Genomic DNA, 57,671 nt, shown 5'->3' on the forward strand with positions numbered 1-57,671 from the left:
GGCGAATCCGGGCGGAAATCGCCCTCTCAAACGCGGAATTTGCGTCACTAAAGTCCATTTTCGACGCCTGATTCTCCGCGGGATGCGTCCTTGCGCGTCAACTCGGAATTGTTCAGAGGTTCCTTAGTAATTGCGTTGATCGTGGCGGGCGTGGGATCCGTACCATCGATCGTAAGCAATCTCCAAAAGGGCTCGGTATGCAGGTGCCCAAAAGGGAAAGCGATGCTCGACGTTTGAAGGTCTGGCACTGCCACACGCCAATAGGCCGTGAACAATTCATTCAGTTCGTATAGATCACCCCGTATGTCGATCACTCTGGACGTGACGACCCCGCGCGCGACGAGGTCCATCACGGCGAGGATGAACAACGGCTTGTGAGGCGCTTTACGACGTGTATCTTCCGTCCACTTGGCTCCGGGAGAACGCCGCAGTCTTGCAAACATGTTCCGGAGGTCTGGAAGTGAAGTCACTTCTCGGCCCAATAGTCGGCTTTCTCCGGAATGACCCAGCGGACACCACCGCGCGGGTCGTGCTGGTCGCCACGATATCTTGGAATCAGGTGAATGTGCAGGTGCGGGATAGTCTGCCCCGCAGGCGTTCCGTCGTTGATCCCCACGTTGTAACCATCAGGGCGGTAGTGTTCGTCCAGATGGGCCTGCGCGCGCCAAAGCAATGAGAGCAGACTCATTCGCTCTTCCTCGCTTGATTCAAAGAACGACCCAAGGTGCCGGCGAGTCAGTATAAGCATGTGGCCGGGCGACACGGGAAAACCGTCCGCAATGGCCAGGGCAAGCTCGTTTTCGAAGACCACCCGATCAGCTTTTAACGCACAGAATGGACAGTGTCGACCGTCCTCCAACATCATTGTCCTGAAATCCTCGCCGTACGATAGGAAATTGGAACCTATATCCCGCGCCTGAAATCTATCACAGAGATCGGCGGTATTCCCTCCTTCCCCGCATGTCGGGTTATAACGGGTCGCCCACTCCTTGGAGTAGAGGATCTGCTGGGGCATTCCTCGATCAAACAGACCGAGGGATACGTCCACCTCGCAACGGAGAATTTGCGGGCCGTGATCGAGGCAATATGAGCGCTTAAGAGAGATCCTGAAATGCAGATGTCATGGGTGACGCCCAGATCCGCACTCGGTGAACGAATTTGGAATTTGGCGCCCCGGATACGATTCGAACGTACGACCTTCCCCTTAGGAGGGGGACGCTCTATCCAACTGAGCTACCGGGGCACGGGAGATTGCGGGCAGTTGCCGAAGCTCGGTTCGTGCGGGTTTGCACTGCTGTCGGCGAGGCAAGTCTACCATCGCCCTGCTGCCTGCGCACCCGCCGCACTCTCGCGCTGGGCTCACACCTCCGAATCACGGAGCGAGTTCAGTTCCAGCGCCCTGCGGTAGAAGGCATCGCGCGGGACACCGGTGATCTTCGCAGCCAGGGCGCTCGCCGTTTTCACCGAGCATTCGTCCAGTAACACCCGCAGAATCCGCTCCTGTTCGGCATCGAGCCCGTCCCGCTGCTCGGTCGTCGTCGCTCCTTCGAGCAGCAGCACGAATTCGCCCTTGAGCATATTCGGGTCAGCGAAAACCGTATCGGCCTCCCCCAAGGGGATCGACACGATGGTCTCATGCAGCTTGGTCAGTTCCCGGGCGATCACGAGCGCGCGCTCGGGCTCGAACACGGCTTGCATGTCCGCGACGGTCTCGCGTACCCGATGGCTGGATTCATAAAAGGCGAGTGTGCGAGGATCATCGCGCAATGCCTCGAAGCGTTTGCGGCGTGCGCTGGAGGTGCGCGGCGGAAAACCCTCGTAGGCGAAACGGTCGGTCGGCAGGCCGGAGACCGAAAGCGCCGCAATGAAGGCGCAGGGACCGGGCACGGGCACGATGGGAATTCCGCGGTGTCGCGCCGCGCGCACCAGCGGTAAACCGGGGTCGTTGATCAGTGGAGTGCCCGCATCGGACACGACGGCAATGGAGGTACCGGCTTCAAGCCGCAGAACCAGTTGGTCCGTGGCGCGGGTTTCGTTGTGTTCGTGCAGCGACACCGTCGGCGTCGCGATCCCGTGGTGCGTTAGCAACACGCGCGTCCGGCGCGTGTCCTCGGCAGCAATCAGTTGGACCCGGCGCAAGGTCTCGACTGCCCGAAAGCTGAAATCCTCCAGATTGCCGATCGGCGTCGCCACTAGGTATAGTACGCCAATCTTTTGATTCTTCGTCGTTACCGGACTCTCGTCGTCGTTCATGTTGCTCCATTCACCACTTCCGTCGCGCCTTCTGCTGCTGGTTTTCGTGCTGAGCAGCACCCTCGCCGGATGCGCGCGCTTCCAGGAACGAAAGGCGACCGAGGACCCCTGGGTTCAATACGCCGAATCGCGCTTTTCCGCCGGAGACTACGCCGGCGCCGCCGAGATCTTCGAGAGCATGGCGGGGAAATCCAGCGCACCGGACCACTATCGGCTACGCGCCGCCGATGCGCATCTGCGCGCCGGGGAGAATGCCGCGGCGCAGGCGCTCATCACCAGCATCAATGCCAACCAGTTGGATGACGTCGATCAGGTTGACTTCCATCTGCTGGCCGCGCGACTGAATCTGAATGCCGGCCGGGCAACGCAGGCGATGGGCGAGTTGAACCGGATCGCCAAAACACCGCGCACCAAGGCTCAGGAGGTGCATTATCACTTACTGCGTGCGTCGGCGAACAACCAACTGGGTGACATGCTCGGCAGCGCGCGGGAACGCGTGGCCGTGGGACCGATGCTGACGACCGCCGACGCGACCCAAAACAACAATGAAGCCATCTACGATGCGCTGAGCCGCCTGCCCGACAGCGTGCTGCAGAACCAGAGTCCGCCCGCACCCGACCGGCTCGGCGGCTGGATGCAATTGACCCACATCCTTCGCACCAGTCCCGCGGCCGAGTTGGGCGCCGATCTGGGCGCCTGGCGAAACCGCTACCCGCGCCATCCGGCCGATGGCCCGTTCCTCGACCGGGTACTGGAAGAAAGCGGCCGGCACGTCCAGATTCAGGCGGCCCCTTCGGTACGCGCCGAGGCGCCGTCGACGGCGACGGAAACCGCGAGCGCGCCCCGCAAAGCGGCGAGCCCGTTCATTGGCGTCATGATTCCACTGAGCGGACCCTTTGCACCTGCCGGGGAAGCCATTCGCAGCGGGATGCTGGCCAGCTTCTACGCGGACGGCTCGCCCACGAAACTGCCTTTGAAATTTGCCGACAGCGAGTCCTCCGGCGTCGAGCAACTCTATCGCAGCCTGACGTCGCAGGGCGCCGCCGTCGGCGTCGGTCCGCTGATCAAGGAAGAGGTCGGCAAGCTGATCCGGGTTCCCGACCGCACTGTGCCGGTGCTGGCGCTGAATCAGGTCCAGGACGCGACGGCCGAGTCCGTGGTGCAATTCGGTTTGAGCCCGGAGCAGGAGGTCGAGCAGGCCGCCGGCGCAGCCTGGTTCGACGGGCGCCAGCGCGCCGTGCTCCTGGCTCCTGCGTCAGCCTTCGGCGAGCGCCTGTCCTCGCATTTTGCCCGCTATTGGCGAAGCCTGGGCGGCAAGCTGGTCGCGACCAAGACCTACAGTCCCAACGCTGGCGACTACTCCACGACCGCAGCCCAAGTCGCTCTGGCGGTGGGGGTGAGCCCCAATCCCGTAGACTCGGTCAGCGGCGAGGCGCTGAAGGCCGACTTCATCTTCCTTATCGCCAACCCGCACGACGCCCGACTGATCAAGCCCCAGATCGACGCGCAGCGCCTGTCCGGCTTCCCGGTCTACGCCACCTCCCATGTCTTCAGCGGACGGCCGGACGGACAGCAGGACCGCGACCTCGATGGCATCTACTTCTGCGACATCCCGTGGCTGCTTCACTCCTACGATAACGGACCGTTATCGTCCTCGGCACTGGCACCCGAAATCGCCAAGACCTCGCCGGAATTCGTGAAGCTGATCGCACTCGGCATCGACGCGTACCGCATGGCGAAGATGATCCCGACGATGACCCCGACCGACTCGCATCTGTTCGACGGCGCCACCGGCCTGCTGACCCTGCAGAGCGGGAACTGGGTCCAGCGGCAAATGGAATGCGCGCAATTCGAGGGCGGGATGCCACAGGCCCGCGGCCTCGCGCCAATACTGAGACCCACCGCATCGAGCACGCCTTGACACCTCGAGCGCCAACCGGCGAACTCGCGCCCCATCTGCGAACGGGACAGCGGGCGGAGGAGCAGGCCAGGGACTTCCTGGAACGGCAGGGCTTGCGCTTCCTGGAACGCAACTTTCGGGCACGCGTCGGGGAAATCGACTTGATCATGGATGACGGCGGCACACGTGTCTTCGTGGAGGTTCGCTTCCGACGCAACCGGCGCTACGGCGGCGCGCTGGAAAGCGTGGACCGGAAAAAGCGGGCACGACTGCTCGCCACGGCACAGTGGTACCTCGGCTCGCACCGCACCACCGGACCCGCCCGTTTCGATGTCGTCGCGGTGGAGCCGGGCCCGAATGGGGACACCTGTTTCGTTTGGATCAAGAACGCGCTGGAGGATGGCTGACGGGTGAGTATTCACGAACGAATCGCAAGCCACATCGCTGAAAGCGTCGCGACGCTGGAGTCGGTCGCCGAGCAACTGAGCGAATGCATCGAGGCGGCGGCGGTAACGATCACCGACTGTTTATTGAGCGACGGAAAGGTCCTCTGCTGCGGCAATGCCGGTTCCGCGGCACACTCTCAGCACTTTGCGAGCCTGATGCTCAACGGTTTCGAACAGGAGCGACCGGGACTCCCGGCGATTGCGTTGAGCTCCGACACCTCGACGTTGACCGCCATCGCTCAGGACCATCGCTTCGAGGAAGTATTCGCCAAGCAGATCAGGGCACTCGGGCATGCCGGCGATGTGCTGATGCTGTTCACGATCTGCGGTTCGTCGCCGAACATCCTCGCCGCCGCCAACGCGGCACACGACCGCGACATGCGGGTCATTGCCCTGACCGGTCGTGACGGGGGCGCCCTATCGCCGCTGCTGGCCAGTACGGACGTCGAGGTCCGCATCCCATCCGATGCGGCAGCGCGCGTACAGGAAGCCCACCTGCTCATCACCCACTGCCTCTGCGACCTGATCGACCACCGACTCTTCGGGCACTAGCTCGCGGCGGCGACTGTGCCAACGGGGGGGAACACTCCGTCGTCGGGACGGGGGATGGCGCAGGTGCGACGGATCGTCCAAAATCGGGCGTACCGGCTCCGGAAAGGTCATCCTTCCGACACCGGCCATCCCACTGAACCCGCGCCCAGACGCCACTCCCGGGCGCGCGCCACCACGCCATTAGCCAGCCCAACGACATGATCGACTTGCGCAGCGATACCGTGACCCGCCCTACACCCGCCATGCGCAAAGCGATGTACGAGGCGGAAGTCGGGGACTCGGTCTATGGCGAGGATCCGACGGTACGAGCGCTCGAAGAGCGGACGGCGGAGATCCTCGGCAAGGAGGCAGCGTTGTTCATGCCCTCGGGGACGATGTCGAATCAGGTCGCGGTGCGTTGCCAGACCGAGCCCGGCGACGAAATCATCATGGATTACAAGACCCATGTGCACTACTACGAAGTCGGCGCCGCAGCCGCGCTGTCCGGGGTTTCGTGCCGGATGATCCACGGCAAACGCGGCATATTCAGTGCCGCGGCGCTCGAATCGGCCATTCGTCCGCTCAACATCCACTACCCGGTCGCCAAGCTCGTCTGCATCGAGAACACCCATAACAAGGGTGGCGGCGCCATCTGGCCTCTCACGACGATCACGGCCGTGGAACGACTTGCCCGAAAACATCGACTGCGCATGCACATGGATGGCGCCCGGTTATGGCATGCGGCCGTCGCGAGCGGCCACCCCGAGCGAGACTACGCGAACCATTTCGACACCGTGAGCGTGTGCTTTTCCAAGGGTTTGGGCGCACCGATAGGCTCGGCGCTGGCCGGCGACCAGGACACGATGCTCCGCGCGGAGCGATTCCGAAAACAGTTCGGAGGCGGCATGCGCCAAGCCGGCATCGTCGCAGCCGGAGCGCTCTACGCGCTGGAGCATCAGCGCGAGCGTCTGGCTGAGGATCACGCCAATGCCCGAGCACTGGCCGAAGGACTGGCGTCACTGCCCGGAATCGAACTCGACCCGCATCTGGTGGAAACAAATGTCGTGAACTTCCGGGTGTTGCACCGACCCGCGCCACAACTCTACGAAGACCTGAAGCGCCAAGGCATCCTAGTGTTTGCGACGTCGCAGGATACGATACGCGCCGTGACGCACTGCGATGTCAGTCGGCACGATATCGAGACGGTGTTGAGCGTGCTGGCGAGGTCGGTTACCTAATCCCGCAAGGTGCGGCGCCTTGCTCCCCTGAAGGGGCCGGTTTCCGGCGCACGGCGCTGGGCCGCTCCGCGCCTGCCGTCGAGCGGTTTGACACTCACCGCCAATGACTTTGTTTGCCGCATAAAAAAGTCCCGTCGAGGAGGAGGTGAAACTCGACGGGACTTCAGGGGCGCACCGCACCAAGGGGGCGGTGGCAACCAAACTGTGACTGGAGACTAGAATACCACCACAGCCTTTAAGGTCAATTAAACGGCGTGTCTACCCACGATAAATGATCGAACACGTTGACGCCATACCCCATTCGCGCGTCCGCGTAATTCGACATCGGGCCTGATCTAGGCGCGATACTTGGGCAAATCCTTGAACTGCATCAACGCGGCCTTGACTTTGGCGGTATTGGGCTCAACCAAGTCGGTGTTGCCGTAGACCTTGTCCAGCAGGCCCTCTTCCACCATCGCCTGTTTGATCCATCGCTTGGCGAAGCGGTAGTTGTTGGGCACCGGGGCCGTCTCTCCCGTCAACGGATTTCGTAGCAATGGGGACTGCGCGGGGCGTTCCGGAGAGGCCTCGGTCGGGACCACGTCCGTCAGGGCTTCCGGCTTCTCAGGCGCCGCCGGGTCGGGGACGACCGCAGGTTTCCGCATGGCCTGCCGCTGCAACTTTTCGTCGCGCGCGCGGGCCGCATCCACGGACAAGCACCCGCTGCTTGGCGGGTCGGTGTAAATCGCGTAACCGACCAGACCGATCAGCGCCATCGTCACCACGGCAATCAATATTTCCATCACTACCCCCTGCGCGAGAGATGAACTCCGAGTGGCTACCCCGGGGCGGGCGAGCAGCGCCCGCCCCCTTCCCGTTCCGGCGCCACTATACCTGCATGTCACCGGACAGATACAGATGCAATTCCATGGGGACCGGAACTGCACAAGCGGCGCCCGGCCGATTCAACCCTGCGGTTGCCTTGGCGGCGAGTCTGCAAAATCGTTGCGGGAAGGCGCTTGCGCTGCAAGCGCAGCGGTACTAGACTCACAACAAAGTGTTGCGGATGCCCGCATTCCGCAACTACGAGTCGTCGGGCGTACAACAAAGAGGATACGTCATGGACTCCCAGATCCGCCGTCTGATCGCCTCTCACGGAGGCTACGCCTACGAAATCGCGGGGCGCGTCGTCGCATTCTTCGACGACTCGCGGGGAAGCAGTGCATTCTGTGCGCTGTTGGCTCACCGCTCAAACATCACCGTCGAACGCTGTGGATGTCAGTTGTCGTTCCCGCTCTCCGCACGGCTCGCCGGCAACAGCAGTCAGATCTTGGAGTACCCGCCGGCTTCGCAGGTGGAACCCGACCCAAGTCCTCGCCGACGGACAGTGTGGTCCCTCTTCCGCAGAGGGCCGGCGCGTCGTCCGCCCAGCCAGGAACTGCCGACCGAAGGCATGGCGTACGGACAATTGAACGAACCGCACTTCACAGGCGCGCAGCTCTCAGGCTCCCCCAAACGCCCCTAGAAAAAAGGCTCGCGGCGAACACCCAACGGGCTGGCGACATCCCGGGGCAAGGGCGCCCTCAGCCGGTCCGGAACGTGCTGGCCGCCCGGCCAGCCCTGCCGGACGACGCTCTCGGCGACAGTCGCGCCCCACGCCCAGACCTAGTCTTGAGACAAGCCGGCGGCCATTCCCCATTCCTCGATGCGTTGCCGGGCGGCGTCCACCTCGGCAGCGCTCATGCGCGCCAACAGGGACTGTCGGGCGCGTATGGCCGGCTCATAACCCTGGGTGGCGGCCAAGCCGGCCCACATCAGGGCTGAAACGTAGTCGCGGGGCACTCCCCGCCCTTCCTCGTACAGGACACTCAGCCGGTACTGCGCTTCGACATTGCCCTGTGCTGCCGACTTTTCCAGCCACCAGGCAGCATCGCCATCGCTGCGGACCACACCTTGCCCCAGCGAATACATGAGCCCGAGGCTGAACTGTGCCTCCGCGTCACCCTGTTCGGCCGCGCGCCGATACCACAGGGCCGCCTCCGCGAAGTCCCTGGAGACGCCGAGCCCTTCACCGTATAGCCCGGCCAGATTGGTCTGACCCCAGGCGTCCCCCTGCTCGGCGGCCTGCCGGAACCAACGGGCGGCTTCCGTAAAGCTCTGTTCGACGCCGATGCCCTTGCGATACATGACGCCAAGATTGTTTTGGGCCAGCGCCTCACCCTGTTCGGCCGCCCGCCGGTACCACAAGGCGGCTTGCGTGAAATCCTGAGGGACGCCGTTGCCTTCGTAGTACATGCCGCCCAGGTTGAACTGCGCGGAAGGAATACCCTGTTCGGCAGCCCGGCGATACCACGCGGCCGCTTCCGCGTAGTCCGGGGCCACGCCCACCCCGTCATCGTAGAGCAGGCCGAGCTGGTATTGCGCCCGCGCCAAACCCTGTTCGGCCGCCTTGCGGTACCAGACCGCGGCCTGCTCCGTATCCTGCGGCACCCCTTTCCCGTTCTCGAAGAGCGAACCCAGGCTGTACTGAGCCTGGGCATACCCTCTCTCCGCGGCGTAGCGGTACCAGTTCGCGGCCGCCGCATCATCCTGCCGGGTTGCCTCCCCCGTTTCGTATAGGTGGGCAAGGCGAAACGCCGCTTCTGAATCGCCGCGTTTGGCAGCCTCGAGCAGACGCTTGAAGCGAAGCCTGGCCTCACTGTCTTGTGTCCCGTGCACTCCGGCTCCGCGGGCGGGAACGGCGCCGCATGGCGGACACCAGGCTGCAGCAGAAAGTCCGGTCGCCAGCATCAGCACCACGATCGGGCTGGTAATCCGCGATGTGGCGGCAGACCGACGCTGCGGTAAACAAAGGGGAGATTTATGGAGCCTTGGCTCGACAGCCATAGTGGACGAGGGACGATCGGTTCGGGAAAGATGCAATTATGCAGCAAAAGACAGGCCAGCGCCTCGATGTTGCAACAGGCACCGCGCAGAGGCTGACCGCAAGACCCCGGGCGAGGCATTGCATGGCCTCAGTGGAACAGATTTTCGGCATTGAATCCCTGATTCTCGATCAGTGTGCGCAGCTCTTTCAGGGTCTTGATCTGAACCTGCCGAACACCCTCCACAGTCAGTCCCACCGCCTGTGCGACCTCCTCCAGCGTTTCCGGCTCACCGCCGTGGAGGCCATAGCGGCGGCGAAGGATCTCCCGCTCTCGCGGCGGCAGGCAGTCCAGCCATTCGTCCAGTTTTCCTGCCACGCTCTCCTGCTGCAAGCGGTCAAGCAGCGGCGGTTGCCCCGTATCGCCGATCTCATCGATCAAGACCAGGTCCGAACTGCCCAGTACGGGACCGTCGAGCGACGCGATCCTTTCATTGAGGTTCAACACACGTTCCACCTCCGCGATCGGCTTGCCCAGGAACCGCGCCACGTCCCTCGGTCGGGGCGGACCATCCATGCGGGCCGCCAGATGCCGGAAGGCCCGCAAGCAAACATTCAGTTCCTTGATGACATCGACCGGGAGACGGATCGTGCGGGTCTGCCGCATGATCGCGCGCTCGATATCCTGCCGGATCCACCAGGTGGCATAGGTGGAGAACCGGAAACCCCGGTCGGCGTCGAATTTGCTGACCGCGTGCATCAGCCCCAGGTTGCCCTCTTCGATTAGATCCAGCAGGGGCAGACCGCGGTTGAGATAACGGTGGGATATCTTGACGACAAGGCGCAAATTGCCTTCGACCATGATACGGAATGCCGCGGCGTCACCTTGCCGGGCCAGCCGGCCAAAATGCCGCTCCTGAGCCGCAGTCAACAGCCTTGATTTCGCCAGTTCCTGGAGATACATGCGGGTGGTGTCGTACCGCTCCCCCTTGCGTCCAGTCGGCGCGTCGTAAGTCCCATCCGTTGCCGCATCGTCGGCTGGCGCCAGTGGATCCACAAAGCCCGAGCCCAGATCGTCATCGGGACTGGATTCCAGATCGCCCCCCTGGAAGTAACGGGTTGGATTGCCCGGATCGTGCCTGGCCATCGGACCACCTCAACGTGAAATGCCATCGCGGGAACCACGCCTGTGGGGCGTGGCCTGCGGATCGCATGGATCGGAAGCACGGCCGCCGGCGATCCGCGGCGGCGTTACTCGCCTGAGTGAAGAAAACCACCGCCCAAGACGGGTTTCCGGTGGTAACTGAAGCATAGGCGCGGCGATTCAGTGTCGCTCCGCACAACAGCTGGGTGAACGGGACATCCCAGGCTCCGGGAAGTCCGCGCACCGTGCTGCCGGAAACGCAAAGTCCCCTCACGAATGGCAAGCGTCGCAACATTCCACTGGACGAGCCGACCTCTCTGCGTTATCAATCTTCTATCGTCAGGCCTATGCCGGCGAATCAAGCTGATGCCACGACCCAACAAGGACCAAGTCATGACAAGACGAATCACCCCTCTTCTCGCTGCTGCTGCCGTCGCGCTTTCCGGCTGCGTGACGCAAGCCACCTACAACAAAGAGGTCGGCATGTACGACACGGAGCGGCAACTGAACGCCCAGCTGGAAACGGAAATCCAGGCCGACCAGGTGAAGATTCAGCGCCTGCAGGACCGCCTCAAGGTCACGGTCGAGGACGAGATCCTATTCCCCGAGGGCGGCTGGCAGCTGAATTCGAGAGGCAAGGCAACGCTCGACAAGATGGTGCCGGCGTTGAAGGATATGAAAGATCATCGGATCGAAGTCGAAGGCTACACGGACAACGTCCCGATCGGAGGCCATCTGCGACACCGCTTTCCGACCAACTGGGAACTGTCCGCAGCCCGTGCCGCCGAGGTGGCGAAATACCTCCAGAAGCAGGGCATAGACCCGGGTCTGTTGACCGCTGCGGGGCACGGCGAGTATCAGCCGGTGGAATCGAACGACACCGCAGCGGGTAGGCAGGCGAATCGCCGCATCGAGGTCGATCTGGTACCCGTCTACCAGCAGCAATAGAGCGGTCCTACCTCACTCGACCCAGCGGGTTCTCGGCGACGCGCCATGTGCGCTCGCCGGGGACGCGACACCACCGACCGGAATACGCGGAAGCTTCGCGCCCCGATAACCGCTGCGATCGCGGTCACCGTTGCAGGTGCCGTCCGGACCAGGGCGGGACGTCTATCGTCCTGTTGCGCGGGCGGCCGCTGCCATCCCGATCACACCGCGTACGGCAAGCTTTCGCAACAGACCCGACCCGTAATCGAGTACCTCACGCGCGTCGGAATAGCCCAGTTCGACGGCCAGTTGCTCCAGATAGACAGTCGCAGGGAGACCCGGCTCGGTGTCGATGGCTTGCAACAAACGATAGGTCGCGGAATTGATTTCCAGGAAGCGCACCAGATCCTCGCGACTGCGATAAACCGTCAGGAAGGTCGGCTCGGGCGGCGCACAGACCGGCTGATGGTCCCTGCCAATCCGGTGCACCGGGAACTCGTATACGAGCGGCCAAGCGACCGGAGACAGGACGATCCGGCATCCCAAGGCATCGGCCATCAGCTCGGCGTGCTCCTCGGGCGGTTCTTCACCGGCTACCGACAAGGCCAGTTCAACCCATTCGTAATGCGCCAGTTCCAGCAGGAATGGGGGATCCCCGGGCTGCATGCCGCGCACGCCCTGCAGGAACGCCAGAAACTCGGCCGGAATACCCGAGAAATAGGGCGTGGTGCTCCGATGGCGCCGGACGAAATCCCGGACCAACGATTCCCAGTCTTGCGACGGCAAAAGCTCATGCAACACCGGAAAACCCGCCGCGATGAAACTCTCGAGATTGTGGAAAATCAGTTCCCGGTACAGCGACAGCCGTTCGGCGGGAACCCCGTCCGGCAGCCCCGTTTCCGCGGCACCTCGGACGGCGGCGGCGAACGCGTATTGCAGCCGCTGAAAAGCCGGAAGTTCCTCAGGCATCGCAAGCCACGCGCGCATGCCGGACCTGGATCGAGCGGATGGTGTCCACCTCGCCGAGCAGTTCGCTCAGAAGCGGCAGATTGAAGTCGCGTTCGAGCAACGTAGGAAACACGCCGAACCGACCATACGCTTCATCGAGCAGTGCCCACACCGGATCGATGACCGGCGCGCCATGGGTGTCGACGAGCAGATCCGGCGCCTGCTGAAAGTGGCCGGCGACATGTGCGTACTCGATGCGGTCCGCCGGTATCGCTGCCAGAAAAGCAGCCGCATCATAGCCGTGATTGACGCTGTTGACGTAAATGTTGTTGACGTCCAGCAACAGGCCGCAGTCAGCCTCTTTCAGGACCGCATTCAGAAAATCGGACTCGTCCATTTCCTTACCGGGCGCGGTATAGTACGAGACGTTCTCGATCGCGATGCGCTGACCGAGTATGTCCTGCACACGGCGGATACGCTCGGCGACATGGACGACGGCTTCCTCGGTGAAAGGAATCGGCAGCAGGTCGTAGAGCAGCCCGTCGTCGCCACAATAGCTCAGGTGTTCGCTGTATCGCCGAATACCGTGCTGGCGAAGAAACCCTTTCAGCGCTTGCAGCAACTCCAGATCGAGCGGGGCCGGGCCGCCCAGGGACAATGAAAGCCCGTGTGCGACGAAGGGGTAGCGCTCGGTCAGGGCGCGGAATCCTTTGCCCAGAGAGCCACCCACTCCGATCCAGTTTTCCGGAGCGATTTCAAGGAAATCGACCGCGGGCGACAGCGCCGCCAGATCTGCCGCGAAGCTGCGACGCAACCCGAGGCCGGCGCCGCGAATGCCGGGCGGCACCATGCTGCTCGGACGAGCGTCAGCGCGCGCCCCCTCATCACCCGCGGCAGGTAGCTGCGCGACGGCGGGATTACGGGCCGCCAACACTGCCCGATGCCTCGTCAGCCGCATACAGATCCCGGAGCCGCTCCCGCGGCCCGCGCATGATTTCATCGGTCTGTTCAGCCGCCGACCGCGCCTTCTCGAGGATCGCATCGCGGTATCGGTAGATCAGGTAGCCGACAGCGATGCCGGTACCGAGAACGATCCAGGGATGTCTGCTGATTGGGAACATCGTAGCCGCCTGTTGACTGGGAACTCCGAAAATCCAGGGGGAGGTTGATCGCGTATCCGGGAAACCCGAAAGGACATTATGGTCTCCGGTACGAGCCGCCGCGGCGCCTTCCCGAGTGCCAAAGATACGATCCCGTGGCGAGCACGCGCAAGCGCGGTGAGCGATCCGGCTACAGCGCTGCCCGAGCCGAGTGGTGCGCACGCACGACAACCCAACCCGCCAGCGGACGCGCAGACCTGAATCGGCTGTGCGAAAATCGCGGCTTGACGCCTACAAGAGGCCCTGAAACACGTTTTTGACTATGTCCCCTACCCCATCCGACACCTCAGCCGGCGCTGTAAGGTCTCCTGCAGAACGTAGTTCGCGACCCGCTGCTTCGCAGCGTCAGAGCGCGCTCGGACCCCGCCTGGCATGGACCCTGATCGGCGCCCTGGGCGTCGGATTGATCGTCTATCTCGACGGTTACCTCGAACATGTCAAGGGTCTGCCGACACTGAGCCGAGACATGAGTTTTGGCCTCTTGTTCATCGTCGGCCTGTTCACCGGGTTTCATTGCGTCGGCATGTGTGGCGCACTGGTGCTGAGCTACACGGCGAAGCTGGCCAGCGGCGGACGCCCCTCTTACATGATTCATCTGCTGTACGGCGCCGGCAAGACGTTGTCGTATACCGCTATCGGTGCCGCCTTCGGCTTGCTGGGCTCCGTCGTCGCCTTCACGCCGCTGCTCCGCGGAGTGATTGGCATTGCCGCCGGGATTTTCCTGCTGCTGTTCGGGCTTGGCATGCTGAATGTACTGCCGGGACTCAAGGAATTCCGCTTCCGCACTCCTCCCTTCCTGCTGCGTTTCATCGGCACGCAATCCCGCAAATACGGACACCCCTTCATCATCGGCCTGCTGAATGGTCTGATGATCCTGTGCGGCCCGCTGCAAGCGATGTATATCATGGCCGCCGGCAGCGGCAGTGCCTCGCGCGGCGCGGGCATGCTGTTTTTCTTCGGGCTCGGGACCCTGCCGATGATGATGGGTTTCGGGATTTTCGCCGGCCTGATCTCACGGCAGATGACGCCGAAGCTGATCCGCGCCTCGGCCGTGATCGTCGTCGCCCTCGGTGCCGTCATGCTGAATCGCGGCCTGAAGATGACGGGCAGCGAACTGGACCTGGCGTCGCTGCACAACCGCACCCTGAGAACGATCGCGCTGGAATGGAATCACTGGCAGCAAAAGGCTCAGCTGGCCAACATCGAATTGCCGGCGCTGCCAGTGCCCGAGGAACTCGTCCGCGACTCGGGCATGTCAGCCATGGAGATCCATACCGTCCTGGATGCGGGCGCGGCAGCGCCGGACGAGTACCGGCTGCATCTCGGGATGCCGGTGCGCTGGATCATCGACGTGCAGGAACAAACCGCGGACAGCGCCCGTTTATTGATTCCCGAGTGGTCGTTGGACGTGGCCCTGCACCCGGGTCAGCAGACGCTCAACTTCACGCCGCAGCAACTCGGCATCGTGAACTGGACCAGTTCCGGAGGCGCTCCGGTGGCAAGGTTCCTGGTCGAAGATCCGAACACCAGCCTGATGCATGTGCACTGAGCTCCAATCCTCGGAGGCTAGCCTCCCCTCGTCACGCGGCAGATCCGGGAGCGCTGTTTCGAAACTCATCCATGGCAACCCTGACGTCGGTCTTCATCATTGACCCGCCCGAACGCTTGGCACCGGCAACGGATACCTCGCTGGCGTTCATGCGCGAAAGCGAGCGGCGCGGACATCGCGTGTTCTTCACGACGCTGGGCGGACTGCAGCTCGACAATGATCGCGTCACGCTGAAAGTCCGGCCGGCGGCGTTCACGCCGGCTCACGCCCTGTTCGAGGCCGGAGAGGAACACGAGCTGGCCGGGTCCGACTGCGACATCGTCTACATGCGCAAGGATCCGCCAGTCGACACGGCCTACATCCATGCAACCTGGATCCTCGAACGACTACCGCCGCGGGTACTGCAGATCAATCCGGCCCCAGCCTTGCGGAACCAGTGCGAGAAGCTGATTCCGCTGCACCTTCCCGGACTCCTGCCGCCGACGCTGATGACCCGTGACGCAGCCGCGCTGGATGCCTTTCTGGTACGGATGAACCACATCGTCGTAAAGCCCCTCGACGACTGCAGCGGACGCGGCGTGATCACGCTGCAGCGCGACGATCCCCAGCGGCAGGCACGGCTGGAGCACGCAACGCTAGGCGGCGAGCGCTTCGTGCAGGCGCAGCGCTTCCTGCCCGAGATCGCGCAGGGCGACAAACGCGTACTGCTGCTCGGCGGAGAGGTGCTCGGCTGGGTCAGGCGCGTGCCGGCCGACGGAGACTTCCGCTCCAATGTCAACGCCGGAGGCCATTGCGAGGCGTGTGATCTGGACGAATCCGACCATGCCATCTGCGCTCGAATCGGCAACTGGCTGCGGCAACACGGCATCCATTTCGCGGGCGTCGACATCGTCGGACGGCATGTGCTTGAGGTCAACATCACCAGCCCCTCCTGCCTGCGCGAAATGAACGCGCTCTCCGGGCAGCGGCTCGAGCAGGCCGTCGTGGCTTACGCCGAGGCACAGTGGCAGTCTCTCGGCTCACGTCGGGCCTGAAGGCTCGGCGGGCGACCCAGGTCAGGCGCAAATCAGGCATCGCGCTCACGATCCCTGTCGCATCAGTACCCGCACGCCCGCCTCGAAGTTCTCGACCTCAAGGCTGTCGATCCGGCCCGATGCATCCGCCCGGAACGTCACCGCGGCCATGCCGACCGCGTTCTCTCCCACGGGCTCGTAGGAAAACTGATCCCCACGCCAATGCGTCAACCGGAAGCGCATCGGTTTGGGGCCGATCAACAGGGTCAATTGACCGGCATCGACCACCACGCGAGCCTCACCGTAATAGGCGTTGGCATAGCGGCCCGTGTAAGCCTGCAACTTCCGGGCAGGCCCCGGAGTCACCGGTTGCGGCTGACCGGCGAGGGCGCTCGGGTTACGGTAGAAACCCGCGAAGGCATGCGTCCAGAACGCGTCCAGCCACTCGCGCTGCACGGCCCCCGTCTCGACCAGGTCCATGAAGCTGGCATTGAGCGCTTCGGGCAATCCGATCGGCATGCCGTTGGTGAGCGTAACGATCCCGAGATTTTCCGAAGGCAACAAGGTCACCTGGGTCGCGGCGCCGAGCGCAAACCCGCCCGAGTGACTCAGCCGGACGCGTCCTGCCCCGTCGATGGCAACGCCGATGCCGTAGCCGTAGAACGAAGAACGGTTCACCGGCGGGCCCGGCGGATCGGACCGGATCTGCGGCGCCAGGGCTTCCAGCAGCGCGGCACGCGCGACGATTTCCTTACCGCCAAAAGTGCCCAGCCCAAGTACCATTTGCATCCAGCGAGCCATGTCGCGGACGTTCGAACTGGCGCCGCCCGCCGGACTCTGCGCGTCGGGTTGGCGCACAGCGCGGATGACCCAGGCGCCCCCCTCCCGGACATGCCCGACGGCCTTGTTGCGGCGAGCCGCATAAACGGCAAATTCCGAACTGGTCGATGTCATCGCCAACGGCCGATAGATCAGTTCTTCCGACAAGCGCGCCCATGGCATCCGGTGGACAACGGCAACGGCCTCCGCAGCCGCCGTCAGACCGAAATTGGTGTAGGCATGGACCGCCCGGAATGGCGCCAATGGCAGATGGCGGAGTCGGTTCAGGATGACCAGGCGACCGTACCCCAAGTCTTCCAGCGTATCCCCGGCGTGGTCCGGCAAACCGCTGCGATGCGCATAGAGATCGCCGACCGTTACCCACCGGGTGACGAAAGGATCGCTCAATCGGAACCCGGGCGATGCCTGAGCCACCGGCGTATCCCATCCGATCCCGCCACGACCCACGGCGGCGGCAACCACGGTCGCGCCGAGCGGCTTCGAGACCGAAGCCAACTGGAATACCGTGTCCGCGTCGACCGCTTCGGGAGATCCAACCCGCCGGCGCCCGAAACCTCGAGCGTAAAGCAGACGGTCGCCGTGCACCACCGCCACCGCCATGCCTGGCACGCCGGTGGCGTCGTGTAGCGACCCGGCAAGACCATCGAGCTTGGCGACGGCCTGATCGACCCGCCCTGCCGGAATCTCGACGGCGGACCACTGCGGCGGCGGAACGGCAACCCCCGGCGTCGCAGCGGGCTGCCTCATCCCACCACCGAACGCGCCGGCAACCAGAACCGTCGCAACGACCCAACGGGCATCGTCGGAAATCGCGGTACCGCGGGGTCGGAAGAACCTGTCGGACATCGGAACCTGCACCTCGAGCGGCCGGGGATGGAAACAGTCGCAAAGCTGCGCGCCGTGCTCCGGGTTGTCAATCAATCAACCCACCCGAACCGCATCGACGCAGCACGGGAGAACGGCCGGGCGTATCATTACATAGGCATTTGGACTTACGCCCACAGGCGGATTTTCTCCCCGCGAGAGGTACGAAGCGATCGGTCAAGGTCCCCCTCGCTCGCGGCATAGACTTCGCCCCGATATTGAACTGCGACCTGCACCCTGTTCGCCAGTATGAAGCAGACCCCGTCGTTTCCCCTCTGGTCCCTGCTCGGCGCACTGCTCGCCGTACTCGTCATTCTGACCAGTGGGCCAGCCTGGTTTCGCTATCAGGAACTGTCGCTACGCGAGCGCGCCAACCATGAATTGGAGGTGATCGCCCGCCTCAAGGCGGAGCAGATCGCGAACTGGCGCAAGGAGCGGCTGAGCGATGCGGCCGTGATCACCGAGAGCCGGCTTTTCGAACAGTTCTCGGGCGAATGGCTGAGGGGATCACATCCGGAGCGACGTAGCGAAACCCTGGAGCGCTTGCGGCCCTTTACCCGGCATTATGGTTATACCGACGTGCTGGTGCTGGATGCTCAGGGCAAGGTCAGGCTCAGTCTGTCGGGTCGCGAGCACACGCTTGCACGCGAAACGCGGGAGGCACTGGACGACGCGTGGCACCGCCGCGGGGCTGCCTTGAGCGAGTTGCATGGCGGTCCCGACAACCGGGTGGAGATCGACGCTGTCGCCCCGCTGCTGGATCGCACCGGACGAACGCCGCTGGGCGCCATCGTGCTCCGCAGCGATGCCCGCGATTTTCTGTTTCCAGCACTACAAACCTTACCGCTCGCAAGCCCCAGCGCTGAGACCGAACTCGTGCGCAGGGACGGGCAGGACGCGGTCTTCCTGAACCCGCTCCGGCACCGCGCGGATACCGCGCTGACGCTTCGCATTCCCTTGTCCATGACCGATGTCCCGGCAGTCCGTGCCATTCTGGGGCACGAGGGGGTATTCGTAGGCAAGGACTATCGAGGAACCCAGGTTGTCGCCGTCCTGACGAAGGTTCCCGACTCAGACTGGTTCCTGGTGTCCAAGGTCGACTGGGCCGAAGTCTTCGCCCACTGGCAGCACATGGCCCGATTGCTCGTCGGCTACATCGCATTGGCCATCGTCGCCGTCATCGTCCTTTTCGGTCTGTTCTGGCAACGGAATGCCAAGGCCCATTACCAAGCCTTGTTCAGGACGCAGGAGAACCTGAACCGCCACTCCCTCGTCGACACGGCGCTCGCGGAGCTATCTGCCGAGTTACTAGCCCCCGATGTCACCATCGAACAGATCGCACCTCTGGTCCTCAGCCATGCGCAACGCCTCACCGGCAGCGAGCACGGCTTCGTCGCCTCAATCGACCCCGGGACCGGGGATCACGTCGCTCACACGCTGACCGCGATGATGGGCAAGGAGTGCCGTATCGATGTGCCGGATCAGCGGGTCGTCTTCCCGGTCAATCCTGATGGCTCGTACACGGGCCTGTGGGGACAGGCACTGAATACGCGACGACCGTTCTTCACGAACACGCCGCCCCGGCATCCCGCCTCTCGCGGCGTGCCGCAGGGTCACGTGCCACTGCAGCGTTATCTGGCGGTGCCGGCGGTCGTAGGGGACACCGTGCTCGGACAGATCGCTTTGGCGAATGCACCGAACGACTACTCGGAGGAGTCGGTCGAGGTGCTGCGTCGCCTGACGGCCTTATACGGCCTTTTCCTGCAGCAATGGCGAACGCGGAGCGCGTTGGCCGAAAGCGAACGACGCTTCCGGGGACTGATCGAGAATGCGAGCGACGTCATGGCCGAAATGGACCCGGAGGGGCGTCTCACCTATCTGTCGCCGAACTGGGCCGAACTGATGGGCGAAACAACTGCCGAGGCGCTCGGTAAACCATTCGAGAGCTACCTGCAGCCCGAGGACGTCTCGGCGTGGCAGGAATTTCTCGTTCGGATAAGGCATTCGGTGGCTGATGCACTCGACGTGGATTGTCGCGCCAGACTTCCGGACAGCTCCCTCCGGTGGCTCTCCGTCAAGGGCTCGGCCGTATTTGGCCCGGGCGATGACGCACTAGGCTTCCTCATCATCATCCGGGACATCACCCATCGCAAAGCGCAGGAACAGGCCCTGTCAGCCAGCGAGGAGCGTCTTCGACTGGCCCTCGACGCGGCTCAGGTGGGCGTGTTCGACTGGAATATGGCGCACGGCGGAATCGCCTGGTCGCGCCGCCACGAGCAACTTTGGGGCTTCGGCCCGAAGGAGTTCGGCGGCACCTACGAGATGTTTGCGCAACGCGTACACCCCGACGACCTCCCTGCGTTGAATGCCGAAATCGCCCGTTGCGTCGCCAGCCACGACTTGTTCGCACAAGAGTTTCGTGTCCTCTGGCCCGACGGCAGCCTGCACTGGATCGCCGGCTCCGGACAGTTCGAGTTCGATGCCAACGGAAAAGCCTCACGGATGCGCGGGGTGGTGCTGGACGTCACCGCACGCAAGGAAGCCGAACAGGCCCTCCGGGAAAGCGAGGCGAGCTTTCGCAATCTGTTCGAACAGGCCGTCGACGGGATTTTGCTGCTGACGCCCGATCACCGCTTCCTGGATGCGAACCCGGCTGCGCTGGCCATGCTGGGTTACGCTCACGAGGAACTGTCAAGCCTTCGCCTGCCCGATATCCTCGCTGGCGATGAGCGCGCGCGACTCGATCGAGAGGTGCCGCTCATGATTCAGGGGAGACCCCATCGGGGCACCTGGCTACACCGGCGCAAGGATGGCTCGCTGTTTCCCGCCGAGGTGACTGCGCGCGTGTTGTCGGGCCAGCGGTACTACGCCGTGTTGAGAGACCTGACCGAGCGGTTGGCCACCGAAGCGGAGTTGGCCCGGCACCGGGAAAATCTGGAAGAACGCGTGGCGGAACGGACTGCCGAACTCGCTCAGGCCCGCCGGCAAGCCGAAGCGGCCAATCGAGCCAAGTCGGTCTTTCTCGCCAACATGAGTCATGAAATTCGAACGCCGCTCAACGCGATACTCGGGCTGACACATCTGCTGCGGCGTTCGGACGCGACCCCATTGCAGATCGAGCGCCTGGACAAGGTCGATAGCGCCGGCAGACATCTGCTGTCCATCCTGAACGACATCCTCGATCTGTCCAAGATCGAGGCCGGGAAGCTGCAGCTTGAGCACAAAAACGTCGCCCTGGGCAGCGTGCTGGATCAGGTGAGCTCGCTGATCAGCGATGCCGCCCAGGCCAAAGGGCTCGTCGTCACGGTCAATGCCGACCCGGCGCCACCGTGGCTGAGGGGCGATCCCACACGCTTGCGCCAGGCCTTGCTGAACTATGCGGGCAACGCCGTGAAGTTCACCGAACGGGGTGCGATCACCCTGCGGGCACGCGTACTGGAGCAGACCGCCGATGAGTGGCTGGTGCGCTTCGAGGTCGCGGACACCGGGGTCGGCATCGCACCGGATGCGCTGGCACGCGTGTTTCAGGCCTTCGAACAAGCGGACACCTCCACTACCCGCGAACATGGCGGCACCGGGCTGGGACTGGCGATCACTCAGCGGCTGGCACAGCTCATGGGTGGCACGGTTGGAGCCGAGAGTACGCCTGGAATAGGCAGCACATTCTGGTTCACCGCGCGCCTGCAGCGCGGTCACGGTGCGGTGGACACCGCACCCGGCGTCGCCATGACGGAGCCCGAGGCCCTGCTGCGGCGCCCCTACCCGCACGCCCATATCCTCTTGGTCGAAGACAACGCCATCAACCGTGAGGTCGCGCTGGAACTACTGCACGGCGTCGGCTTACAGGTCGACAGTGCGACCGACGGTTGCGAAGCCCTGGCGAAGGTTCAGGCCCAAGCCTTCGATCTGATCCTGATGGATATCCAGATGCCGAACATGGATGGGCTGGAGGCCACCCGGGCGATACGCGCCCTGCCCGAAGGGAAAGACGTCCCGATCCTGGCGATTACGGCCAACGCGTTCGAGGAGGATCATCGCGCCTGCGAAGCCGCGGGCATGAATGATTTCATTGCCAAACCGGTCGAGCCCGGCGCGCTCTACGCAGCGCTGGTGAAATGGCTGCCGCCGAAGCCGCGCCAACCCTTGCTCTCGGGCACGGAACCGCACGCAACGGGCACACCGCTTCTCCAGACGCCACTGCAGCCGACCCTGGCCTCCCTGGCGAACACGCCAGGCCTGGATCTGGCGCGCGGACTGGGAGTGCTGCGGGGCAACGCCGAGAAGTACCTGGATTTACTGGTCCGTTTCGTAGCAGCACACACGGACGACATGGCTCGGCTCACCGCCAGCCTGGACGCCGGCGACCCGGTCGCCGCGCGGCGCATCGCTCACACCTTGAAGGGCACGGCGGCTACGCTGGGAGCAGAAAGCCTGTCCGCGATGGCGCGGCGGGTGGAAGAAACCCTCGCCGTCGAGGGCGCAACGAACTCCCGCAGCGACGACCTGCACCGCGCCATACTCGCGGTGACGGGCGAGTTTGAGATCCTGTCAGACGCTCTGCCCGTACAGCGGGCCGTCGGTGCGGAACCGGCGGACGATTCGGCGCCGACCGACTCGCCGGAGCTTCGGGACACACTCGATGAACTGGAGAAGCGGCTGGAACAGAGCGACGTTAGCGCCATCAATCTGTTTCGCCAGCGCGCCGGGATACTCCATACAAGCTTCGGACCGCACTGTACCCAGCTGGAACGGCAAATTCTGGCCTTCGACTTTGAAACAGCGCGGCACACCCTGCGCACGTTGCGCCAGGCGCAACGACCAACCTAGCGCCGGGCCGGCACTGCGCCTCCGTTCATATCAGGACGAAGCCGTCGTCGTTTGCCGTCGAGTCAACTCCACATAGCGATCCATGCTGTGGTCGGTCAGCGAATCGAGGCCCAGGATGCGGATGTCCTTGGCCGATCCCTTCAGCTTGGACCGCATTCGTAGCCACCACGACAGTTCCAGAATGAGATCGCCCTCGGCGGCGAAGCGCGCTTCCCGATCGCCGTGCCAGTATTTCAGCAGGATGCCGGGAGCCGGTACCTGAGGCACGATGTCCTTGTTGTTGATGAAGCGGACGATACGCCCCGGCATTGCCAGCCGAAGAAACTTGATGAACTCGCGGTCGCCGACGCGCGGCTGGCCAAACGTGTAGAGTCCTTGTACCGGCATCCGGGCATTGAAGCGCAGCTGGTTAGCCGCAAGCGTCGCGAGCGCGCCCCCGAGGCTGTGGCCGGTGATCCAGATCGGCACCTGTCCATCGTAGTGCTCTTCCAGGGCTTGCTCGATCTGCGGCCAGACGGCAGCGAGCCCCGCCGCAAAGCCCTTGTGGATCTTGCCAACACCGCTCGGAGCCGGCACCGCGATCGCAATCAGATCGGTGAACCAGTCCTTGATCTGGGTGACCTCGGTACCACGGAACGCAATCAGCAGCGCCTTGTCGCTGCGACACACAAACCCCTGGGTATCCACCGGCATCGGCAACCCGTTCTCATCGTTGTGCTCGGTCGCATGCAGGAAACGAAACCGGTCGAAACCCCATTGGCGCACCACGGTCTGGATGGTCTTCTCGTCCTCGTAGGCGAGATTCGAAGCGGCCGCAAGCCATGCTGCGTTGTTTGGGTGGTAGCCCTGCGCGCTCGCATCGAACGGCGCCGCCGCCGGGTCATACCGATAGTCGGAACTCATGTCACTCTCTCTGTGGTAGGAAGCACGAAAACAGATCGGACGCGGCCCGTCGGCCCGCACTTGATCGTCCGGGCACCAGGGCACGCGCTGCAGCGCGGATTATAAGTCGACGCGGCTGCTGGAGTTCGGGCGGCTCAGGATTCGCCTTCGTCGGCCAGCGCCAGAGCCGCAGCAGAAACTTCCCGTTCGGCCTCCAGCCAGTCCTCGGTTGCCCATCCTGGCTCGAAGCTGCGCTGCTCCGCCCTGAAATACGCGCGTAAGGCAATGGCTTCCCTGAGCCCGTCAGCACTGATCGCCGGCCTTGCATGGCCCATTTCATCACGGGCTGCCGAGTGAAACGTGGGCGTCTTGAGATCGAGCCGGCCGCCCAGCGCAGCGGCTCGCGCCGCGGCATCAGCGGCGATGGCTTCAGCCCGGCCGGCCGCCAGTTCCAGCGTCCTCTGAGCCCTTTCCTCGGCCACACGGCGGGCCCGTTCGTCAGGATGCGTCGGCATGTTCATCGTCCCGTGGCGAAAGGAGGTTTCCCGCTATTCTGCCGCGAAAGCGGGGACATCAACGCGGCCGCGATGAAACGCAGCATTCGATCTTCGCAGCGCTGACCGCGGTCGGCCCGGCAACCCGCGCCTGCAGTCCATCGGCTCATTCGACCCCCGGTGGTGTTGCCGAACCGCATTGCGGCAATGCCGCCCCCCGGGTTCATCAGAGCGCGATTACCTGCAAATCGAGCACATCATGGCTACCCGCCGCGATGCGGCCGCAGAGATCGGGCGGGGGCACACCGTCGAGATTGATTCGGGCCACAGCGGCCTCGGCGCCTTCGAACACGATGTTCTCGGTTTCCTGCACGTTGAGATCCGCCTCGCGCAGCAGCGCAAAGACATGCGCGAGCACGCCGGGACGATCGCGGTGGCGGACCACAAGGCGGTGCGTCGCGGGAGTCCGCCGGGCCAGATTCACGACATTGGGCACCTTGCCCGTCTCCTTGTAACTGCGGACGATACGCACGGTCTCTTGGGCGATGGCTTCCTGAGCCTGATCCGTCGAAGCGCCGATATGGTGAGTGCCATACACACCGGGTAGCCCGGCCAGCGGGTCCGAGAAGGCGCCGGTGGCGCCCGGCGGCTCGGCCGCGAACACATCCAGCGCCACCCGCAAACCTCGGTCGCGCACGGCTGTCGCCAGCGCCGCGGCATCCACGAGTTCGGCCCGGGCGGTGTTGACGAAAAAGGCGCCGGGTTTCAGCCGGGCCAGCAGTTCGGCATCGACGAGATTCCGGGTATCCGGCGCGAGCGCCAGATGCAGGCTCAAAATGTCCGCAGCGGCCGCTACATCCCCCGGGGTGGGTGCAAGAGCTATCCGGATCGTGCGCAGAGCCGCTCCGAGGCCGAGCTCACCCGCTTCGATCTCGTTCATCGGTCGCTCCTGGCCGTCAAAGCGACGGCTCCAAAGCACGACATCGAGGCCGAAGGCGGCCGCACGCCGCACCATTTCCCGCGCAATGTTGCCGCTGCCCAGTAGACCGAGTGTGCGGCCGCACAGCCCCTGGGCCTTCGAGTACTCCTTCTTGTTCCACTGGCCAGCACGCAGATCGGCTACGTTGTCGGGGATTCGTCGATCGAGCGCGAGGATCAGTCCGAAGGCGAGTTCAGCGACGGCAATCGCGTTGCGTCCCGGGCAATTCGACACATAGATGCCGCGCCGCGACGCGCCGGCGACATCGATCGTGTTGTAGCCGGCCCCGGCGCGAACGATCAGGGCCAGCCGTCCCGCGTCAAGCATCGGCGCGGTCACCTGGGTACTGCGCACGATCAGCACGTCAGCTTGAGAGGCTGCAATGGCCTGCACGAGCCCGTCGCCGGACAGCTCAGGCTCGAAAAAAACCTCGCATCCGGCCGCCCTCAGGCCGTCAAGGCCGCTCTGCTCGAATTTATCGGCGACGAGAACCTTCATGGCGGCCTCCAGGCGTTTGGACAAAGGCATTCGGGAATTCGGGAGAAGCGGCCGGTGTCACGATGGTAGCAGCAACTGGCAGATACCTCGGTCCGGCAAGGCGCTCATCTGCTTGAGCCCACGGCGATCGGCCAACGACCCGAACCCGGGTGGCCGCAAAGTCTCGCCGGCAACGCGGGTATGACAACACTCTATCCCAGGCCTGACCGTTTGACACGGGTCTGCCCGAAGGGGGACCGTCACATTCGCGTCATCCGGGGCCGCTACCCTTTCCTGGCTGGCAACCTCCCGGGATATTGCCCACGCTGCCTGTTCTTCGCGCTCGGGCCGACGCTTCATTTGGAACCATCGGATGCAACACGACTATTCCACACTGTCCCCCGCCGACGCACTGCGCCGGATATTTCGGGATCAAGTCGACAACATCACGGATTGCGGTCACGCCCTGAGCCAGGTGTTTTTGCACCTGCCCGAACCGGAAACCTATATCGCCGAGGTGAAGCGGCTAGAGGAAATCGGCGACCGGCTGACAGCAGCGGCGTATCAGGCGCTGCAGGCCGAGCCCTACTCCGAACTCACCCACATCACCGAGCAGTTCGTCCGGCATCTGGACGACATTGCGGACGGGATCAACGACACCGCACGTAGCATCGACATCTGTCGGCCCAAGCGCGCCGAGCCCGCCGGACACGAACTGCTCGCGACGCTCTTGTCGATGATTACCCGGCTGCACGAGGAGGTGGCCTTATACCCCGAGAATACGCTGGATCGACTGCGTACCTGTCGCGAGACGCTGAAGCGGCTGGAGGAAACCGCCGATACGCTGTACCACGAGTGGCGCAAGACGCAGCGACGGCTGAGTTCGTTGCCCCTGGTCGACGAAAACAACTGGACCGAGATCCTGGGGACGCTCGAACAGACCACCGATGCGGCGTATCACGCGGTGCTGTCACTCGAACACATCGCAAAGCGCCGTCCACGATCAGCCGGTTGAGTAACGCTAGGCTGCCGGACCGGTCCGTGGCGACCACGTGTGGCTGGAGGGACGGTCCGACAGGCACCCGCGGCTACCGGCATTCCCGGACAGGCAACGATCCGGCCCGGCTAGCGCAGTTGCTCACAGTAGGAAGAGTCCGCAGTACAGCTCTGCTTGTAAGGGCTCCCGCTGACACACTGCCAGCGCGCCTTTTCGAGGGCAGCATCCTGGTTGGCGGCAACGCCAAAGAAAACATTCCCGTTGCTGTCGCGGGCACCGCACTTCCAATCGCCAGCGAGCCAGGGAGACACACCCAGGCCGTCGGCGCAACCCATCAGCAGGCTGGCCGCCAGGCATACGAGGGCCAGGCGTCTCATCGGCAATTCCTGCCGAACCGCGGTGATCGCGCACATCGCCCGCTCAGGCGGGCGTCGGTCGGACCCTTGCGCGCGGCCGTGCAGTCCGCGCACCGCGGGGCAGAACGCACGGCTGGCGACGCGGCGGCGCGACGATGGCCGCGGGCGCCTTCAGGACTCGCGGGCCAAACGCTCCACATTTTTTTCGAGACGCTTCAGTCGTGCCCAGATATCGTGCAGCTTGGGCACGACGGCCATGTTCTTGAGATAGTGCTGCAGTGGCTGCGTCGGCCCGCCGGCATACATCCCCGGCTCCTTGATGCTGTTATTGACGCCGGCCCGGTGCAACAGCACGCAGTCGTCCGCGACGACCACATGGTCGAGCACGCCCGTCTGACCGGTCGCGATCACGCGTTTGCCGAACTTGCTCGAGCCGGAGATCCCGGTGTGCGCGCAAATGATGCAGTCCTCGCCGATTTCCACGTTGTGGCCCAAGTGGCAAAGCGCATCGATGACGGCACCGCTCTTGATCACCGTGGCACCATAGGTGGCCCGATCGATCGTGGTATTCGCGCCGATCACGACGCGATCCTCGATGATCACGCAACCAGTATGGGGAATACGATGATTGTGCCGATGCTGATCCTGAGCAAAGCCAAAACCCTCCGACCCGACGACGCAGCCCGGCTTCAGGATGCAATCAGCGCCGATGCGACATTGATAACCGACGAAGCAACCGGGGTGCAGCACGGTATTGCGGCCGATCGCGGCGTCGCGCTCGATCACGACGTTCGCCATAACGACAGCGCCCGAACCAAGTTCGACGCCGGCCCCGATGACCGCGCCGGGACCCACCAGCACATCATCCGGGACGTGCACGCTCTCGTGCACGATCGCGGCAGGATGGCGGCGCGGCCACTCGCTAGCGCGCACGTCTCTGTCGTCGAAAGCCTGTTTGATCAGCGCGATCGCAAGCCGCACGTTCGGCGAGATAAGCACTGCAAGTTCGTCGCTCTCGATGCGCTCGGCACAAGCATCGGTGGTGATGACCGCGGATGGCCGCTGGGCGGCGACGATCGGCAGGTATTTGGGATGGTCGACGAAGACCAGGTGCCCCGGACCACAAAGTTCGACCGGCGCGATGGCCGTGATCGTCACGTCGGGACCGATCTGGCGGGTCAGCAAGCCATCCGCCTGAAAACGGCGAAAAATCTCGGACGTGTTGATGTTCATGTGGATCCTGCCTGTTCCAAGTTCAGTCACGGACGATGACGTTACCACTTCGGGGCATACCCGACCCTGCCGGGCCCAATTCCCGAAACTGGCTGTTCCCGCCGCTTGCGCTTAGTCCCTGAATAAGCGCGCGAGTTCGAGCCCCGGGTCCGGCGCCGCCATGAAAGCCTCCCCGATCAGGAAGGCATGGACGCCGTGCGCACGCATCAACCGGACGTCCTCGCGCGCGAAGATCCCGCTCTCCGTGACGACCAGCCGGTCACCGGGGATCGACTCCAGGAGTTCCAGCGTGGTTGCGAGCGACGTTTCGAAGGTGCGGAGGTTCCGGTTATTGACGCCGATCATCGGCAGCGGCAATCCCAATGCCCGCTCGAGTTCTTCCGCATCGTGCACCTCGACGAGTACGTCCAGCCCCCAGGTGGCTGCTGTCGCCGCCAGATCGGCCAGCTGTGCGTCGTCGAGCGCCGCGACGATCAGCAGGATGCAGTCGGCGCCCAGCGCACGCGCCTCGATGATCTGATACGGATCGACCGTGAAATCCTTGCGCAACACGGGCAGCGTGCAGGCGGCGCGGGCTTCGCGCAGATAGTCGTCGCCGCCCTGGAAGAAATCGCGGTCGGTCAGTACGGACAGACAGGTCGCACCATGAGTCGCGTAGCTGCGCGCGATCTCGGGCGGTCGAAAGTCCTCCCGGATGATGCCGCGGCTTGGCGATGCCTTCTTGATTTCGGCGATCACCGCGGCGTGGCCTTCAGCCACCCGCCCCGCGAGCGCGCGGTAGAAACCCCTCGGCGGATCGGCTGCAGCCGCCAGCCGTTCCAGTTCGGGCAGAGCGACCGCCCTGCGGCGTTCGGCGATTTCCTCGCGCTTGCGTGCGAGGATCTTCTTGAGGACGTCGGGCGAATCCTTCATGGGCTGCCGCCGATGGACTGAGTGAATTCGATCAAGGCTTGCAGCTTGTCACGGGCCGAGCCCTCGTCGATGACGGCCTCGGCGCGGCGCACACCCTCGGCCAGGGTGCCGACCAGATCGGCGGCGTAGATGGCCGCCCCGGCATTCAGGGCCACGATATCGCGGGCGGGTCCGGTCTTGCCTTCGAGCACGCCGCGTATGATTTCGAGACTTCCCGCCACGGTATTGACGGCGAGCTTCTTCAGGCTGGCACGCTTGAAGCCGAAATCCTCCGGTGCAATGGTGTAGGTCGAAATTTCGTCGTTCTTCAGCTCGGCGATCCTGGTCGGCGCGCCGATGCTGATCTCGTCGAGGCCGTCCTCTGCATGCACCACGAGCACATGTTTGCTGCCGAGCTTCTTGAGGACTTCGGCCAGCGGCTGAACCCAGTCCGGGGAATAGACGCCGATCAACTGATGTGCCGCGCCGGCAGGATTGGTCAGAGGTCCGAGCAGGTTGAAAATCGTCCGCACACCCAGTTCCTTGCGCGGCGCGATCGCATACTTCATGGCGCCATGATGCCGTTGCGCGAACAGGAAACCGACGCCGATCTGATCGATACAGCGCTTCACCTGTTCAGGCGTGAGGTCCAGTCTCACTCCGGCGGCCTCCAGCACGTCGGCGCTGCCGGACCGACTCGACACCGAGCGGCTGCCATGCTTGGCGACCTTGCCGCCGGCGGCCGCGACGACGAAGGCCGACGTCGTCGAGATATTGAAGGTCTTGCTGGCGTCACCGCCGGTGCCGCACGTGTCGATGACGTGGGCGCCGCGCACCGGCACCTTCGTGGCCACCTCGCGCAAGACCTGCGCCGCCGCCGCGACCTCGTCGACACTCTCGCCCTTGGCCCGCAGCGCGATCAGGAACGCACCGATCTGGGCGGGCGTCGCCCCGCCGCTCATGATGGTTCGCATCACGCTGCGCATCTGGGATCCGCTGAGATCCCGGCCGTCGAGCAAGGCCTGCAGCACCTGTGGCATGTCCATTCGCGGTATCCGACGCTAGAGGGCCAGGAAGTTACGGAGCAGTTCGTGACCGTATTCGGTCATGATCGATTCCGGGTGGAACTGAACCCCTTCGATCGGAAGTTCACGGTGACGGACGCCCATGATTTCATCGATACCCCCGTCCTCGGTCTCGGTCCAGGCCGTCACCTCGAGGCAGTCGGGCAGACTCGCCTGCGCGATCACCAGCGAATGGTAGCGGGTCGCCCGAAACGGATTGTCCAGGCCACGAAACACGCCGACGTCGCGATGGCGGACCATCGAGCACTTGCCGTGCATGATGGACTTGGCATGCACGATTTCGCCACCGAAGGCGTAGCCTATGCTCTGATGGCCCAGGCAGACCCCGAGTATCGGCAGCCGGCCCGCATAGCGCCGGATCGCATCCACCGAGATGCCGGCTTCGCGCGGCGTGCAGGGGCCGGGCGAGACCACGATCCGATCCGGAGCGAGGCTATCGATCGCCTCCACGCCGATCTGATCATTCCGGACCACATCGACCTCGGCCCCCAGTTCCGCCAGATACTGCACCAGGTTGTAGGTGAACGAGTCGTAGTTGTCGATCATCAGGACGCGGTTGCTCATGGGCTGGCGTCCCGTTCCAGGCCCGCCTCGACCATCGCCACCGCGCGGAATATGGCCCTGCCTTTATTCATGGTTTCTTCCCACTCGTTCGCAGGGATCGAATCGTGCACGATTCCGGCGCCGGCCTGAATGTGCAGCGTGCCATCCTTGATCACCGCGGTGCGGATCGCGATCGCGGTGTCGAGATTGCCAGACCACCCGACATACCCGACGGCGCCCGAATAGACACCGCGCTTGACCGGTTCGAGCTCGGCGATAATCTCCATGGCGCGGATCTTCGGCGCACCGCTGACGGTGCCGGCGGGAAAGGTGGCCGACAGCACGTCGAAGGCGTCCTTGCCGGCACCAAGACGGGCGGTCACGTTCGATACGATGTGCATGACGTGGGAATAGCGCTCGATGATCATGCGATCGGTCACCTGAACCGTTCCGGTCTCGGCGACGCGCCCGGCATCGTTCCGACCCAGGTCGATCAGCATCAGATGCTCGGCGATTTCCTTCGGGTCGGCCAGCAAATCGGCTTCGAGCGCGAGATCCTCTTCCGCCGTAACCCCGCGTTTGCGCGTGCCGGCGATCGGCCGCACCGTCACGACACCGTCCTCGACGCGAACCAGGATCTCGGGCGACGAGCCGACGACGTGAAAGTCCCCAAGATTCAGATGGTACATGTACGGCGAAGGGTTCAGGCAGCGCAGCGCGCGGTACAGGTCGAGCGGCGCGCTGGCAAACGGGATCGACAGGCGCTGCGACAGCACCACCTGCATCACGTCGCCTTCGACGATGTAGTCCTTGACCCGACGAACCGCGTTCTCGAAGCCCTCGCGGGTGAAACCGGACACGAAGTCGGCTTCGTCCACCGCGCGTCCCGCCGAGCGGGACGGCCTTCGGGCCACCCGCCGGTCCTGCAGCGCGGCAACCAACTCCGCGAGACGACCCATGGCCTGCCCGTAGGCGTCCGGCTCCGCCGGGTCGGCCTGCGTCAACAACAGCAGCTTGCCGCTGAGATTGTCGAAGATCAGCAGGTCCTCGGAGACCATCAGCAGAATGTCCGGCGCTCCGATCGGATCCGGCTTGTCGTTTCGCAGTCTCGGTTCGACGTATTGCACGGTCTCGTAGCCGAAATAGCCAACCAGTCCGCCGGTGAAACGCGGCAGTCCCGGGACCACGGGAACGCGGTAACGCGCCGCAAACGATTCGATCCATAGCAGCGGATTGTCGGCGTTCAGGCTTTCGACGGTGACGCCGTCACGCCGCACGGTGATGTCATGGCCGTGTACGGAAACCACCGTCCGACAAGGCAGACCGATGATCGAGTAGCGCCCCCATTGCTCCCCGCCGTGCACCGATTCGAACAAATACGAATACGGCGCGTCGGCGAGCTTCAGGTAGGCGCTCAGCGGGGTATCGAGGTCGGCCAGGACCTGACGACAAACGGGGATGCGGTTGTAGCCCTGGTCGGCGTACTGCTGGAAGGCTTCGGGGGTCATCAGAGGGGATTTCCTGAGTCAGCGCAGCGAGAGAACGGCGGCGCCGTTCGTGTGCGGCTGCCGGCAGGACGCCGGCTGCGGATCACGTCCGGCTGCGCCATCGTCCCCCATGACATTGCGCCGACCGGGACCTCATCGGCACCCCACCGGTGCGATTCCGGCTCCCGTCCGGAGGGTTTGCGTGAGAACCCAGGGCACCGCGGGACAGCATGCCGCCATTCAGCCCGCAGCGCACCCTGGATCCCGGTTCACGCATTAGCCGCGCGCCTTGGCCAGCTCGCTGCGGAGGCTGCCGACGATCGTGTCGTAATGGTTTGGATCGGACGCCTTGGCCGCCCCAAAAATGGCCGACCCGGCGACGAAGGTATCCGCACCGGCTGCGGCGACTTCGCGGATGTTGTCGGCCTTGACGCCACCATCGATCTCCAACCGGATGTCACGACCGCTGCGGTCGATGCGCTCCCTTACGGCCCGCAGCTTGTCGAGCACGTAGGGAATGAACGATTGTCCGCCGAAACCCGGGTTCACCGACATCAGCAGGATCATGTCGACCTTTTCCATCACGTAGTCGAGATACTCCAGCGGCGTGGCCGGATTGAAGACCAGGCCCGACTTGCAGCCCGAATCGCGGACGAGTTGCAGGCTGCGATCGACATGCTCCGACGCCTCGGGGTGGAAGGTGATGTACGTGGCGCCGGCCTTTGCGAAGTCCGGGATGATCCGGTCGACCGGCTTCACCATCAGATGGACGTCGATGGGCGCGGTGACCCCATGCTTGCGGAGCGCCTCGCATACCAGCGGACCGATGGTCAGGTTGGGCACGTAATGGTTGTCCATCACGTCGAAATGCACGATGTCCGCGCCGGCCTTCAGCACATTGTCCACTTCCTCACCGAGTCGGGCGAAATCGGCGGACAGTATCGACGGGGCGATCCAAAAGTCTTTCATGGTCGTTTCCTGCAGGCGTTACGATCGGCGAACTTTAACCGATTCGATCATGCCTTGTCAGCTTTCGGGACCCCGCCGACGGCAGCCATCCGGTCAGGACGATGGCTCCTCTTCCACCTTTCCGCCGCAGGCCTGGAAACACGCGCGATACGCTTCGTCGCAAGACTCTCCGCGGGGGAGCGGACAGGGCCGGGGAGTATTGCAGCTGAACTGCGACCCCGGCGCCGGGCCCAGAGAGCTGTTGCGGCACCGCGTGTAGATCGACATATCCTCGCGGTACTGCGTCTGGCAAACCTCGAACTCGTTCTGTAGGCTTTCATTGCAGGACTTCCGCTGCTCGTCGCATTTGGCCACGCAGGCTTCGCCGGCGGCACCGGGCGGCGGCACGAGTTTGTAGCGAACCGTTTCCGACGCGCATCCGGCCAATGCCAGCGCCAGCGCCAGCGCCCCGCACGACAGGAACGCGCCGGCCCGGATACCGCGCGGGCTCCGATTGCGGCGATAGTCACGGCGCCACCGCGCGGTGGTGGGTGGCATTTCGCTGAGCTGTTCAGAATAGTGTCGTCCATCGGCCTTCATGCGCTTCATCCTCGGCGTGATCGAAAGAACGGGTGCGGAGTGAGTCGCCGGTAATACTACCGCTAAAACGCCGGTTCGAAACGGGCCGCGAGCGACACACCCTCTCCCTGGCCACCGCAACGCGGCGCTGAGGCCGTGAGACTCGGTCGGACCGTGAGCCCCGGCAAGACACAAGGCGTCTATTGGGCGGCAACGGAACAGTCCGCCTCGGCTGGCGCTCAAACAGGGTTTGGCGCCCGGCGCACCGGACCCGGCCACCGCAGTCCGACGATTCCTGGTGACTCAGGCCAAGACACAGGGCAAACATGAAACTCACGACGCAGGACCACCGCCGCGACAGCGCCGAACTGACCTATCTGTACCCCGTGCTGTCGCGGCGGTCCGGCGGCGTCTCGATCGGGATCAATCTGAACCCCAACAACGCCTGCAACTGGCAATGCCGCTATTGCCAGGTGCCCGACCTGGTCCGCGGCGCCGCGCCCGAGATCGATCTGGATCGCCTGCGAGACGAACTGTCGACGCTGCTCGGCGCGATTACCGCGGGGACGTTTTTCAACCGTTTCGACGTGCCGGACGAGTGCCGCCGCGTCTGCGACATCGCGATCTCCGGCAACGGCGAGCCGACCAGCGCGCGTGCCTTGCCGGCGATAATCGACCTCATCGGCTCAGCGGCTCACGAGGCGGGCCTGCTGGGGCACATCAAGCTGGTACTGATCACCAACGGCAGCCTGATCCGGCGACCGCATGTTCGCGCCGGTCTCACCCGCTGGTCAACGCTGGGCGGCGAGGCCTGGTTCAAGATCGACAGCGCGACGCCGGCAGGCTTGCAACGGATCAATCGCGTCGCGCGCTCTCCGGTTGCCATGGCGCTGGATCTGGAAACCTGCGCAGCACTCTGCCCGACCTGGATCCAGACCTGTCTGTTCCAACTGGACGGCGAAGCACCGAGCGAGGTCGAGCGGCAAGCCTACCTCGACTTCCTGGCGGCCCGCCTGCAAGCCGGCGTACCGTTGCTGGGCGTAATGTTGTACGGTCTCGCCCGCCCATCCCTGCAGGCCGAAGCGTCACGGCTGTCGCCCTTGTCGGCGGAATGGATGGAGAGCTTCGCCGAGCGTATCCGCCAACTGGGGCTGACAGTCAGCGTCCATCCCTGAGCCACAGCCTGCAACCGCACCCATGAACCGCAGCCACGATCCCGTCTCCTGTGCGTTCCATGACGAACTGGAACTGCGCGCCTTGCGCAGGCGGTCGTGCCGAATGGTCTATCGGGACGAGCACAACCTGGAGATCAGCGTCGACACCATCGTCACCGACCTGCTGACGCGTGACGGCCGCGAGTTTGCCGTGATCGCCGATGGCGCGGTCATTCCACTGGATCGCATCGTCAGCGTTGACGGCCTCCGTCCCTGAGCGTAGGCGCGATCACGGCACCGCGAGCGCGGCGCACACGTAGCATGCAGCCGCCATGAGCAGTAACGTGGATTGGCCGAACTTCATCGCGACAACGATGCCAAGGACCGGTGCGACGGCTGCCGCACCGCGGTTGATACCGAAGGCCCATGGCACCAGTTGCGCCCCGTCGTGGGTCAGGCGCTTCATGCCCAGGGGAAGCATGAGGCCCATGCAGAGCGCGGGGGGAACGATGACGACGAGGACCATCAGCAGCTTGAAGGCGAGAGGCAAGCCTTCGGAAGGCGCGAGCAGCGGCCCGCCGAACTGGTAGTAGAGCATGCTGCAGGTGACGAGCCCGCCTGCGGCCAGCAGCGCACGACCACGGGCAGTGCGCCGCGGAATGTGGGCTGTCAGCCGGCTACCGATCCCGGCGAACACCAGGAAGCCGGCCACGATCACCGGCACCGCATACACCCGATGCCCCAGGTACAGTGTGAGTCGCTCCAGATAGACGAGGGTATTCAGAACGACTCCAATCCCGATCATCGAAAAATACGCCGCGACCTTGAACAAGCGTGCGCGAGTTGGCTGCTCCGGCTGCCGACGTAGCGAACCCAGCGGCAGCGCCGCCAACACGACCGCGGCGATCAGCGCCAGACACAGGGCCAGCAGGTGCAAGGGATAGGTCATGTCAAGCGCGGTCGGCGCCCCGGCGCCCCTGGTCAACTGCAGCCGGGATAGCAGCGGCCAGCGGAAAAAATCGAAGAAATAGGGCCGATCGTCGGTCGCAGGCTCGACGCGATAGGCATAGTTCCGCAGGAATTCGTCGCGTTGTGGGCCGACCAGGGCTAGCACCGGCGGCCTCGGTGCCCCCCCTGGCCTGCCCTGGCTACCGTCCGCCTGGCGCGCCCCATCCCGCGGAAGATACCCTTCGTCGAAACCGCGCTCGCGGTCGAACCGGCGGATGCGCTCCAGTTCATCTCGGGCAAACTCCCCGTTCTTGAGCACCAGTGTGGTCACTTGCCAGCTGCGGACCCACACCAGCCGGTGCGGCGGCGCCGGCACCCCGAGACGCTCGAGCGCGGCGAGCGCCGTGGCAAACAGCTTGACGCCGTCCCGCGGCGGTTGTCGCCCAATGCCGGTTACGGCCAGGAGGCCGCCCGGCTCGAGGCGGCGCAAGTAGTCGACCAGCGCGTCGACCGTGTAAGCGAAGTCACCATCCAGGCCGCGGACGGCGCCGACAGCCACCGCCGGGGCCTGTTCCAGCGGCAACTGGATCAGGTTCCAGCGTGCGTCGGCCCCGCGGATGAAAGCGCGTGCGTCGGCGATGTGCAATACGACGCGCGGATCGCTGAGGAGATGACCGGCGAAGGGGCCGAAATCGTCCCGCACCAGTCCGGACAGTTGTGGATTCGGCTCTACGGCATCGACGCGCGCGGCGTGGTGCTGCAGTGCCTGCCGCACGAATGATCCGCCGCCGGCGCCGAACACCAGAACGGTCGGTCGGGGCGCCAACAGGTGGTAGGGCAGCGCCGATGGCAAGCGATCGAGATACGCCGTTCGCTGCGGCGGATCACCGGCGCGATCGATGACGCCCCGGAATTCGCCATCGGCCAGCACGACCAATTGTTCGGGCAAGGCTACCCGACTCGTCAGGGCGAGGCCAGGCGCATAGCGCGGCGGAATCTGCTCGTTCCGTACGATTTGCAATCGACCCAGCGGACTATCACGTCGCGCCGCTTCGCGGGCCCCCATCGCTCCCAGCCAGCGCGCCGCGTCCTTCCCCGCGCCGTGGAACGGTTCGAGATCCACCCGGACCAGCAAGACCGCCAAGGCCAGGCTGCCCAGCGTCAATGCAGACCAAAGCCAGCGCGGCCGCTCCCCGGCGGCCAACAAAGCGAGCCAGCCAACGGCAGCGCCCACCAGCGCCACCCCGACCATCGCCTCACCGGGGGACAGCAGAAACAGGGCTGCAGTCATCGCGATGCCGCCCATACCCGCCCCGATCAGGTTGGCCGCGTAGACGCCGGCGATTCCCGCGGGGAAACGGACCATGACCAACACGAGGCAATTGGTGGCAAAAAAAAGCGGGATCCCCAGGATGGCGCCCGCGAGCATCAGGGGCAACCAGCCGGAAACGCCGGACAGGAGGTCGAGCGGATCGAACATGACCGCAGCCGCGGTCGAGGCGCAGGCGACGACACTCAGCGCAAAGGCCAGGGCATTGACGGCGCACAGGCATGCGGGAGCGTTGTTCGCAGGCAGGCGCAGAGTGCTCAGGACCGTCCCGCTCACCGCCCCCCCAAGGGCAGCCAGCGTCAGCAAGGTCGCAGCCAGGGCCGGCCACAGACTGATCGCTAGCAGACGCGCCAAAGCGAGTTCATATCCCAGCGCCGCACCGCCGATGCCCCAGACGGCCAGCGGCAGCAGGCTCGAAGGCCAGGATCGCATCACGAAATTCAGCGAGCCCCCGTCAGTGGCACGAAGGCAACCGGCAGAATCTCCTCGACGGCAATCCGCCCGTTCGGCTGCTTCGTCACCAACATCAGTGACTGCACTGCGAAGGCTTCACCGACGGGGATCACCAACCACCCACCGGGCTTCAGTTGCGCCAGCAACGGCGGTGGAATGCTGGAGGGGGCCGCGGTGACGATAACCGCATCGAAGGGTGCGTGCTCGGACCAACCCTGGTAGCCATCGCCGATGCGCGGCGTCACCCGCGAGTACCCCAGCCGGGACAAGGTCTCTGCAGCCCGGCGCCCCAGTTCCGGATCGATCTCTATCGTATAGACGCGATCGACCAACTCGGCCAGAACGGCCGCCTGGTATCCGGAGCCGGTGCCGATTTCGAGCACGCGGTCACCCGGCTTGAGCCGCAGCAAATCGGTCATCAGCGCTACGATGAAAGGCTGCGAGATCGTCTGTCCGCCACCGATGGGCAACGGCCGATTCTCGTAAGCGCGGGACTTGAGCGGATCCGGCACGAACTCGTGACGCGGAACCCGGCCCAAGGCTGCCAGCACGCGTTCATCGAACGCGGGTGACCCGAGCTCGCCGGCCAGTTGCGAGCGCTGCGTTCGCAGTTCGTCGATCAGTCGAGCGCGCGCTTCCGTCGGAGTGGTCGCCGCATGGGCGAGGCCCCCGCACAACGCGGTCAGGCAAGGCAGGGCACGCATCAGGATCGCTAGAGAAGACATTGGGAACGGCCTATCGTGCTCTTGGAGACAGCGACCGGTGGCTGACCGGGACTGGGGCGGCGACGACCCGGGCTCCGGTCATCCATATGAGCCCTATCGAAGCGATCCCCCTGGTAGCCCGTTAGTCGCATCGGGATTCCTGCATTAGATGCCGCCTCAGATCATCCAGCGCGGCAGCCGCGGCCTGCATCTGCCGACGCTCGGCGGTGCCGGCAAGCGTCAAGGCACGCACCGAGCTCCCGAGCGGACCAGCCAGAGCGATCGCCACCGTCGCGGGTGGAGGCAAGCGCTCGACGCTGTCCTGGGTGGGCGATCCCAGAATCGCGAGGGCGTAATCGGCCCCACACCGGGAGCGCAGCCGTCCGGCCAGGCTGACGGCATCGACCTGCGGATCGGAAAACCGCTCGCCGGGTTCCGCGCCAAGCAGTCGAAACAGCGGCTCGGACCGCGGAGCGACTGCCGAATGCAGCAAACAGCCTTGACCCCGACACAGCCAGGCGAGCTGCCCTGCGGTGAACGTTTCGGCAGTCGCGAGCGTCGCGCCTCGCGCGGCGAGACATTTGCCGACGACCGCGGCCAGTGAGCCTTCCGCCGCCTCGACATCGCCTATCGCGAACACGCCGTCCCCGATCAGAGCCGCGGCACGCGCCACCAGGGCTTCGGATTCCCGCGCGGGAAAATCCCAGGGGAACGACAGCTTCACTTCATTCTGATAGACCCCGGCGCGGAAGCCGAGACGCACACCCGGCGGCAGACCCAGCGGTTCCAGTTTCTGTTGCAGCGCCGACTCGCCGAGACCGAAGGTGCGCAGTACCGTCACCCGGGGCGGCTGCAAGCGGTAACTTTCGATAATCCGGGCCTCGACACCATGGGTGAACATCGCCTGCATCTCGCTGGGCACCCCCGGAAGAAAAACGAACAGGCAGCGTTCCTGCCGTACGAGGAACCCCGGCGCCGTGCCCCAATGATTGTCCAGCCGCTGCGAACCCGAGGGCAGCCAGGCCTGCTTGCGATTGACCTCGGCCATCGTGTGTCCGCGACGGGCGAAATAGGCTTCGACCTGCTCCAAGGCCACCGGATCGAGCGCCAGCGGGCGGTCGAAAGCCGTGGCGACAGCGGCGGCCGTCAAATCGTCGACGGTCGGGCCCAGCCCCCCGGTCCCGATACACAGGTCCGAGCGGCCCGCAATCACGCGCAATTGCTCGACCATCGGCTCCAGCCGGTCGCCGACCGCGCTGTGGTGGATCACGTCGAAGCCCAGTCGTGTGACCGCGCGGGCCAGCCAGGCCGCATTCGTATCGGCAATCTGGCCGGTCAGTACCTCGTCCCCCTGCGAAAAGATCTCGGCTACGGCATTGCTCACGGTGCTGGGTACCAGTTGACTCATGACGTCGACCGCTAGTTTAACGTCGGCGGCCGACTCCGCGCTGCCTGGACCTGCCTTAACCGCCGTAAACGGGGCGCCTGTCCGGAGCCCACGCCGGAAGCTCGAAGGCACGCGGCTTCCCGCGAAGGGCGGATTGGCGGTAATATTCGGCGCACTGATTGGCCTATCCGGGAAAAGCTGCCGATGTTGCCGAAAGAACTGGGTCGACGCGTTCGATTGTCCGCTCTGGCCGCGTGCGCCACGCTGGGCGCAGGCGCCGCTGCGGGCGCCACCAGCCCGTCGAGTTTCGACGTAAAGAACGTCGCCGAACTCGTGGCCTTATGCAGCACGCCGGCCAGCGCCCCGACTTACCGGGAAGCGATCCATTTTTGTCATGGCTACGTGGTGGGAGCCTATCACTACTACGAAGGTCTCGCCGTGTCGCCGATGTACCAGCCTCTGTTCTGCCCGGACAGCACACAACAGCCTCGGGACCAGTTCATCGCGGATTTCATCGCGTGGAGCAAGGCACACCCCGAATACGACAAGGACCGCGCCGTGCACATTCTGTTCAAATACATGATCGAAAAATGGCCATGCACCCGCGAGGTGCCATGATGGCCGTGCGCCCATGCAAGCCCGCGTGGCTGCTGGTGGCCTCGACGGTACTGGGGGGATGCGCTGCCAAAACGGCACCGCCACCCGCTGCGGCTGCGGCCCGGGCACCTGTGGGCGCCATCGCCGGGCAGGCGCCACTCGGAGCCGGCACGGGCGCCACCGGAATCGTCGACGAAAATTACCTTTACGATCAGCACCAGAAGGCGCAGCAGCAAACCGCCAAGGCTGTTTCCGGCGGCGCCGTGAAGACGCCTCGCCCGCCGTGGTCCTCCGGACCGTGACGCTGCGGCTGCTCCGGCGCTCGACGATCCTGAACGACCGGCGCCACGCGGGAATTCCCGCCACCCGATCTTTGTCCCAGCATTGACGTACAGAACCCTTGGATCGATGAACCGCCTGCTGTCCACCAAACCGATCCCTGTCGACGAGCGTTTGATCGTCGCACTCGACGTACCCACCTGCGAGGCCGCGTTGGAACTGGTGGACCGGCTCGGCGATGCCGTCCGTTTCTACAAGGTCGGGCTGGAACTGCTGATGACCGGCGACTACTTCGGGCTGGTGGAGCGGTTGAAGTCGCGCGGCAAGCGCGTTTTCGTGGACCTGAAGTTCTTTGACGTGCCGGAAACCGTTGGCCGGGCCGTCCGCGTGCTCAGCGGCAAGGGCGTCGATTTCGCGACCGTCCATGGCAATGACGCGATCCTGGAAGCGGCCGTCCGCAACAAGGGCGCCCTGAAGATTCTTGCCGTAACCGTATTGACGAGCCTCGATCGCGGCGATCTGGACGACCTGGGCTTTGCCTGTGACATCGAATCCCTGGTCTTGTCACGAGCGCGGCGGGCGCTGGAGCTAGGCTGCGACGGGGTCATCTCTTCCGGCCTGGAGGTCCCCAAGCTGCGGGACGGCGTCGATCAAAAACTGATTGTAGTGTCCCCGGGCATCCGTCCGGTCGACAATCGGCCGGCCGACGACCAGAAGCGCGTCGTCACGGTCGAGCAGGCCTTCCTGAACGGTGCCGACTACATCGTGGTCGGCCGGCCAATTCGCGATGCCGCCGACCCGCGCGAGGCCGCGCGGTCGATTCAGTCACAGATCGCGCCGTTGTTCGAGCGGCCCGGAACGGTTTGAACCGCACCCGCATCGCTACGCCGGGCGGCCCCGACCGCTAACGGCGTCATTTCGCTTTCCCTGATGCCTCTTCCGTCCGCGCCAAAGGCTGCGACCCATGCACGAACTAGCCAACGCGTTTAGTACCTCCTATCTGGTGGCCCTGTTGATGGGGCTGTTCAGCTCGCTGCACTGCCTCGGCATGTGCGGCTCCATCATCGGCTCGTTGACGCTGAGCCTGCGGCAGGAGATTCGCGAGCAGAAATCCACGCTGATGCCCTTCGTGTTGAGTTACAACCTGGGACGCATCAGCAGCTACGCCATCGGCGGATTACTGGCCGGCATGCTGCATCACGTGCTGACGCTGCCCTTCGGCGAAGGTCATGGCCATCGTCTGCTGCAGATCCTGTCCGCCGTCGTCATGGCGGCCGCGGGCCTGCATATTGCAGGGTGGTTCCAGCGATTTGCCTATATCGAGAAGTTCGGCGCACATTTCTGGAAGCGCATCGAACCCTACGGACGCCGTGTGATTCCGGTCGAGACACTGGGACAGGCCTATCTCTTCGGGCTGGTTTGGGGCTGGCTTCCGTGCGGTCTGGTGTATACCGCGCTGGCACTGGCAGCGACCTCCGACAGCGTGTTGCGCAGCACCTTGACAATGCTCGCCTTTGGCGTCGGCACTTTGCCTGCGGTGTTCGGGGTCGGTATAATGACCAGTCTGCTAGTGCGGCTATCAAGAATGAATAAATTTCGCCAGGTGACGGGTCTAATCCTCATCGCCCTGGCGCTGCTGGCAGCTTTCCCATGGCTGAATCCCATGGTGATGCACGGTATTCATTGAAGAGGTGAGGTTATGTTCGAGGCTTTGATCGGGCAATCGCCCAATTTCGAGGCTCTGTTGCGCAGTGCGCGCATGGTAGCCGCCACGGATGTGACCGTCCTGATCGTCGGGGAAACCGGCACCGGCAAGGAAGTCCTCGCCAGTGCGCTGCGCCAACAGAGCCCACGGTCGGACGAGGCCTTCGTTACGCTGAACTGTGCCGCCCTGCCGGAAGCCCTGGCCGAATCGGAACTGTTCGGGCATCGCAAGGGTTCGTTTACCGGCGCCGTCGCGCACCAGGTCGGGCGACTGCCGGCGGCGCACGGGGGAACGCTGTTCCTTGACGAAGTCGACTCGCTGGCGATTCCGCTGCAGGCGAAATTGCTGCGCTTCCTGGAATCGGGTGAAATTCAGCCGGTCGGCGACACGACCTCGCAACGTGTCGATGTCCGCGTGATCGCGGCGACTAATGCCGACCTGCACGCGAGAATCGGTCGCGGCGAGTTCCGCAAGGATCTCTACTACCGCCTCAACGTGGTGCCCCTCGAAATTCCACCACTGCGTGAGCGTGTCGGCGACATCCAGTTGCTATTGAACCACTTCATGAACATGTTCGCCCAGGAGCACCGCCTGCCGGTGGCAACCTTCAGTCGGTCGGCGATGAGCCGGTTGTGCAGCTATCCATGGCCCGGCAACGTGCGCGAACTTCGCAACGTCTGCGAGCGCCTGTCGATCCTGATGGCCGGCCGCGTAATCGAGGAGAACAACCTGCCCGGGGAAATCTCTCACCGTATGCCGGAGAACAAGCCGCTGTTCTCCCTGCCGGAGTTCGGTATCGAACTGGAGCAACTGGAAGTCGACCTGATCAAGCAGGCCCTCCACCGTACCAACGGGAACCGCAGCCGCTCGGCCCGGCTGCTGGGCATCTCGCGCGACACCCTGCTCTACCGCATGCAGAAGCACGGGATCACCTGACATTTAAAACGTCGCCTTTCACCGGTGCGCGGGACTCCAGCGCACGACCCCATCGTCCACTCGACTCAACCGCCGAGTACCGCGGGCACAATGGACTCAGGGGGGCCATGGCAGGCCATACCCAGTCCGTGCTGCCTCGGCACCCTGTCCCTGATTTCCGCCCACACAGCCGTAAAGTCACCCGCCCGGATCGGGTCGCCGGCCGTTCGGTTACCTGCTGTCTCACCCGCCGGAGCTGCGGTCACCCCGCAAGGTCTCGAACGATAGCGACCGCGTGTCGCTCGCTCCCTAAAGACCTCGCGGTGGCCATCGGGGACGCATCGGCCAGTACCGAGCGCAGCAACGGCGGGCGCGGTTGCTCAGCGAACGAGGCAACCCTCGCGTCAACCGCTGTCGTGTCCGCACCAACCCAACCGCCCGTGTCTGAGCCTCACCTGACCATCCCGTCGCCGGCATGCGACGGGAGCCGACGCGAGTCCACGCAGTCATCCCACGGCGACCGACAGGCGTAAAATCCCTCGCATGATCACTGCGCTGTGCCTGAGTGGCGAGAAAAGGACGGTTGACGAAGTGTCTATCCGCGCCGTCAGCGAGTTGCGCACGAACCCCGCCAATGTCATCTGGGTCGACGTCAACGATCCGACCGGGCGAGACTTCCTCGATCTGGCCGAGGAATTCCAGTTTCACCCGATGTCGATACAGGATTGCCGGGGCGGGCACCAGCGTCCGACGATCCAGGAGTACCCTGGTTATTATCTGATCGTGCTATACGAAGCCGAGCTGGCCGGACCAGAGGACCGTCTGGAACTCCGAGAGCTCAGCCTGTTTCTCGGCTCGAACTACCTCGTCACGGTGCACAGCAAGCCACTGCGGGCGATCACGGCAACTCGCCGCCACTGGCCGACCTGGATCGATCGCGCCGAACTCGGTGCCGGCCTCCCGGCCTACCTGCTGTTCGACGCCGTCGTCGATGACTATATGCCGCTGCTCGACCTATTGACCGAGCGTGCGGATGAACTCGTCGATGCGGTGTTTGGCGATTTCCAGCCGGAGGTGATGCGTGAAATTTTCGTAATCAAGCGTCAATTGCTGTACATCCGGCGCGGTGTGCTGCCCTTGCGCGACGTGTTCAACCTGCTACTGCGCCGGGAGCAACCGCTGTTCGCGCGCGAGATCCATGCTTATTTCCAGGATATCTTTCATAATCTGCTGCGTGTCGGCGATATGGTCGACAGTCTGAGAGACTTACTGGCTTCGGCTATGGACGCGTACCTGTCCGTGTCGGGCGCCCGCATGAACACGATCATGAAGCGACTGACCTCGATCTCGACGATCTTGATGTCGGCGTCTCTGATCGCGGGCATTTATGGCATGAACTTCGAGCAGATGCCGGAACTTGAATGGCAGTATGGTTACGTGTTCGCACTGCTGTCGATGATCGGCGTAGGCCTGGCGATTTACCTTTATCTCCGCCGCATCAAATGGCTGTAAGAAAGGCGAGAAAGCGCCTCGCAAGCGTTGACCCCAACGCCCGCGCCAAACGTCGGCAACGTGCGCTGGTCGCCTCGCGTCTGGCTCCCGAGGAAGAGCAAAGGCCGCGCGGCATGCAGGCCGCCACTGGCATACCCATCGTCGACGTTCCCGCGGAGACGACAGACCCCGACTTCGTGGATGGCTCGTTGATTTTCGATGGCAAGCATTTCGACCTTCCGCATCAGATCGTCAGCGCCGAAGATGCCGGCGAGCGAGATCCCTGGCTGAACCCGGTCATGATCGTCGTGCTGACCATTAGCCTCGGATTCACTGCCTTCATTGCCTACCTGATCTCGCTCCGTTCCAGCGGACCGGTTTGATGCGGTACCGGGCGGTCACCGGCCTTCGAGTCGCAAGACGCTTTCGGCAGCACGCCGAGCGGTCACGCAATGCGAACGCGGCACATCCTCGCCATCGGCGAGATCGCGTCACGACGCCCGGCGGGATGAGGTTCGGCGAGAGGCGCCTGACGCACGATGCCATGTGATGACCGTAACGGCCGAAAACGCCAACCAACAATGGGGACTTGATGAGAACGCATCGCAGCAAAGACCAGCCTCTCCGCACAGCAGTACCAATCGGCACGCGGCTTGCCACCGTGGCTCGACCGACGCCCCTGACCGCCACCCGCAACGACGACGGATCGGAGCCTGACGCATGAGTGACCGTCGCTTCTTTGATGATTCCCCTGCGACGAACGCTTTGAACGCGTATCGGGATGTCGCCCGGGGTCACCGTACCAAGATCGTCGCGACGATCGGTCCGGCCAGCAGTTCCCCGGACGTGCTGCGCAAGATGATGCGGGCCGGTATGGCCGCCGCCCGATTGAACTTCTCCCACGGCAGCTACGAGGACCATGCGCGAATGATCGCGTTGCTGAGGTCGGTCGCGGCCGAGATGGACACGCCCATCACTTTGCTGCAGGACCTCCAGGGCCCCAAGATCCGCGTTGCGCAACTGCCGCTGGGAGAGGTTCAGCTCACCGGCGGGCAGATCGTCACGCTGGTGCCCGCGTCCGAATTCGACGGTGCGCCCGGGTGCATCCCGATCGACTATGAACTGCTCGCCGAAGACGCTTCGCCCGGCGAACAGGTACTGCTCGATGACGGCCTGCTGGAACTGCGCGTACGCGGGATCCGCGAACGCCGGGTCGAGTGCGAGGTCGTCGAGGGCGGACTGCTGAAAAGCCGCAAGGGAGTCAACTTCCCGGGCCTGGACCTGCAGTTGCCGGCCATGACCGACAAGGACGAGCGCGACCTGGCTTTCGGCCTGTCCCAGGGCGTCGACTGGGTTTCGTTGAGCTTCGTGCGCAAGCCGGAAGATGTGCTGGCGCTGAAAGCCTTGCTGGCAACCCTCGGCTACGCGGACACGCCGGTCATCGCCAAAATCGAAAAGCCGCAGGCCATCGAAAAGCTCGAGGCCATCGTCGCGGTCAGTGACGGCATCATGGTGGCGCGCGGTGATCTCGGCGTCGAGATGAGCCCGGAGCGCGTGCCCATGCTACAGAAGCGCATCATCCGGATGTGTAATCTGCGCAGCATCCCGGCCATTACGGCCACGCAGATGCTGGACAGCATGATCCGCAATCCACGACCCACGCGGGCCGAGGCCAGCGACGTCGCCAACGCGATCGTCGACGGTACCGACGCCGTGATGCTGTCGGGCGAGTCCGCCGTCGGCGAGTATCCCGTGCGGGCCGTCGAAATGCTGGCCCGAATCGCGTGCGACGTCGAAAAGGAAGTCGAGTTCGCCTGCCTGCCGCCGTCGGACACCGACGAGACGCATGCTCTCAGCGAGGCCCTGAAAGCCATCGACAAGACGATGCGGCTACGCCTGATCGTAGCCTTTACCAGCAGCGGATATACGGCCCTGCTGGCCTCGAAGGAACGTCCGTCGGTACCGGTGGTGGCGCTGACCCCCAATCGCGGCACCTACCACCGACTGAATCTGATCTGGGGCGTGATTCCGCTGCTGATCGACCATCAGGTCGAGACCTTCGAGGATCTGGTACAGCAGGGTGAGCTCAACCTGCTGGAACGGGGCATGATTACGCCGGGCGACAAGATCCTGATCATGGGCGGCATTCCGTCGCAGCACGCCAAGGGCACGAACTTCCTCAAGATCCATACCGTGGGCTCGGACCAACCCGGTCCCGATGACTGAGCTGACGGCCACCCGTCGGCAGCGCCGCGGCCGGGCTGCTCCGGACCGGCGGTATGAATCGACCTGACCGAAAGACACTGTCACCCTTCAGCGAGTACGGAGGTGAGCATGTGGAGCCCAAAACCTGGAGCACGGCAGCGCGATGGCGGCCTGTTCGCCCTGCTGGCCGTCGCGATGGCAGTGATTACCCTCACCGGATTCGCGCGGACCTACTACCTGGCCCGGTGGTTCGACGCGCCGCCGCTGAGCGCGCTGGTTCGGTGGCATGGCCTGTTGTTCACAGCCTGGATCGCCGTATTTGCCTTTCAGGTCGGATCGATCCGCATGCGGCGACTGAACTGGCACCGGACCACCGGTCTTGTCGGCGCAGTGCTCGCTCTGGCCATGGTGGTCCTCGGCAGCGTCACCGCGGTGGTCGCGGCGCGACACGGACATTCGCCGAGCGCCAGTGTCCCGGCGCTTTCCTTCCTGGCGATTCCCCTGTTCAACATCGCGACGTTCGCGATTCTGATCGGCTGCGCCCTGTGGCTGCGCCGCGATGGTCCGACGCACAAACGTCTGATGGCTCTGGCCACGATCGCCATCATGGCGCCCGCCTTCGCGCGGTTTCCGTTCGAGTTCATCACAATCGGTGGTCCGCCGGTGTTCTTCGGCTTGACCGACCTGTTGGTCATCGCCGGCATGCTGCACGATCTCCGGGCCCACGGCCGAGTCCCGAGTGTCTGGCTCAAGGGAGGCGCCCTACTGCTCGGCTTGCAGATCACCAGCCTGGCCGTCGCCGGAACACCGGGGTGGTTGAGTATTGCCGGCTGGCTCACGCGCTAGGGCGAGCCGACCGTCCCAGCAGTAAAGGATTGTCGCCCGGCGCCCCCTCCAGAGTGGCGCATCCCCGCCAAGCCCTCGTCGCATGCTCTGCTTCAATGGGGCAGTTTCGACTGCGGCCGAACAGCCCTGTGGCGGGATGATAGGATTGAGCTTTTAGCCTGTCGATGGATGGCGGAGTGTGAGAGCGGGAAGCGAATCGAACGGGATCGATGGAACCATCGAGGACCATACATGGCGGAATCGGACTCTCCGCGCTGAGCAGCCAACAATGCCATGAGACTGGCCAAACGACTCGTGCTGCTCGGCCTGGGTCTCGCCATCCTGGCCGCAACCGGCTATCACTGGAGCACCCATCGGCATGAGCCGGCAGCGGCGCTGCTGCTGTACGGCAACGTCGACATCCGGGATGTCGAGATGGCATTCCGCCAATCCGGGCGTCTCGCCCGACTGACCGTCGAAGAGGGCGACCGGGTGGAGCCTGGCGACCTGCTGGGCGAGCTCGATGCCCAACCCTTTCAGGAAGCGCTTGCCGTCGCCGAGGCCCAGGCGCGCCAGGCGTCCGCGGAACTACAGAAGCTGCGCCGGGGGTACCGGGCCCAGGAGGTGGCCGAAAGCGCGCAGTCGGTACGGCAGGCAGAAGCCGCGCTGGCCTTCGCGGAGGGCGAACTGAAGCGGCAGAGCGCCGTCGTAACTTCCGGCGCCACGACACGGCACGCGCACGACCAGGCCCGCTCGGCGCGCGATCAGGCCGCCGCGCAACTCGCGGCAGCGAAAGCAGCCCTGGGCCTGAAACGGGAGGGCTATCGCCACGAAGACATCGCTGCGGCGGAAGCCCGACTCGGGGGCGCTGAAGCGGCCGTCGCCCAGGCCCGGACTGCCCTGGCCGACACCCGTCTGTTCTCCCCTGCCGCAGCCACCGTGCTGACGCGGGTACGCGAGCCCGGCAGCATGGTCAACGCGGCGGCGCCTGTCTACACGCTTTCGCTGCGCGCTCCCGTCTACGTCCGCGCCTACGTCGGTGAACGGCAGCTCGGCCAGGTCGTTCCCGGTACTTCGGTCACCGTTCGCTCCGACTCGTCGGATAAGACCTACCAGGGCCGGGTCGGCTTCGTGTCGCCGCGTGCCGAATTCACCCCGAAGTCCGTCGAGACGACCGAACTCCGCACTGACCTGGTCTACCGTCTGCGCATCGTCGTGGCCGATCCTGACGACGCGCTACGCCAGGGCATGCCGGTGACGATTCAGCTCGGCAACGCCACCCCACGACACTGACGTGAGCGTGACCGCCGCATCGCCCGAGGCCGCGCACACCGCCGCAATCGAGATCATCGGGCTGACCAAGCGCTTCGGTGCGGTCGATGCACTGCGCGATCTGACGGCCCGGATCGAGGCCGGGCGCCTGACCGGCCTGGTGGGTCCCGACGGGGCCGGCAAGACGACCCTGATGCGGCTGATGGCGGGCTTGATGCGACCGAGCGCCGGCACCATCCGGGTGCTGGGCCACGATACCGCACGGGACGCCGGGCGCATCCCCGCACTGACCGGCTACATGCCCCAGCGCTTTGGACTGTACGAGGACCTGACGGTCATCGAGAACCTGCGCCTTTACGCACGGCTGCGGGCGCTTGGCCGAACCGAGCTGACCGCCGGCTTCGACCGGCTCCTCACCTTCACGCGGCTCGGGCCGTTCACCGCGCGACTGGCGGGACGGCTCTCGGGCGGCATGAAGCAAAAGCTCGGCCTGGCCTGCGCGCTGATGGCCGAACCCAGGGTGCTGCTGCTCGACGAGCCCGGGGTCGGGGTCGATCCGGTCAGCCGGCAGGACCTGTGGCGCATGGTCAACGCATTGACGGCGGACGGCGTCGCCGTCGTGTGGGCCACGGCCTATCTCGACGAGGCCGAGCGTTGCGACACGGTGATCCTGCTGAACGCCGGGCAAGTCCAGTTCTCCGGCCCACCGGACGAGTTGACCGCGACCCTCGCCGACCGCAGTTTCCGCCTGCCGCAGCCACGGCCGGACCGGCGCCTGGTGCTCTCGCGCGCACTGGATCTGCCATCGGTCTGCGATGGCGTGATCCAGGGCGAGGCCGTGCGCGTGGTGCTGCGCCAGGGCGCCGACCGCCAGGAGATCGATACGTTTGCAGAATCCGTCGGGACTGCGGCCGTTCCGGTTCCGCCGCGCTTCGAGGACGGCTTCGTCGACCTGCTCGGCGGTGGTCCGGGCGGGACTTCCGTGCTGGCCGAGCGCATGGCACCGGTCAGCCTCGCCGGCGAACTCGCGGTCGAGTGTCGCGCGCTCACCCGCCGCTTCGGGGAGTTTACCGCCACCGACCGGGTCAGCTTCCAGGTCGCGAAGGGCGAGATTTTCGGCTTGCTCGGCCCCAATGGCGCCGGCAAGTCGACGACGTTCAAGATGCTGTGCGGCCTGCTGAAGCCGACGGCCGGCGAAGCGCTGGTGACCGGTTTGAATCTTCGCACGGCGGCCAGCGCAGCCAAGAGCCGGCTGGGTTACATGGCCCAGAAATTCTCGCTCTACGGCCTCCTGTCCGTGCGGCAGAACCTGGAGTTTTCAGCGGGGGTCTACGGCCTGGACGGCGCGGCGAAACACACCCGGATCGAGGAGATGATCGAGATCTTCCATCTGCAGGCCTACCTGAAATCCTCGCCGGACGAGCTTCCGCTGGGCTACAGGCAGCGGCTGGCCCTGGCCTGCGCCGTCATGCACGAACCCCCGGTGCTGTTTCTCGACGAGCCGACGTCGGGCGTCGATCCCATCACGCGGCGGGAGTTCTGGACCCATATCAACGGGATGGTGCGCAAGGGCGTGACCGTGCTGGTAACCACGCACTTCATGGACGAGGCCGAATACTGCGACCGCGTCGCGCTGATGTATCGGGCGCGAGTGATCGCGCTGGACGCGCCCGACGCGCTGAAGCGGGAAGCCTCGGCCGGTGACAGCGAATTGCCGACGATGGAGAACACCTTCATACACCTGATCGAAGCCATCGATGCAGCCGACAACGCGCCGGCTGCGCAGGAAGTCGCATGAAGCTGCGGCTTATCGGATACGGACCGAATGTCGGACGGGTCGCGGCATTAGCCTGGAAGGAGTCGCTGCAGATCGTCCGCGACCCCTCGGTGATCCTGGTCGCCTTCGTGCTCCCGGTCGTGCTGTTGCTGCTGTTCGCCTATGCGGTCTCGCTGGACATCAAGCAGGTGCGGATCAGCGTCGTCGCGGAGTCCGACGGCGTCGAGGCCCAATCGCTGGCCGCCGCCTTCGCCGCGACGCGGTACTTCGCCGTGAGCCCGGCGCGTGACCGGCGCGAAGTGGCCGGCGAGCTCGTCGCCGGCCGCATACGCGGCTTCGTCGTGATTCCGCAGGACTTCGAGCAGCGGGTCGCGGCCAGCACGCCCGGTCCCCTGGTCCAGGTCGTGACCGACGGCACCCAACCCAACACGGCCAACTTCGTCGCCAGCTATGCCGGTGGCGTGCTGGCCGGCTGGCAGGACTCAAGACCGTCGCCGCGAACCGCGGGCGTCTCGCTGGTGCCCCGTTTCTGGTTCAATCCGGAAATCGAGAGCCGACGGTTCCTGATACCCGGAGCCATCGCGGTCGTCATGACCATCATCGGCACCCTGCTGACCGCGCTGGTGGTCGCTCGCGAGTGGGAGCGCGGCACGATGGAGGCGATCCTTTCGACTCCGGCATCCGTCGGCGAAATCATCGCCGGGAAACTCCTCCCGTACTTCGTGCTCGGGCTCGGCGCCACCGCCTTCTCGACGATCCTGGCGGTGACCGTCTTCGGAGTGCCGCTGCGCGGCTCCTGGCTGAGCCTGACCGCGCTGTCCGCCGCCTTCCTGTTCCCGGCGCTGGCACAGGGACTGCTGATTTCCACGCTGGCCAGAAACCAGTTCATCGCCTCGCAGCTCGCACTGTTTTCCGGATTCCTGCCCGCCTTCCTGTTGTCCGGCTTCCTGTTCGAGATCGACTCCATGCCGGCGCCGATCCGCGCCCTGACCTACCTGATCCCGGCGCGCTATTTCGTCTCGTCATTGCAGACGATCTTCCTGGCCGGCGACGTCTGGACCCTGTTGCTGCGCAATGCGGCGGCGATGATCGTCGTCGGGCTGGTGTTGTTCGTCCTGGTGCGGCTCAAGACGCACAAGCGACTGGATGCCTGAAGCATGAGTTGGCCATCACCACGGATACGGGCGCAGATCGTCAAGGAATTGCTGAGCGTCTGGCGCGACCCGAAAAGCCGTTTCCTGCTGATTGGACCGCCGATCTTCCAACTGCTGATCTTCTCCTTTGCCGCAACGCTGGAGTTGCGGAACGTCGCTGTCGGGGTCTGCAACCGCGACAACGGACGATGGGGTCATGAACTGGTGTCGCGACTCGGCGCCGCCGCCTTCGTGCGCCACCTGCGCCCAGCACACAGTGCAGCGGAGATCCGGGACATGCTCGACCGCCGTCTGGTCCTCGCGGCTATCGACATCCCCGAGACCTTCTCCCGCGACCTGGTCGCGTTGCGGCCAGCAAGCGTACAGGTGATCCTCGATGGTCGCCGCGCCAACAGCGCGCAGATCCTGCTCGGTTACCTGAACGCCCTGGTGGGCGGACTGAATGCCGACCGGACGAGCCCGCCGGCAGGTAACGACTCACGCCTCCCCCTCGAGGGAGCGGGCGGGGAATGGTTACCTCCGGCAGCGGACCGCGACGGCCTCGCGGTACGGCACTGGTTCAACCCCAACCTGATCTACCGCTGGTTCATCGTGCCCAGCCTCGGCGGCGTGCTGGTAATGTTCGCGACCTTGCTCGTCACCGCACTGTCCATCGCTCGCGAGCGGGAACTGGGCACCTTCGATCAGTTGCTGGTTTCGCCGTGCACACCGACCGAGATCGTCCTGACCAAGCTCGTTCCGGCCTTACTGATCGGCACGGTGATGGGGCTCGTAATGGCTGCGGCAGGCGTATTCGGGTTCGGCGTGCCCTTTACCGGCTCGTTCCCGCTGCTCTTCTGCAGCCTGCTGCTGTTCATCGTGTCGATCGTGGGCATCGGACTGATGATTTCATCGATCTGCAGCACGCAGCAGCAGGCCATCCTCGGGACCTTCGCGATGGGCGTGCCGGCGGTGCTGATGTCGGGCTTCGCCACGCCCGTCGAGAACATGCCGCAGCTGCTGCAAGGTATCGCACAGATCATCCCGCTGACCCATTACCTGATCATCCTGCAGGGCAGCTTCCTCAAGGCGCTGCCGGCGTCCGAGATCCTCGCCCATGCGTGGCCTATGGCGGCGATCGCCGCGGTGACCCTGTCCGCCGCGACGGTATTCGTGCGGAGCAAGCTGCAATGAGCACGGAGAAACAAGTCGCGCTCGGTGTGCTGCTGGGCCTGTCAGGCTGCATGGTGGGCCCCGATTACCGCACGCCCGCGCCATCCCTGCCCGATCGCTGGACTGCGGCGCGGGACCCGGCCGCCGACCTGAACCCGGTCTCTCGAGCGGCGTTGAACACCTGGTGGACGAGCTTCCACGACCCGCAGCTCGACCAGCTGATGACCCAGGCACTTGCCCGGAACCTCGATCTGAAAATGGCCTTCAGCCGGATCGAGCAGGCCCGCGCCGAGCGCCGCGCCAACCGCGCCGACCTGTTCCCGAAGGTTTCTGCCAATGCCGTCGGTGCCCGCGTCGACAACCTGCTGCCCTTCGGACAGTCGGGTGCGCGGCCGTTCAATTACTTCCTGACGGGTTTCGATGCAATCTGGGAAATCGACCTGTTCGGCCGGCTCCGGCGGCGGCTGGAAGCGGCCGATGCCCAGACCGATGCTGCGATCGAGGACCATGCCCAGGCCTGGGCGCTGCTGGCCGCCGAACTCGCCCGCACCTACACCGACTACCGCAATCTGCAGACTCAGCAGCGTATCACGGTAGCCAGCCTGGCCTCGCAGCGACAGACTCTGGCGCTGACCGAGCAACTCTTTCGCGAGGGTCTCGGCACGCACCTCGACGTGGCGCGCGCCGGGGCCCAGTTCGATGCCACTCAGGCCCGGATCCCCCAACTGGACGGACAACTGGCCGCAGCGGAGTACCGACTGGAAATCCTGACCGCGGCCCAGCCCGGTGCGCTCCGTTCGCAACTCCGCGAGCCCCGGCCGGTCCCCGGCTCCGACGTGCGCGCGCTGCTGACGAAACCGGCTGACACCGTGCGCTACCGGCCCGATGTGCGCGCCGCCGAACGCCATCTCGCCGCCACAACCGCGCTGCAGGGCGCGGCGTTCGGCGAGCTGTTCCCGAAAATCTCGGTCGCCGCCTTTCTGGGGATGCAGAACTCCGACCTGGAAAACCTTTTCCGATCGTCTTCGTTCGCCTGGGCCAGCGGCACGGCCATCACTCAGCCCATCTTCAATTTCGGCCGCATCCGCGCCGGCATCGATCTGGCCGATGCCCGTCAGCAGGAGGCCTATTTCAAATACGAAAAGACCGTCCTCACCGCCCTGCACGAAACCGAAACGGCGATGAAGCAGTTCCTGACCGAAGCGCAGCGGCGGGAAAGCCTCGCGCGCTCGGTCAGCCAACTCAGAACAGCTCAGGATCAGGCGGCGCTGCGCTACCGGGAAGGACTGGCGACCTACCTGGAGGTGCTCGACGCCGAGCGCGCCGTCCTGGCCGAGGAGCTGGCACTCGCGCAGTCGCAGGCCCAGACCACGACCAACCTGATCGCCCTGTACAAGGCCCTCGGCGGCGCCGGGCAACTGGATGTGAAACCCGTCGAGGAGCCGATCCGGCCGTGGGGTTGAGCCATCGCGGCGCATATCCGCCCCTCAAGCATCGGCGTCATGCGCGGGAGTGAGAGGGGAACCCAGTCAGCTCCACCGGAGTAACCAGATGGGGTTTGGCCCGTTCTGAGCGGCGGCCGCAACAACCGGTTGGGTTGGCACATGACAAGGGCAAAGGCGTCGCTGACTGTTCGGTTCCGAAGACATCCCGGTCTGTCTCGAGCCCGGAAAGTATCAGCGACGCCCCGACAAACAGGTCCTTGGTGTAAGCGGACGTACCGAATCCGAACTTAGCGCTTGCGACAGAAAACCCGTTGCGCTGTGTAGCACCCGTTGCTGGCTCCAGTCGACACGACATTATTGGCACTGAGCCACCAATATCTGTGACGGAATTCTCCAGCACCAGCGCATTCATCTGCCGCCAGTGTCCCCCGATAGAAAACGAAGCCACCATAATTCATGCCTAGAGGTGGGTTATCGGAAAAGACAAGATACGGCTGTTTATTTGCTACCCTTATGCCAACATTCCATGTCGTGCATACTACAGGCACAGGCTCTATCGTATTGTATGGGATTCCATATTCCCAAGAGGCGGATGGCCTTGTCGGAATCTGGCAGTTCGAGCCGAAACTCGAAATGACGCCACACCCGAACCAGGGATTATTGAGGGGATCAGAAACCGCGTTACAAGTGACCAATAATGTGGCCAGCCCAATACAGTTGGATAGCTTCATCGCCGTGACTCCTCGCATTTTACGGAAATTCACCCTTTATTCCCTATCCTCGGGAGCGGAAGCGCATATCTCCCAGTTTTAGCGACGTCAAGTCGTCGCGAGACAGAACGCTTATATGGTGAGCGACCATAAGTTCGCTCAGGCAGAGCTAGGTCAGCACAGAGCATGCCATACAAGCAACCTGCTGACGCTTCAAGATGTTCTATGATGCCAACGCACCTTAAACAGCCCTCCCTGTTCAAGAACGTGACACGACAGAGCGCGCATATATGAAAATCCTTTTGACAGATAACGCGTTACTTCGAATGCGCGCGTGTTCACTTTCCTGAACGCGGTGTTCAGGAGCTTGTACGTTCAGACCTAAGGGAGATCTATCAAGGGCCCAATATGAAGTGCCACATCACGTAAGGCCTTGAAAGCGGATAATGTTGATCGAGGATTCTTCTCGACCTAGGAGCCGCTGATTTCTTCAGCCCACCCCGCGATGCAGGGATGAATCGCCAAGTTCAAACGTTGACAAGGTTTGAACTTGCGATATGTGGCGAAACCGCGTTTTGCCCCACCGGCTATGAACAAAGCCACGACGGCTTTAGGCCAGAGGCAGTAAGTATCTGCACGGATTTACGGGCGTGGGAGGGCCGTGGAGAATAGCCGTGTCGGCATTCCGCTCTGCGGCCCATTACCGACTGACGGGCCCCCTCCGCTTCTGTTCGAAAGCTTCAGCCCCAGTCGCGCGGCTGACTGAGGCAGCCGCGGATGCGGAGAGAGGGCCCTCACTGCCATCTCGACCACCGCTGGGCCGAGATCGGCGAGGTCTCGCCGAAGAAGACGAATCGCTCAGTCGCACACGAGCTCTTCGTAAACGTTCTCGTAGACGTTCCTGGCTACGGTCTGCTTCGGATCGGATCCGGCAAGGCTGGGAAGCTGATATGTCACCTTGACGGGGTAGATCGTCACATTGGGGGGCACACCCGCCGCCTTCTCCGGAGCGGTCGAGACATAAGCGTCCCCAATCTCCACCGCCGTGACGGTCGCGTTGCCGCGCCGGCAGGCCTCGGTGACTTCGGCGACTGAAGGCGTCTTCTGACAGGCCGCGAGCACGGCACCCGACAGGTAAACGGCCAGAAGGAGGGTTTTTCTGCACATAGGCGTTGGCACCAGTAAAAAAGAAAGTCGATGGCAGGGCTTTCGTCGATAGTGTGAGGCAACCGGCCGCGCGTCCGTGGCCACGCACTGCGCATTGTCACGGGTAATCTACGCGGCATTAGGCTCTGTCGTTAGCCAAAATCCGGCCCTGAGAGTGGGAACAGAAGCCAACGCGTCAGGCGGGGCTGACCCTGGACATTGCCTGTGTCCGGGAAAAACACGCTGCTCGGAGCGCCATTCTCCGGCGAACCCGACACAGCATGCGCGGCTCGAGCGAAGGAGGGGTGATCGTCGTGCGACCGTGATCAACCCTCACACCGGTTGCGGCGAATGAGTCGGAGCAGAGCCGGTTCTCCCTTCGGCATCGCTCAACTCCTTCAGGCCTGCGCTGACCCGAGCCAGTTCGGACACGACGCTCGTCAGCAGATTCTCGATTGTGGCGTCCGTCTCACCTGCCTTCACCGCGGCCTCCAGTCGCGCCGCGAACTCGCCCGTCTCGCTGGCGCCGAGCATCCGGGCAGTTCCCTTGAGCGAGTGCGCCAGCCGCTGGGCGACCGGCATGTCGGGGACGGCCAGCGCGGCCCGGAAGTCGGCTTCGAAGGCCAGACAATACGCATCGTAAAACTTGCGCAAGAGCCGCAGATACAGCTCCCGCTTTTGCCCGACGTGCTCAAGCCCCATCGCCACATCGATGCCCGGGAACGCGAGTGATCCGGGCTCTACCGCCGCCTTCGGGGCTGCTGGAGCCTGAGGGACGCTGGCCGTCGGTTTGATCCATTGTGTGAGAGTCCTCATCAGCTCGGTCAAGTCGACGGGTTTGGACAGATAGGCGTTCATGCCGGCGGCGAAACATCGCTCACGGTCGCTGCTCAGCGCATTGGCCGTCAGCGCGATGATCGGCAGGTCGCGAAGCTGCGGATCGCTGCGCAGCGCTCGGGCCGCCTCGTAGCCATCCATCACCGGCATCTGGCAGTCCATCAGCACCGCATCGGGGCGGACAGTCTTCACCTCGCGCACCGCATCCAGGCCGTTCTCGGCCACGCGGACCTTCAGACCGGCATTGGCAAGCAGCTCCATCATCATCTCGCGGTTGATCTCGATATCCTCGACCAGCAGGATCTCAGCACCCTGCAAGCCGGCAGCCAGTTCGGTCGCCGGGTCGAGGACGACCGGGGGCGCAGCCGTATGCGCAGCCGGATGCGCAGGCGCCGGCGAGAGTTCCAGGCAATGCGCGATGCACCCATAGAGTCGGGCCAGCGTAATCGGCTTCGAGAGCCGCCCGGCTTCCGTCGGGGCACCGCCGCCGTGCCGATAGCTCATCACCAGGACCGGCAGCCGCAGTCGCTCCGGTGCTTCGCGCAGCGACCGCAACACCTGCGGCCCCGGCAGTGTTTCGTCGATCAGCAGGCACAGATAGGCCGCGGCACCGCCGTTCAACTTGGCCTCGGTCTCCGGCCAGGAAGCGCACGGGTCTGCCGTCAGGCCCAGGTGGGCCAGTTGTCCCTGCAGGCTTTGTCGCGAGGCGCTGTCACTGTCGGCGACCAGCACGCGTCGCGAGGTACATCGGG

At 64.4% G+C, this 57,671-nt stretch carries 50 protein-coding genes and 1 tRNA gene (1 of these 51 running past the window's edge); 25 read left to right on the forward strand and 26 right to left on the reverse strand.

Annotated features, from left to right (window positions below):
- Positions 1 to 466: 466 nt before the first annotated feature.
- The 3 genes from BWR02_RS19275 to rsmI form a co-directional block, all read right to left on the reverse strand.
- A complete protein-coding gene (locus BWR02_RS19275) occupies positions 467 to 1,015 on the reverse strand; it encodes an HIT family protein (RefSeq protein WP_328591536.1) in 549 nt (182 codons plus the stop codon).
- A 151-nt stretch (positions 1,016 to 1,166) separates the two neighbouring features.
- Positions 1,167 to 1,243: transfer RNA gene (locus tag BWR02_RS19280), tRNA-Arg, on the reverse strand.
- Between the two features lie 116 nt (positions 1,244 to 1,359).
- The gene (rsmI, locus tag BWR02_RS19285; RefSeq protein WP_139559539.1) at positions 1,360 to 2,253 is read right to left on the reverse strand and encodes a 16S rRNA (cytidine(1402)-2'-O)-methyltransferase; all 894 of its coding nucleotides are present in this window, start codon (positions 2,251 to 2,253) and stop codon (positions 1,360 to 1,362) included.
- On the opposite strand from rsmI, the gene BWR02_RS19290 reads away from it, so the two are divergent.
- The 4 genes from BWR02_RS19290 (at position 2,252) to BWR02_RS19305 (ending at position 6,368) form a co-directional block, all read left to right on the forward strand.
- Positions 2,252 to 4,174 carry a penicillin-binding protein activator gene (locus BWR02_RS19290; RefSeq protein ID WP_139559540.1) on the forward strand — a complete coding sequence of 641 codons (1,923 nt, stop codon included), beginning with the start codon at positions 2,252 to 2,254 and terminating at the stop codon, positions 4,172 to 4,174. The genes rsmI and BWR02_RS19290 overlap by 2 nt on opposite strands.
- A complete protein-coding gene (locus tag BWR02_RS19295) occupies positions 4,171 to 4,560 on the forward strand; it encodes a YraN family protein (protein WP_236102446.1) in 390 nt (129 codons plus the stop codon). Before BWR02_RS19290 ends, BWR02_RS19295 begins: the two co-directional genes overlap by 4 nt.
- Before the next feature lie 3 nt (positions 4,561 to 4,563).
- Positions 4,564 to 5,151, forward strand: coding sequence for a D-sedoheptulose-7-phosphate isomerase (locus tag BWR02_RS19300; RefSeq protein ID WP_139559542.1), 588 nt, complete (start codon positions 4,564 to 4,566; stop codon positions 5,149 to 5,151).
- 197 nt (positions 5,152 to 5,348) lie between these two features.
- Positions 5,349 to 6,368, forward strand: a complete 1,020-nt coding sequence (locus BWR02_RS19305; RefSeq protein WP_139559543.1) for a threonine aldolase family protein — start codon at positions 5,349 to 5,351, stop codon at positions 6,366 to 6,368.
- Positions 6,369 to 6,703: 335 nt separating this feature from the next.
- On the opposite strand, the gene BWR02_RS19310 is transcribed toward BWR02_RS19305, so the two are convergent.
- The 3 genes from BWR02_RS19310 to BWR02_RS19320 all read right to left on the reverse strand — a co-directional run bounded on the left by BWR02_RS19310 (position 6,704) and on the right by BWR02_RS19320 (position 10,357).
- Positions 6,704 to 7,150 (reverse strand): hypothetical protein, encoded by a 447-nt coding sequence (locus BWR02_RS19310; protein ID WP_139559544.1) that lies wholly within the window; start codon positions 7,148 to 7,150, stop codon positions 6,704 to 6,706.
- 862 nt (positions 7,151 to 8,012) lie between these two features.
- On the reverse strand, positions 8,013 to 9,065 hold the full coding sequence (locus BWR02_RS19315; protein WP_162560245.1) for an SEL1-like repeat protein: 1,053 nt from the start codon (positions 9,063 to 9,065) through the stop codon (positions 8,013 to 8,015).
- A 296-nt stretch (positions 9,066 to 9,361) separates the two neighbouring features.
- Positions 9,362 to 10,357 (reverse strand): sigma-70 family RNA polymerase sigma factor, encoded by a 996-nt coding sequence (locus BWR02_RS19320; RefSeq protein ID WP_139559546.1) that lies wholly within the window; start codon positions 10,355 to 10,357, stop codon positions 9,362 to 9,364.
- Between the two features lie 390 nt (positions 10,358 to 10,747).
- Between BWR02_RS19320 and BWR02_RS19325 the strand changes: the two genes are divergently transcribed.
- A complete protein-coding gene (locus BWR02_RS19325) occupies positions 10,748 to 11,302 on the forward strand; it encodes an OmpA/MotB family protein (protein ID WP_139559547.1) in 555 nt (184 codons plus the stop codon).
- Positions 11,303 to 11,464: 162 nt separating this feature from the next.
- On the opposite strand, the gene BWR02_RS19330 is transcribed toward BWR02_RS19325, so the two are convergent.
- The 3 genes from BWR02_RS19330 to BWR02_RS19340 form a co-directional block, all read right to left on the reverse strand.
- The gene (locus BWR02_RS19330; RefSeq protein ID WP_162560246.1) at positions 11,465 to 12,250 is read right to left on the reverse strand and encodes an HvfC family RiPP maturation protein; all 786 of its coding nucleotides are present in this window, start codon (positions 12,248 to 12,250) and stop codon (positions 11,465 to 11,467) included.
- Positions 12,243 to 13,079: an HvfB family MNIO-type RiPP peptide maturase gene (locus tag BWR02_RS19335; protein WP_139559586.1), complete on the reverse strand. Its 837-nt coding sequence runs from the start codon at positions 13,077 to 13,079 to the stop codon at positions 12,243 to 12,245. Before BWR02_RS19335 ends, BWR02_RS19330 begins: the two co-directional genes overlap by 8 nt.
- A gap of 67 nt (positions 13,080 to 13,146) precedes the next feature.
- Positions 13,147 to 13,350 (reverse strand): hypothetical protein, encoded by a 204-nt coding sequence (locus tag BWR02_RS19340; RefSeq protein ID WP_139559549.1) that lies wholly within the window; start codon positions 13,348 to 13,350, stop codon positions 13,147 to 13,149.
- 301 nt (positions 13,351 to 13,651) lie between these two features.
- Here BWR02_RS19340 and BWR02_RS19345 point away from each other — a divergent pair, with 301 nt between their 5' ends.
- Complete coding sequence (locus BWR02_RS19345; protein WP_236102448.1) at positions 13,652 to 14,938, forward strand: sulfite exporter TauE/SafE family protein; 1,287 nt, start codon at positions 13,652 to 13,654, stop codon at positions 14,936 to 14,938.
- 71 nt (positions 14,939 to 15,009) lie between these two features.
- A complete protein-coding gene (gene gshB / locus BWR02_RS19350; protein ID WP_162560247.1) occupies positions 15,010 to 15,972 on the forward strand; it encodes a glutathione synthase in 963 nt (320 codons plus the stop codon).
- Between the two features lie 45 nt (positions 15,973 to 16,017).
- Here gshB and BWR02_RS19355 read toward each other — a convergent pair whose 3' ends face one another.
- Positions 16,018 to 17,637 carry a serine hydrolase gene (locus BWR02_RS19355; protein WP_139559551.1) on the reverse strand — a complete coding sequence of 540 codons (1,620 nt, stop codon included), beginning with the start codon at positions 17,635 to 17,637 and terminating at the stop codon, positions 16,018 to 16,020.
- A gap of 267 nt (positions 17,638 to 17,904) precedes the next feature.
- Between BWR02_RS19355 and BWR02_RS19360 the strand changes: the two genes are divergently transcribed.
- Positions 17,905 to 22,482 carry a PAS domain S-box protein gene (locus BWR02_RS19360; RefSeq protein ID WP_139559552.1) on the forward strand — a complete coding sequence of 1,526 codons (4,578 nt, stop codon included), beginning with the start codon at positions 17,905 to 17,907 and terminating at the stop codon, positions 22,480 to 22,482.
- 30 nt (positions 22,483 to 22,512) lie between these two features.
- Here the strand turns inward: BWR02_RS19360 and BWR02_RS19365 are convergent, their stop codons facing one another.
- The 3 genes from BWR02_RS19365 to BWR02_RS19375 form a co-directional block, all read right to left on the reverse strand.
- On the reverse strand, positions 22,513 to 23,385 hold the full coding sequence (locus tag BWR02_RS19365) for a lipase family protein (RefSeq protein WP_139559553.1): 873 nt from the start codon (positions 23,383 to 23,385) through the stop codon (positions 22,513 to 22,515).
- A gap of 134 nt (positions 23,386 to 23,519) precedes the next feature.
- The gene (locus BWR02_RS19370) at positions 23,520 to 23,879 is read right to left on the reverse strand and encodes a DUF2934 domain-containing protein (RefSeq protein WP_236102450.1); all 360 of its coding nucleotides are present in this window, start codon (positions 23,877 to 23,879) and stop codon (positions 23,520 to 23,522) included.
- A gap of 205 nt (positions 23,880 to 24,084) precedes the next feature.
- A complete protein-coding gene (locus BWR02_RS19375) occupies positions 24,085 to 25,335 on the reverse strand; it encodes an NAD(P)-dependent oxidoreductase (protein ID WP_139559555.1) in 1,251 nt (416 codons plus the stop codon).
- Positions 25,336 to 25,687: 352 nt separating this feature from the next.
- On the opposite strand from BWR02_RS19375, the gene BWR02_RS19380 reads away from it, so the two are divergent.
- Positions 25,688 to 26,329, forward strand: coding sequence for a DUF47 domain-containing protein (locus BWR02_RS19380; protein WP_139559556.1), 642 nt, complete (start codon positions 25,688 to 25,690; stop codon positions 26,327 to 26,329).
- 110 nt (positions 26,330 to 26,439) lie between these two features.
- Here BWR02_RS19380 and BWR02_RS19385 read toward each other — a convergent pair whose 3' ends face one another.
- The 8 genes from BWR02_RS19385 to BWR02_RS19420 all read right to left on the reverse strand — a co-directional run bounded on the left by BWR02_RS19385 (position 26,440) and on the right by BWR02_RS19420 (position 33,454).
- Complete coding sequence (locus BWR02_RS19385; RefSeq protein WP_139559557.1) at positions 26,440 to 26,688, reverse strand: hypothetical protein; 249 nt, start codon at positions 26,686 to 26,688, stop codon at positions 26,440 to 26,442.
- 150 nt (positions 26,689 to 26,838) lie between these two features.
- Positions 26,839 to 27,900, reverse strand: a complete 1,062-nt coding sequence (gene lpxD, locus BWR02_RS19390) for a UDP-3-O-(3-hydroxymyristoyl)glucosamine N-acyltransferase (RefSeq protein ID WP_139559558.1) — start codon at positions 27,898 to 27,900, stop codon at positions 26,839 to 26,841.
- 111 nt (positions 27,901 to 28,011) lie between these two features.
- Positions 28,012 to 28,812 (reverse strand): indole-3-glycerol phosphate synthase TrpC, encoded by an 801-nt coding sequence (trpC, locus tag BWR02_RS19395; RefSeq protein ID WP_139559559.1) that lies wholly within the window; start codon positions 28,810 to 28,812, stop codon positions 28,012 to 28,014.
- On the reverse strand, positions 28,809 to 29,837 hold the full coding sequence (trpD, locus tag BWR02_RS19400; protein WP_139559560.1) for an anthranilate phosphoribosyltransferase: 1,029 nt from the start codon (positions 29,835 to 29,837) through the stop codon (positions 28,809 to 28,811). Before trpD ends, trpC begins: the two co-directional genes overlap by 4 nt.
- A 15-nt stretch (positions 29,838 to 29,852) precedes the next feature.
- Positions 29,853 to 30,440: an anthranilate synthase component II gene (locus tag BWR02_RS19405; RefSeq protein ID WP_139559561.1), complete on the reverse strand. Its 588-nt coding sequence runs from the start codon at positions 30,438 to 30,440 to the stop codon at positions 29,853 to 29,855.
- Complete coding sequence (gene trpE, locus BWR02_RS19410; protein WP_139559562.1) at positions 30,437 to 31,927, reverse strand: anthranilate synthase component I; 1,491 nt, start codon at positions 31,925 to 31,927, stop codon at positions 30,437 to 30,439. Before trpE ends, BWR02_RS19405 begins: the two co-directional genes overlap by 4 nt.
- Positions 31,928 to 32,182: 255 nt before the next feature.
- Positions 32,183 to 32,875 carry a ribulose-phosphate 3-epimerase gene (gene rpe, locus BWR02_RS19415; RefSeq protein ID WP_139559563.1) on the reverse strand — a complete coding sequence of 231 codons (693 nt, stop codon included), beginning with the start codon at positions 32,873 to 32,875 and terminating at the stop codon, positions 32,183 to 32,185.
- Between the two features lie 93 nt (positions 32,876 to 32,968).
- Entirely contained in the window at positions 32,969 to 33,454 is a 486-nt protein-coding gene (locus BWR02_RS19420; RefSeq protein ID WP_139559564.1) for an Aq_678 family protein, read from the reverse strand.
- 305 nt (positions 33,455 to 33,759) lie between these two features.
- On the opposite strand from BWR02_RS19420, the gene BWR02_RS19425 reads away from it, so the two are divergent.
- Both BWR02_RS19425 and BWR02_RS19430 read left to right on the forward strand, forming a co-directional pair.
- Complete coding sequence (locus tag BWR02_RS19425) at positions 33,760 to 34,608, forward strand: radical SAM protein (RefSeq protein ID WP_139559565.1); 849 nt, start codon at positions 33,760 to 33,762, stop codon at positions 34,606 to 34,608.
- Positions 34,609 to 34,630: 22 nt separating this feature from the next.
- On the forward strand, positions 34,631 to 34,864 hold the full coding sequence (locus BWR02_RS19430; protein WP_139559566.1) for a hypothetical protein: 234 nt from the start codon (positions 34,631 to 34,633) through the stop codon (positions 34,862 to 34,864).
- 12 nt (positions 34,865 to 34,876) lie between these two features.
- Here BWR02_RS19430 and BWR02_RS19435 read toward each other — a convergent pair whose 3' ends face one another.
- The 3 genes from BWR02_RS19435 to BWR02_RS19445 all read right to left on the reverse strand — a co-directional run bounded on the left by BWR02_RS19435 (position 34,877) and on the right by BWR02_RS19445 (position 39,430).
- Entirely contained in the window at positions 34,877 to 37,297 is a 2,421-nt protein-coding gene (locus BWR02_RS19435; protein ID WP_139559567.1) for a spermidine synthase family protein, read from the reverse strand.
- An 8-nt stretch (positions 37,298 to 37,305) separates the two neighbouring features.
- A complete protein-coding gene (locus BWR02_RS19440; protein WP_139559568.1) occupies positions 37,306 to 38,043 on the reverse strand; it encodes a protein-L-isoaspartate(D-aspartate) O-methyltransferase in 738 nt (245 codons plus the stop codon).
- Positions 38,044 to 38,164: 121 nt separating this feature from the next.
- Entirely contained in the window at positions 38,165 to 39,430 is a 1,266-nt protein-coding gene (locus BWR02_RS19445) for a CinA family nicotinamide mononucleotide deamidase-related protein (protein ID WP_139559569.1), read from the reverse strand.
- Between the two features lie 183 nt (positions 39,431 to 39,613).
- On the opposite strand from BWR02_RS19445, the gene BWR02_RS19450 reads away from it, so the two are divergent.
- The 14 genes from BWR02_RS19450 to BWR02_RS19515 all read left to right on the forward strand — a co-directional run bounded on the left by BWR02_RS19450 (position 39,614) and on the right by BWR02_RS19515 (position 54,244).
- Entirely contained in the window at positions 39,614 to 40,027 is a 414-nt protein-coding gene (locus BWR02_RS19450; RefSeq protein WP_139559570.1) for a Rap1a/Tai family immunity protein, read from the forward strand.
- The gene (locus tag BWR02_RS19455; RefSeq protein ID WP_162560248.1) at positions 40,027 to 40,308 is read left to right on the forward strand and encodes a hypothetical protein; all 282 of its coding nucleotides are present in this window, start codon (positions 40,027 to 40,029) and stop codon (positions 40,306 to 40,308) included. Before BWR02_RS19450 ends, BWR02_RS19455 begins: the two co-directional genes overlap by 1 nt.
- 106 nt (positions 40,309 to 40,414) lie before the next feature.
- Complete coding sequence (gene pyrF / locus BWR02_RS19460; protein ID WP_139559572.1) at positions 40,415 to 41,152, forward strand: orotidine-5'-phosphate decarboxylase; 738 nt, start codon at positions 40,415 to 40,417, stop codon at positions 41,150 to 41,152.
- A gap of 97 nt (positions 41,153 to 41,249) precedes the next feature.
- Entirely contained in the window at positions 41,250 to 41,972 is a 723-nt protein-coding gene (locus tag BWR02_RS19465; RefSeq protein WP_236102452.1) for a sulfite exporter TauE/SafE family protein, read from the forward strand.
- A 12-nt stretch (positions 41,973 to 41,984) separates the two neighbouring features.
- On the forward strand, positions 41,985 to 42,926 hold the full coding sequence (locus BWR02_RS19470; RefSeq protein ID WP_139559573.1) for a sigma-54 interaction domain-containing protein: 942 nt from the start codon (positions 41,985 to 41,987) through the stop codon (positions 42,924 to 42,926).
- 522 nt (positions 42,927 to 43,448) lie between these two features.
- Positions 43,449 to 44,417 carry a magnesium/cobalt transporter CorA gene (gene corA / locus BWR02_RS19475; protein WP_139559574.1) on the forward strand — a complete coding sequence of 323 codons (969 nt, stop codon included), beginning with the start codon at positions 43,449 to 43,451 and terminating at the stop codon, positions 44,415 to 44,417.
- Positions 44,408 to 44,779, forward strand: coding sequence for a hypothetical protein (locus tag BWR02_RS19480; RefSeq protein ID WP_139559575.1), 372 nt, complete (start codon positions 44,408 to 44,410; stop codon positions 44,777 to 44,779). Before corA ends, BWR02_RS19480 begins: the two co-directional genes overlap by 10 nt.
- A gap of 337 nt (positions 44,780 to 45,116) precedes the next feature.
- Positions 45,117 to 46,622, forward strand: coding sequence for a pyruvate kinase (pyk, locus tag BWR02_RS19485; protein WP_139559576.1), 1,506 nt, complete (start codon positions 45,117 to 45,119; stop codon positions 46,620 to 46,622).
- A gap of 108 nt (positions 46,623 to 46,730) precedes the next feature.
- A complete protein-coding gene (locus tag BWR02_RS19490; protein WP_139559577.1) occupies positions 46,731 to 47,447 on the forward strand; it encodes a hypothetical protein in 717 nt (238 codons plus the stop codon).
- A gap of 273 nt (positions 47,448 to 47,720) precedes the next feature.
- Positions 47,721 to 48,719 (forward strand): secretion protein HlyD, encoded by a 999-nt coding sequence (gene hlyD, locus BWR02_RS19495; protein WP_139559578.1) that lies wholly within the window; start codon positions 47,721 to 47,723, stop codon positions 48,717 to 48,719.
- A gap of 1 nt (position 48,720) precedes the next feature.
- Positions 48,721 to 50,496, forward strand: coding sequence for an ATP-binding cassette domain-containing protein (locus BWR02_RS19500; protein ID WP_139559579.1), 1,776 nt, complete (start codon positions 48,721 to 48,723; stop codon positions 50,494 to 50,496).
- On the forward strand, positions 50,493 to 51,629 hold the full coding sequence (locus BWR02_RS19505) for an ABC transporter permease (protein ID WP_139559580.1): 1,137 nt from the start codon (positions 50,493 to 50,495) through the stop codon (positions 51,627 to 51,629). The genes BWR02_RS19500 and BWR02_RS19505 overlap by 4 nt, the downstream gene beginning before the upstream one ends.
- 3 nt (positions 51,630 to 51,632) lie before the next feature.
- A complete protein-coding gene (locus tag BWR02_RS19510; protein ID WP_139559581.1) occupies positions 51,633 to 52,802 on the forward strand; it encodes an ABC transporter permease in 1,170 nt (389 codons plus the stop codon).
- A complete protein-coding gene (locus BWR02_RS19515; RefSeq protein ID WP_139559582.1) occupies positions 52,799 to 54,244 on the forward strand; it encodes an efflux transporter outer membrane subunit in 1,446 nt (481 codons plus the stop codon). Before BWR02_RS19510 ends, BWR02_RS19515 begins: the two co-directional genes overlap by 4 nt.
- 1,550 nt (positions 54,245 to 55,794) lie before the next feature.
- Here BWR02_RS19515 and BWR02_RS19520 read toward each other — a convergent pair.
- Positions 55,795 to 56,103, reverse strand: a complete 309-nt coding sequence (locus tag BWR02_RS19520) for a hypothetical protein (protein ID WP_139559583.1) — start codon at positions 56,101 to 56,103, stop codon at positions 55,795 to 55,797.
- 312 nt (positions 56,104 to 56,415) lie between these two features.
- Positions 56,416 to 57,671 carry the 3' portion of a GAF domain-containing hybrid sensor histidine kinase/response regulator gene (locus tag BWR02_RS19525; RefSeq protein WP_139559584.1) on the reverse strand. It continues 2,578 nt past the right edge of the window, so the window shows 1,256 of its 3,834 coding nt (coding positions 2,579-3,834); the start codon falls outside the window, past its right edge; it ends in the stop codon at positions 56,416 to 56,418.

The organism is Methylotetracoccus oryzae, from assembly GCF_006175985.1.
Lineage (GTDB): Bacteria > Pseudomonadota > Gammaproteobacteria > Methylococcales > Methylococcaceae > Methylotetracoccus > Methylotetracoccus oryzae.

Coding starts and splice junctions, on each gene's coding strand:
- BWR02_RS19420 (WP_139559564.1), bottom strand. CDS start 33,454: ATGAAGGCCGATGGACGACACTATTCTGAACAGCTCAGCGAAATGCCA.
- BWR02_RS19310 (WP_139559544.1), bottom strand. CDS start 7,150: ATGGAAATATTGATTGCCGTGGTGACGATGGCGCTGATCGGTCTGGTC.
- BWR02_RS19430 (WP_139559566.1), top strand. CDS start 34,631: ATGAACCGCAGCCACGATCCCGTCTCCTGTGCGTTCCATGACGAACTG.
- BWR02_RS19320 (WP_139559546.1), bottom strand. CDS start 10,357: ATGGCCAGGCACGATCCGGGCAATCCAACCCGTTACTTCCAGGGGGGC.
- lpxD (WP_139559558.1), bottom strand. CDS start 27,900: ATGAACATCAACACGTCCGAGATTTTTCGCCGTTTTCAGGCGGATGGC.
- BWR02_RS19445 (WP_139559569.1), bottom strand. CDS start 39,430: ATGAGTCAACTGGTACCCAGCACCGTGAGCAATGCCGTAGCCGAGATC.
- BWR02_RS19450 (WP_139559570.1), top strand. CDS start 39,614: ATGTTGCCGAAAGAACTGGGTCGACGCGTTCGATTGTCCGCTCTGGCC.
- pyrF (WP_139559572.1), top strand. CDS start 40,415: ATGAACCGCCTGCTGTCCACCAAACCGATCCCTGTCGACGAGCGTTTG.
- BWR02_RS19290 (WP_139559540.1), top strand. CDS start 2,252: ATGTTGCTCCATTCACCACTTCCGTCGCGCCTTCTGCTGCTGGTTTTC.
- BWR02_RS19515 (WP_139559582.1), top strand. CDS start 52,799: ATGAGCACGGAGAAACAAGTCGCGCTCGGTGTGCTGCTGGGCCTGTCA.
- BWR02_RS19375 (WP_139559555.1), bottom strand. CDS start 25,335: ATGAAGGTTCTCGTCGCCGATAAATTCGAGCAGAGCGGCCTTGACGGC.
- trpC (WP_139559559.1), bottom strand. CDS start 28,812: ATGAAGGATTCGCCCGACGTCCTCAAGAAGATCCTCGCACGCAAGCGC.
- BWR02_RS19360 (WP_139559552.1), top strand. CDS start 17,905: ATGAAGCAGACCCCGTCGTTTCCCCTCTGGTCCCTGCTCGGCGCACTG.
- BWR02_RS19490 (WP_139559577.1), top strand. CDS start 46,731: ATGTGGAGCCCAAAACCTGGAGCACGGCAGCGCGATGGCGGCCTGTTC.
- BWR02_RS19275 (WP_328591536.1), bottom strand. CDS start 1,015: ATGCCCCAGCAGATCCTCTACTCCAAGGAGTGGGCGACCCGTTATAAC.
- BWR02_RS19380 (WP_139559556.1), top strand. CDS start 25,688: ATGCAACACGACTATTCCACACTGTCCCCCGCCGACGCACTGCGCCGG.
- hlyD (WP_139559578.1), top strand. CDS start 47,721: ATGAGACTGGCCAAACGACTCGTGCTGCTCGGCCTGGGTCTCGCCATC.
- BWR02_RS19385 (WP_139559557.1), bottom strand. CDS start 26,688: ATGAGACGCCTGGCCCTCGTATGCCTGGCGGCCAGCCTGCTGATGGGT.
- BWR02_RS19305 (WP_139559543.1), top strand. CDS start 5,349: ATGATCGACTTGCGCAGCGATACCGTGACCCGCCCTACACCCGCCATG.
- BWR02_RS19465 (WP_236102452.1), top strand. CDS start 41,250: ATGCACGAACTAGCCAACGCGTTTAGTACCTCCTATCTGGTGGCCCTG.
- BWR02_RS19505 (WP_139559580.1), top strand. CDS start 50,493: ATGAAGCTGCGGCTTATCGGATACGGACCGAATGTCGGACGGGTCGCG.
- rpe (WP_139559563.1), bottom strand. CDS start 32,875: ATGAAAGACTTTTGGATCGCCCCGTCGATACTGTCCGCCGATTTCGCC.
- BWR02_RS19520 (WP_139559583.1), bottom strand. CDS start 56,103: ATGTGCAGAAAAACCCTCCTTCTGGCCGTTTACCTGTCGGGTGCCGTG.
- BWR02_RS19340 (WP_139559549.1), bottom strand. CDS start 13,350: ATGTTCCCAATCAGCAGACATCCCTGGATCGTTCTCGGTACCGGCATC.
- corA (WP_139559574.1), top strand. CDS start 43,449: ATGATCACTGCGCTGTGCCTGAGTGGCGAGAAAAGGACGGTTGACGAA.
- BWR02_RS19470 (WP_139559573.1), top strand. CDS start 41,985: ATGTTCGAGGCTTTGATCGGGCAATCGCCCAATTTCGAGGCTCTGTTG.
- BWR02_RS19355 (WP_139559551.1), bottom strand. CDS start 17,637: ATGTCCGACAGGTTCTTCCGACCCCGCGGTACCGCGATTTCCGACGAT.
- BWR02_RS19480 (WP_139559575.1), top strand. CDS start 44,408: ATGGCTGTAAGAAAGGCGAGAAAGCGCCTCGCAAGCGTTGACCCCAAC.
- BWR02_RS19455 (WP_162560248.1), top strand. CDS start 40,027: ATGGCCGTGCGCCCATGCAAGCCCGCGTGGCTGCTGGTGGCCTCGACG.
- BWR02_RS19370 (WP_236102450.1), bottom strand. CDS start 23,879: ATGCCGACGCATCCTGACGAACGGGCCCGCCGTGTGGCCGAGGAAAGG.
- BWR02_RS19325 (WP_139559547.1), top strand. CDS start 10,748: ATGACAAGACGAATCACCCCTCTTCTCGCTGCTGCTGCCGTCGCGCTT.
- BWR02_RS19365 (WP_139559553.1), bottom strand. CDS start 23,385: ATGAGTTCCGACTATCGGTATGACCCGGCGGCGGCGCCGTTCGATGCG.
- gshB (WP_162560247.1), top strand. CDS start 15,010: ATGGCAACCCTGACGTCGGTCTTCATCATTGACCCGCCCGAACGCTTG.
- rsmI (WP_139559539.1), bottom strand. CDS start 2,253: ATGAACGACGACGAGAGTCCGGTAACGACGAAGAATCAAAAGATTGGC.
- BWR02_RS19405 (WP_139559561.1), bottom strand. CDS start 30,440: ATGAGCAACCGCGTCCTGATGATCGACAACTACGACTCGTTCACCTAC.
- BWR02_RS19345 (WP_236102448.1), top strand. CDS start 13,652: ATGTCCCCTACCCCATCCGACACCTCAGCCGGCGCTGTAAGGTCTCCT.
- trpE (WP_139559562.1), bottom strand. CDS start 31,927: ATGACCCCCGAAGCCTTCCAGCAGTACGCCGACCAGGGCTACAACCGC.
- BWR02_RS19435 (WP_139559567.1), bottom strand. CDS start 37,297: ATGCGATCCTGGCCTTCGAGCCTGCTGCCGCTGGCCGTCTGGGGCATC.
- pyk (WP_139559576.1), top strand. CDS start 45,117: ATGAGTGACCGTCGCTTCTTTGATGATTCCCCTGCGACGAACGCTTTG.
- BWR02_RS19330 (WP_162560246.1), bottom strand. CDS start 12,250: ATGCCTGAGGAACTTCCGGCTTTTCAGCGGCTGCAATACGCGTTCGCC.
- BWR02_RS19335 (WP_139559586.1), bottom strand. CDS start 13,079: ATGGTGCCGCCCGGCATTCGCGGCGCCGGCCTCGGGTTGCGTCGCAGC.
- trpD (WP_139559560.1), bottom strand. CDS start 29,837: ATGGACATGCCACAGGTGCTGCAGGCCTTGCTCGACGGCCGGGATCTC.
- BWR02_RS19425 (WP_139559565.1), top strand. CDS start 33,760: ATGAAACTCACGACGCAGGACCACCGCCGCGACAGCGCCGAACTGACC.
- BWR02_RS19440 (WP_139559568.1), bottom strand. CDS start 38,043: ATGTCTTCTCTAGCGATCCTGATGCGTGCCCTGCCTTGCCTGACCGCG.
- BWR02_RS19510 (WP_139559581.1), top strand. CDS start 51,633: ATGAGTTGGCCATCACCACGGATACGGGCGCAGATCGTCAAGGAATTG.